At 65.5% G+C, this 53,878-nt stretch carries 61 protein-coding genes, 1 tRNA gene and 1 pseudogene (2 of these 63 running past the window's edge); 28 read left to right on the top strand and 35 right to left on the bottom strand.

The features are described from left to right. The 7 genes in view from BLT64_RS09040 to BLT64_RS09010 are tightly spaced (each overlapping or abutting the next) and all read left to right on the top strand, a layout consistent with a single transcriptional unit that may run on beyond the window. Positions 1-232, top strand: partial view of a thiazole synthase gene (locus BLT64_RS09040; protein ID WP_011746389.1) — the 3' portion only. Its footprint begins 533 nt before the window's first position; 232 of the gene's 765 nt are visible here — the last part of the coding sequence; its start codon lies beyond the left edge, outside the window; its stop codon occupies positions 230-232. Next, a complete protein-coding gene (locus tag BLT64_RS09035; RefSeq protein WP_011746388.1) occupies positions 229-825 on the top strand; it encodes a thiamine phosphate synthase in 597 nt (198 codons plus the stop codon). The genes BLT64_RS09040 and BLT64_RS09035 overlap by 4 nt, the downstream gene beginning before the upstream one ends. Then, complete coding sequence (locus BLT64_RS09030; protein WP_011746387.1) at positions 822-1,784, top strand: HesA/MoeB/ThiF family protein; 963 nt, start codon at positions 822-824, stop codon at positions 1,782-1,784. Before BLT64_RS09035 ends, BLT64_RS09030 begins: the two co-directional genes overlap by 4 nt. Continuing rightward, positions 1,781-2,752, top strand: a complete 972-nt coding sequence (locus BLT64_RS09025) for an ABC transporter substrate-binding protein (protein ID WP_011746386.1) — start codon at positions 1,781-1,783, stop codon at positions 2,750-2,752. Before BLT64_RS09030 ends, BLT64_RS09025 begins: the two co-directional genes overlap by 4 nt. Beyond that, a complete protein-coding gene (tenA, locus tag BLT64_RS09020) occupies positions 2,749-3,423 on the top strand; it encodes a thiaminase II (protein ID WP_011746385.1) in 675 nt (224 codons plus the stop codon). The genes BLT64_RS09025 and tenA overlap by 4 nt, the downstream gene beginning before the upstream one ends. Continuing rightward, complete coding sequence (locus BLT64_RS09015) at positions 3,420-4,178, top strand: ABC transporter ATP-binding protein (RefSeq protein WP_011746384.1); 759 nt, start codon at positions 3,420-3,422, stop codon at positions 4,176-4,178. Before tenA ends, BLT64_RS09015 begins: the two co-directional genes overlap by 4 nt. Further along, complete coding sequence (locus BLT64_RS09010; RefSeq protein ID WP_011746383.1) at positions 4,175-4,906, top strand: ABC transporter permease; 732 nt, start codon at positions 4,175-4,177, stop codon at positions 4,904-4,906. Before BLT64_RS09015 ends, BLT64_RS09010 begins: the two co-directional genes overlap by 4 nt. Here BLT64_RS09010 and mobA read toward each other — a convergent pair. The 7 genes from mobA to BLT64_RS08975 are packed head-to-tail and all read right to left on the bottom strand — an operon-like array spanning position 4,903 to position 10,382. After that, positions 4,903-5,505, bottom strand: a complete 603-nt coding sequence (mobA, locus tag BLT64_RS09005; protein ID WP_011746382.1) for a molybdenum cofactor guanylyltransferase MobA — start codon at positions 5,503-5,505, stop codon at positions 4,903-4,905. The genes BLT64_RS09010 and mobA overlap by 4 nt on opposite strands. Beyond that, entirely contained in the window at positions 5,502-6,092 is a 591-nt protein-coding gene (locus tag BLT64_RS09000) for a hypothetical protein (RefSeq protein ID WP_011746381.1), read from the bottom strand. The genes mobA and BLT64_RS09000 overlap by 4 nt, the downstream gene beginning before the upstream one ends. Further along, positions 6,089-6,907, bottom strand: coding sequence for an ABC transporter permease (locus BLT64_RS08995; protein ID WP_011746380.1), 819 nt, complete (start codon positions 6,905-6,907; stop codon positions 6,089-6,091). The genes BLT64_RS09000 and BLT64_RS08995 overlap by 4 nt, the downstream gene beginning before the upstream one ends. Continuing rightward, complete coding sequence (locus tag BLT64_RS08990) at positions 6,904-7,623, bottom strand: ABC transporter ATP-binding protein (protein ID WP_011746379.1); 720 nt, start codon at positions 7,621-7,623, stop codon at positions 6,904-6,906. The genes BLT64_RS08995 and BLT64_RS08990 overlap by 4 nt, the downstream gene beginning before the upstream one ends. Before the next feature lie 37 nt (positions 7,624-7,660). Next, the gene (locus tag BLT64_RS08985) at positions 7,661-8,230 is read right to left on the bottom strand and encodes a cupredoxin domain-containing protein (protein WP_011746378.1); all 570 of its coding nucleotides are present in this window, start codon (positions 8,228-8,230) and stop codon (positions 7,661-7,663) included. A gap of 23 nt (positions 8,231-8,253) precedes the next feature. After that, positions 8,254-9,225 (bottom strand): YVTN family beta-propeller repeat protein, encoded by a 972-nt coding sequence (locus BLT64_RS08980; RefSeq protein ID WP_011746377.1) that lies wholly within the window; start codon positions 9,223-9,225, stop codon positions 8,254-8,256. Positions 9,226-9,233: 8 nt separating this feature from the next. Next, positions 9,234-10,382, bottom strand: a complete 1,149-nt coding sequence (locus BLT64_RS08975) for an ABC transporter substrate-binding protein (RefSeq protein ID WP_049792275.1) — start codon at positions 10,380-10,382, stop codon at positions 9,234-9,236. Between the two features lie 190 nt (positions 10,383-10,572). On the opposite strand from BLT64_RS08975, the gene BLT64_RS08970 reads away from it, so the two are divergent. Together BLT64_RS08970 and BLT64_RS08965 are read left to right on the top strand one after the other, a co-directional pair. After that, complete coding sequence (locus tag BLT64_RS08970) at positions 10,573-11,094, top strand: DUF3280 domain-containing protein (protein ID WP_128492963.1); 522 nt, start codon at positions 10,573-10,575, stop codon at positions 11,092-11,094. A gap of 3 nt (positions 11,095-11,097) precedes the next feature. Beyond that, positions 11,098-11,649 (top strand): SRPBCC family protein, encoded by a 552-nt coding sequence (locus tag BLT64_RS08965; RefSeq protein ID WP_011746374.1) that lies wholly within the window; start codon positions 11,098-11,100, stop codon positions 11,647-11,649. 31 nt (positions 11,650-11,680) lie between these two features. On the opposite strand, the gene BLT64_RS08960 is transcribed toward BLT64_RS08965, so the two are convergent. From BLT64_RS08960 to rph, 14 genes are all read right to left on the bottom strand, one after another. Beyond that, positions 11,681-12,211, bottom strand: a complete 531-nt coding sequence (locus tag BLT64_RS08960; protein ID WP_011746373.1) for a PQQ-dependent catabolism-associated CXXCW motif protein — start codon at positions 12,209-12,211, stop codon at positions 11,681-11,683. Beyond that, positions 12,208-13,020, bottom strand: coding sequence for a substrate-binding domain-containing protein (locus BLT64_RS08955; RefSeq protein ID WP_011746372.1), 813 nt, complete (start codon positions 13,018-13,020; stop codon positions 12,208-12,210). Before BLT64_RS08955 ends, BLT64_RS08960 begins: the two co-directional genes overlap by 4 nt. Beyond that, positions 13,017-13,697 carry a c-type cytochrome, methanol metabolism-related gene (locus BLT64_RS08950; protein ID WP_011746371.1) on the bottom strand — a complete coding sequence of 227 codons (681 nt, stop codon included), beginning with the start codon at positions 13,695-13,697 and terminating at the stop codon, positions 13,017-13,019. The genes BLT64_RS08955 and BLT64_RS08950 overlap by 4 nt, the downstream gene beginning before the upstream one ends. Before the next feature lie 101 nt (positions 13,698-13,798). Next, positions 13,799-15,601 carry a methanol/ethanol family PQQ-dependent dehydrogenase gene (locus BLT64_RS08945; RefSeq protein ID WP_011746370.1) on the bottom strand — a complete coding sequence of 601 codons (1,803 nt, stop codon included), beginning with the start codon at positions 15,599-15,601 and terminating at the stop codon, positions 13,799-13,801. Between the two features lie 199 nt (positions 15,602-15,800). Next, a complete protein-coding gene (fghA, locus tag BLT64_RS08940; protein ID WP_011746369.1) occupies positions 15,801-16,640 on the bottom strand; it encodes an S-formylglutathione hydrolase in 840 nt (279 codons plus the stop codon). Then, positions 16,637-17,158: a GNAT family N-acetyltransferase gene (locus BLT64_RS08935; RefSeq protein ID WP_011746368.1), complete on the bottom strand. Its 522-nt coding sequence runs from the start codon at positions 17,156-17,158 to the stop codon at positions 16,637-16,639. Before BLT64_RS08935 ends, fghA begins: the two co-directional genes overlap by 4 nt. Then, a complete protein-coding gene (locus tag BLT64_RS08930; RefSeq protein WP_011746367.1) occupies positions 17,155-17,790 on the bottom strand; it encodes an ATP-dependent Clp protease proteolytic subunit in 636 nt (211 codons plus the stop codon). Before BLT64_RS08930 ends, BLT64_RS08935 begins: the two co-directional genes overlap by 4 nt. Before the next feature lie 75 nt (positions 17,791-17,865). Then, on the bottom strand, positions 17,866-18,993 hold the full coding sequence (locus BLT64_RS08925; RefSeq protein ID WP_011746366.1) for an S-(hydroxymethyl)glutathione dehydrogenase/class III alcohol dehydrogenase: 1,128 nt from the start codon (positions 18,991-18,993) through the stop codon (positions 17,866-17,868). A gap of 103 nt (positions 18,994-19,096) precedes the next feature. Then, positions 19,097-19,681 (bottom strand): S-(hydroxymethyl)glutathione synthase, encoded by a 585-nt coding sequence (gfa, locus tag BLT64_RS08920; RefSeq protein WP_011746365.1) that lies wholly within the window; start codon positions 19,679-19,681, stop codon positions 19,097-19,099. 90 nt (positions 19,682-19,771) lie between these two features. After that, on the bottom strand, positions 19,772-20,125 hold the full coding sequence (locus BLT64_RS08915; protein ID WP_011746364.1) for a YbaN family protein: 354 nt from the start codon (positions 20,123-20,125) through the stop codon (positions 19,772-19,774). Between the two features lies 1 nt (position 20,126). Continuing rightward, complete coding sequence (hemW, locus tag BLT64_RS08910; protein WP_011746363.1) at positions 20,127-21,311, bottom strand: radical SAM family heme chaperone HemW; 1,185 nt, start codon at positions 21,309-21,311, stop codon at positions 20,127-20,129. Positions 21,312-21,319: 8 nt separating this feature from the next. Then, the gene (locus tag BLT64_RS08905; protein ID WP_011746362.1) at positions 21,320-21,694 is read right to left on the bottom strand and encodes a RidA family protein; all 375 of its coding nucleotides are present in this window, start codon (positions 21,692-21,694) and stop codon (positions 21,320-21,322) included. Then, entirely contained in the window at positions 21,687-22,292 is a 606-nt protein-coding gene (rdgB, locus tag BLT64_RS08900) for an RdgB/HAM1 family non-canonical purine NTP pyrophosphatase (RefSeq protein WP_011746361.1), read from the bottom strand. Before rdgB ends, BLT64_RS08905 begins: the two co-directional genes overlap by 8 nt. Then, a complete protein-coding gene (gene rph, locus BLT64_RS08895) occupies positions 22,280-23,002 on the bottom strand; it encodes a ribonuclease PH (protein WP_041530003.1) in 723 nt (240 codons plus the stop codon). The genes rdgB and rph overlap by 13 nt, the downstream gene beginning before the upstream one ends. A gap of 85 nt (positions 23,003-23,087) precedes the next feature. Between rph and hrcA the strand changes: the two genes are divergently transcribed. Beyond that, a complete protein-coding gene (gene hrcA / locus BLT64_RS08890) occupies positions 23,088-24,143 on the top strand; it encodes a heat-inducible transcriptional repressor HrcA (RefSeq protein ID WP_011746359.1) in 1,056 nt (351 codons plus the stop codon). Positions 24,144-24,150: 7 nt separating this feature from the next. Further along, positions 24,151-24,690, top strand: coding sequence for a nucleotide exchange factor GrpE (locus BLT64_RS08885; protein ID WP_011746358.1), 540 nt, complete (start codon positions 24,151-24,153; stop codon positions 24,688-24,690). Between the two features lie 130 nt (positions 24,691-24,820). On the opposite strand, the gene BLT64_RS08880 is transcribed toward BLT64_RS08885, so the two are convergent. The 7 genes from BLT64_RS08880 to BLT64_RS08850 form a co-directional block, all read right to left on the bottom strand. Further along, the gene (locus tag BLT64_RS08880) at positions 24,821-25,699 is read right to left on the bottom strand and encodes a ParB/RepB/Spo0J family partition protein (RefSeq protein WP_011746357.1); all 879 of its coding nucleotides are present in this window, start codon (positions 25,697-25,699) and stop codon (positions 24,821-24,823) included. A gap of 9 nt (positions 25,700-25,708) precedes the next feature. Next, positions 25,709-26,485, bottom strand: coding sequence for a ParA family protein (locus BLT64_RS08875; protein ID WP_011746356.1), 777 nt, complete (start codon positions 26,483-26,485; stop codon positions 25,709-25,711). Beyond that, positions 26,478-27,059 (bottom strand): 16S rRNA (guanine(527)-N(7))-methyltransferase RsmG, encoded by a 582-nt coding sequence (gene rsmG / locus BLT64_RS08870; protein WP_011746355.1) that lies wholly within the window; start codon positions 27,057-27,059, stop codon positions 26,478-26,480. The genes BLT64_RS08875 and rsmG overlap by 8 nt, the downstream gene beginning before the upstream one ends. Continuing rightward, positions 27,059-28,918, bottom strand: coding sequence for a tRNA uridine-5-carboxymethylaminomethyl(34) synthesis enzyme MnmG (mnmG, locus tag BLT64_RS08865; RefSeq protein WP_011746354.1), 1,860 nt, complete (start codon positions 28,916-28,918; stop codon positions 27,059-27,061). Before mnmG ends, rsmG begins: the two co-directional genes overlap by 1 nt. A gap of 8 nt (positions 28,919-28,926) precedes the next feature. Beyond that, positions 28,927-30,186, bottom strand: coding sequence for a tRNA uridine-5-carboxymethylaminomethyl(34) synthesis GTPase MnmE (gene mnmE / locus BLT64_RS08860; protein ID WP_011746353.1), 1,260 nt, complete (start codon positions 30,184-30,186; stop codon positions 28,927-28,929). A gap of 16 nt (positions 30,187-30,202) precedes the next feature. Next, entirely contained in the window at positions 30,203-31,474 is a 1,272-nt protein-coding gene (gene rho / locus BLT64_RS08855) for a transcription termination factor Rho (protein WP_041529676.1), read from the bottom strand. A gap of 125 nt (positions 31,475-31,599) precedes the next feature. Further along, positions 31,600-32,046 (bottom strand): CopD family protein, encoded by a 447-nt coding sequence (locus BLT64_RS08850; RefSeq protein WP_011746351.1) that lies wholly within the window; start codon positions 32,044-32,046, stop codon positions 31,600-31,602. On the opposite strand from BLT64_RS08850, the gene BLT64_RS26285 reads away from it, so the two are divergent. The 12 genes and pseudogenes from BLT64_RS26285 to BLT64_RS08800 all read left to right on the top strand — a co-directional run bounded on the left by BLT64_RS26285 (position 32,045) and on the right by BLT64_RS08800 (position 45,099). Beyond that, complete coding sequence (locus tag BLT64_RS26285) at positions 32,045-32,266, top strand: hypothetical protein (RefSeq protein WP_128492962.1); 222 nt, start codon at positions 32,045-32,047, stop codon at positions 32,264-32,266. The two genes, BLT64_RS08850 and BLT64_RS26285, sit on opposite strands and share 2 nt — an antisense overlap. Before the next feature lie 487 nt (positions 32,267-32,753). Further along, positions 32,754-33,992 (top strand): aromatic ring-hydroxylating oxygenase subunit alpha, encoded by a 1,239-nt coding sequence (locus BLT64_RS08845; RefSeq protein WP_011749107.1) that lies wholly within the window; start codon positions 32,754-32,756, stop codon positions 33,990-33,992. Continuing rightward, positions 33,992-35,068 (top strand): FAD-binding oxidoreductase, encoded by a 1,077-nt coding sequence (locus BLT64_RS08840; RefSeq protein WP_011749106.1) that lies wholly within the window; start codon positions 33,992-33,994, stop codon positions 35,066-35,068. Before BLT64_RS08845 ends, BLT64_RS08840 begins: the two co-directional genes overlap by 1 nt. Positions 35,069-35,220: 152 nt before the next feature. Continuing rightward, complete coding sequence (locus tag BLT64_RS27895) at positions 35,221-35,820, top strand: twin-arginine translocation signal domain-containing protein (protein WP_011749105.1); 600 nt, start codon at positions 35,221-35,223, stop codon at positions 35,818-35,820. 12 nt (positions 35,821-35,832) lie between these two features. Continuing rightward, positions 35,833-38,304, top strand: a complete 2,472-nt coding sequence (gene fdnG / locus BLT64_RS08835) for a formate dehydrogenase-N subunit alpha (protein ID WP_478219514.1) — start codon at positions 35,833-35,835, stop codon at positions 38,302-38,304. Further along, positions 38,301-39,299 (top strand): formate dehydrogenase subunit beta, encoded by a 999-nt coding sequence (gene fdxH / locus BLT64_RS08830; RefSeq protein WP_011749103.1) that lies wholly within the window; start codon positions 38,301-38,303, stop codon positions 39,297-39,299. The genes fdnG and fdxH overlap by 4 nt, the downstream gene beginning before the upstream one ends. After that, positions 39,299-39,985: a formate dehydrogenase subunit gamma gene (locus BLT64_RS08825; protein WP_011749102.1), complete on the top strand. Its 687-nt coding sequence runs from the start codon at positions 39,299-39,301 to the stop codon at positions 39,983-39,985. Before fdxH ends, BLT64_RS08825 begins: the two co-directional genes overlap by 1 nt. Positions 39,986-40,009: 24 nt before the next feature. Continuing rightward, positions 40,010-40,918 carry a formate dehydrogenase accessory protein FdhE gene (fdhE, locus tag BLT64_RS08820; RefSeq protein ID WP_011749101.1) on the top strand — a complete coding sequence of 303 codons (909 nt, stop codon included), beginning with the start codon at positions 40,010-40,012 and terminating at the stop codon, positions 40,916-40,918. A gap of 19 nt (positions 40,919-40,937) precedes the next feature. After that, positions 40,938-42,869 carry a selenocysteine-specific translation elongation factor gene (gene selB, locus BLT64_RS08815; RefSeq protein ID WP_011749100.1) on the top strand — a complete coding sequence of 644 codons (1,932 nt, stop codon included), beginning with the start codon at positions 40,938-40,940 and terminating at the stop codon, positions 42,867-42,869. Next, positions 42,870-42,965, top strand: a tRNA-Sec gene (locus tag BLT64_RS08810). It begins immediately after the preceding gene. 20 nt (positions 42,966-42,985) lie between these two features. Beyond that, positions 42,986-44,040: pseudogene (locus BLT64_RS08805) on the top strand (aldo/keto reductase). Positions 44,041-44,133: 93 nt separating this feature from the next. After that, entirely contained in the window at positions 44,134-45,099 is a 966-nt protein-coding gene (locus BLT64_RS08800) for an NAD(P)H-dependent flavin oxidoreductase (protein WP_041530001.1), read from the top strand. A gap of 122 nt (positions 45,100-45,221) precedes the next feature. Here the strand turns inward: BLT64_RS08800 and BLT64_RS08795 are convergent, their stop codons facing one another. Beyond that, a complete protein-coding gene (locus BLT64_RS08795) occupies positions 45,222-46,025 on the bottom strand; it encodes a response regulator (RefSeq protein ID WP_011749097.1) in 804 nt (267 codons plus the stop codon). 93 nt (positions 46,026-46,118) lie between these two features. Here BLT64_RS08795 and BLT64_RS08790 point away from each other — a divergent pair, with 93 nt between their 5' ends. From BLT64_RS08790 to BLT64_RS08775, 4 genes are all read left to right on the top strand, one after another. Continuing rightward, positions 46,119-46,265, top strand: coding sequence for a NepR family anti-sigma factor (locus BLT64_RS08790; RefSeq protein WP_011749096.1), 147 nt, complete (start codon positions 46,119-46,121; stop codon positions 46,263-46,265). Positions 46,266-46,270: 5 nt separating this feature from the next. Continuing rightward, positions 46,271-46,864: an RNA polymerase sigma factor gene (locus BLT64_RS08785; protein ID WP_011749095.1), complete on the top strand. Its 594-nt coding sequence runs from the start codon at positions 46,271-46,273 to the stop codon at positions 46,862-46,864. Between the two features lie 9 nt (positions 46,865-46,873). After that, entirely contained in the window at positions 46,874-48,667 is a 1,794-nt protein-coding gene (locus BLT64_RS08780) for a histidine kinase dimerization/phosphoacceptor domain -containing protein (RefSeq protein WP_011749094.1), read from the top strand. 103 nt (positions 48,668-48,770) lie between these two features. Then, positions 48,771-49,403, top strand: a complete 633-nt coding sequence (locus BLT64_RS08775) for a LysE family translocator (RefSeq protein WP_011749093.1) — start codon at positions 48,771-48,773, stop codon at positions 49,401-49,403. Positions 49,404-49,407: 4 nt separating this feature from the next. Here the strand turns inward: BLT64_RS08775 and BLT64_RS08770 are convergent, their stop codons facing one another. From BLT64_RS08770 to BLT64_RS08745, 6 genes are all read right to left on the bottom strand, one after another. After that, complete coding sequence (locus tag BLT64_RS08770; RefSeq protein WP_011749092.1) at positions 49,408-49,800, bottom strand: GFA family protein; 393 nt, start codon at positions 49,798-49,800, stop codon at positions 49,408-49,410. Between the two features lie 35 nt (positions 49,801-49,835). After that, positions 49,836-50,717 carry a YihY/virulence factor BrkB family protein gene (locus tag BLT64_RS08765; protein ID WP_011749091.1) on the bottom strand — a complete coding sequence of 294 codons (882 nt, stop codon included), beginning with the start codon at positions 50,715-50,717 and terminating at the stop codon, positions 49,836-49,838. A gap of 72 nt (positions 50,718-50,789) precedes the next feature. Next, the gene (gene dnaQ / locus BLT64_RS08760; RefSeq protein ID WP_011749090.1) at positions 50,790-51,509 is read right to left on the bottom strand and encodes a DNA polymerase III subunit epsilon; all 720 of its coding nucleotides are present in this window, start codon (positions 51,507-51,509) and stop codon (positions 50,790-50,792) included. Continuing rightward, a complete protein-coding gene (coaE, locus tag BLT64_RS08755; protein WP_011749089.1) occupies positions 51,502-52,098 on the bottom strand; it encodes a dephospho-CoA kinase in 597 nt (198 codons plus the stop codon). The genes dnaQ and coaE overlap by 8 nt, the downstream gene beginning before the upstream one ends. Further along, positions 52,095-52,943 carry a shikimate dehydrogenase gene (locus BLT64_RS08750; RefSeq protein WP_011749088.1) on the bottom strand — a complete coding sequence of 283 codons (849 nt, stop codon included), beginning with the start codon at positions 52,941-52,943 and terminating at the stop codon, positions 52,095-52,097. Before BLT64_RS08750 ends, coaE begins: the two co-directional genes overlap by 4 nt. A gap of 153 nt (positions 52,944-53,096) precedes the next feature. Continuing rightward, the gene (locus BLT64_RS08745; RefSeq protein WP_041530000.1) at positions 53,097-53,543 is read right to left on the bottom strand and encodes an RrF2 family transcriptional regulator; all 447 of its coding nucleotides are present in this window, start codon (positions 53,541-53,543) and stop codon (positions 53,097-53,099) included. A gap of 153 nt (positions 53,544-53,696) precedes the next feature. Between BLT64_RS08745 and BLT64_RS08740 the strand changes: the two genes are divergently transcribed. Continuing rightward, positions 53,697-53,878, top strand: partial view of an NAD-dependent epimerase/dehydratase family protein gene (locus tag BLT64_RS08740; RefSeq protein ID WP_041530313.1) — the 5' end (the start) only. The gene runs 1,036 nt beyond the window's last position; only the first 182 of its 1,218 coding nucleotides appear in the window; it begins with the start codon at positions 53,697-53,699; the stop codon falls past the right edge of the window.

The raw sequence follows: 53,878 nt of genomic DNA, 5'->3' as shown, positions 1-53,878 counted from the left end.
GGTGGATGCCGGCATCGGCCTGCCCAGCCATGCGGCGCAGGCGATGGAACTGGGCTATGACGCCGTTCTGCTGAACACAGCCGTCGCCAAGGCCGGCGATCCGGTGGCCATGGCCCGCGCCATGGCGCTGGCGATCGAGGCGGGACAGCTGGCGCATGGCGCGAACCCGATCGAGGCCCGCGACATGGCCGCGCCCTCGACCCCCCTGTTCGGAATGGCGGTGCTGGGATGAGATTGCCGCGTTTCTATCCGATCTTCGACAGCAGCGACTGGCTGCGCCGCGCCCTGCCGCTGGGCGTGAAGCTGGTGCAGATCCGCATCAAGGACCAGCCCCCCGCCCGGCTCTTGGGTGAACTGGCTCTGTGCCAGGAGCTTTGCCGCGAACATGGCGCCATGCTGGTCGTCAACGATCACTGGCAGGCCGCCATCGACCTTGGCTGCGATTTCATCCATCTGGGACAGGAGGATCTGGACGAGGCCGACATTCCTGCGATCCGCAAGGCGGGGTTGCGGCTGGGCATCTCGACCCATGACCATGCCGAACTGGACCGGGCGTTGGCGCTGCGGCCCGATTACGTCGCGCTGGGGCCGGTCTGGCCGACGATCCTGAAGAAGATGAAATGGGAACAACAAGGGCTGGACCGGGTGCGCGAATGGCGCCGGCTGGTCGGCGCGACGCCCCTGGTTGCCATCGGCGGCGTGACCCCCGAGCGCGCGCTGGAGGCATTCACCGCCGGCGCCGACGTCGCCTCGGCCGTGACCGACATCACGCTCAACCCCGACCCCGAGGGCCGCATCCGCGAATGGCTGCGGGTGGCGGCATGAACCGCTACGCCCGCCAGATGGTCCTGCCCGAGGTCGGCGCCGAGGGGCAGGAACGCATCGCCGCCGCCCATGCGCTGGTCGTCGGCGCGGGCGGGCTGGGCGTGCCGGTGCTGCAATACCTGGCCGGAGCCGGCATCGGGCGCATCACCCTGGTGGACCCCGACACGGTCGAGGAATCGAACCTGCACCGCCAGCCGCTTTACCGCATGAAGGATATCGGCCAGCCCAAGGTCCGCGCCGCAGCGCAGGCCGTGGCCCGGCTGAATCCTGCGGTGGAAATCGAGGCGCTGGCGGACCGTCTGACACCCCTGAACGCGCCTGTTCTGGTCGCGGCGGCAAATGTGGTGCTGGATTGCGCCGACAGCTATGCCGCCAGCTATACGCTGTCGGATGCCTGCCTCGCGGCGGGCAAGCCGCTGATCTCGGCCTCGGCCCTGGGGCTTGCGGGCTATGTCGGCGGCTTCTGTGGGGGCGCCCCCAGTCTGCGGGCGCTGTTCCCCGACCCGCCCGACAGCGGCCAGACCTGCGCCACGGCCGGGGTGCTGGGCCCGGTGGTCGGGATGCTCGGCTGCATCCAGGCGCAAATGGCGCTGCGACTGCTTCTGGGCACGACCCCCTCTCCCCTGGGCGAATTCATCCGCTTCGACAACGGCCGCTTCACGCAGTTCCGTTTCGATGCCGCACCCGAGGCCGACGGCCCGCGCTTCATCGCCCGCGAGGACATCCGCGCGGCCGACCTGGTCATCGACCTGCGCCCCGAGGACGAGGCGCCGCGCAAGGCCACGCCGGACGCGCTGCGCATCCCCGGCTACGGTGCCGCCGGCCCCCTGCCCGATCCCGGCCAGCGCGTGGTGCTGGCCTGTCGTTCCGGCCTGCGCTCATGGCGCGCCGCCGACGCCCTGTCCCGCCGCTGGAGCGGCGAGATCACCCTTCTTGCCCTTGGAGACGACGACCGATGAAACATCTCACCCTTGCCGCCGCCTTCGCCATGCTCGCCCTGCCTGCCCATGCGCAGGACAAGGTCACGCTGATCCTGGACTGGTTCGTGAACCCCGACCACGCACCGATCATCGTCGCCCAGGAAAAGGGCTTCTTCGCCGAGGAAGGGCTGGAGGTCGAGGTCGTCGCCCCCGCCGATCCCTCGGACCCGCCGAAGCTGGTCGCCGCCGGCAGGGCCGATTACGCGATCAGCTACCAGCCGCAACTGCATCTGCAGGTGCATGAGGGCCTGCCGCTGAAGCGCGTCGGCACGCTGGTCGCAACGCCGCTGAACTGCCTGATGGTCAAGGCCGACGGCCCGGTGCAGGAGATCGCCGATCTCAAGGGCAAGAAGATCGGCTATTCCGTCTCGGGCGTCGAAGAGGCGCTGGTCGGCCAGATCCTCAAGACTGCCGGCCTGACCATGCAGGATGTCGAGATGGTCAACGTGAACTGGTCGCTTTCGCCGGCGCTGATCGCCGGCCAAGTCGATGCCACCATCGGCGCCTATCGCAATTTCGAACTGACCCAGATGCGGCTGGAGGGTGCCGAGGGCAAATGCTTCTTCGTCGAGGAGCAGGGCGTGCCGACCTATGACGAGCTGATCTTCATCGCCAACCCGGCCGATCTGGACCTGGATCGCACCCGCCGCCTGCTGCATGCGGTCGAACGCGGCGTGCAATACATGGTCAACCATCCCGAGGAAAGCTGGGAACTGTTCTCGGCCACCGCGCCCGACCTGAAGGACGAATTGAACGCCGAGGCGTGGAAGGACACGCTGCCCCGCTTTTCGCAAAGCCCGGCGGCGCTGGACCAGGGCCGCTATGCGCGGTTCGAAGCCTTCCTGCACGAAGCCGGGCTGGTCGACGGCGTGCTGCCGGTCTCGGACCTGGCGCTGGACGTGGGGGCGCAGGACATGGAAGCGCAGGACATGGGGGCGGCGCAATGAACCGCTACGGCCATGCCTTTGCAGCCTGGCGGGCCGAGGCGCAGCCCGACTGGGACGCCTATACCCGCCACCCCTTCGTCGAGGGGCTGCGCGACGGCACGCTGCCGCAATCCCGCTTTCTGACCTATCTGGTGCAGGACTACCTGTTCCTGAAGAACTTCTCGCGCGCCTGGGCGCTGGCCGTGGTCAAGGCCGGCGACCTGGACGAGATGCGGGCCTGTTCCGCGACGGTCCACACGCTGCTCGACCACGAGATGAGCCTGCATGTCCAGACCTGCGCCCGCGCCGGCATGGGCCCCGAGGTGCTGGCCGATGCGCAAGAGGCCGTCACCAATATCGCCTATACCCGCTATGTGCTGGAGGCCGGCTATTCGGGCGATTTCCTTGATCTCCTGGCGGCGCTGATGCCCTGCGTGATCGGTTACGGCGAAATCGGGCTGCGGCTGGCGACCGAGGCGACGCCCGACACGCCCTATCGCGAATGGATCGACACCTATGCCGGCGCGGAATACCAAGCCGCCTGCGTTTCGGCCGGCGCGTTGCTGGACAGCGCCATCCGCAAGCGGCTGGGCGAGGCGCCCGAGAAAAGCCCGCGTTGGGCCGCGCTGTCGGATCGCTTCGCCACCGCCACACGGCTCGAAGTCGCCTTCTGGGAACTGGGCCGCGAATGACTGCCGCAGCGGCCTCGGTTCGCGGCCGTGCATGGGTCGGCGATGCGCCACTGTTCGCGCCCGTCGATCTGGTGCTGCACCCGGGCGGCTGGACCTGCCTGCTTGGCCCCTCGGGCGTCGGCAAATCGACCATCCTGCGCCTGATCGCCGGGATGGAAACCGGCGCGCGCTTCGAGGGCGAGGTAACGCGCAACCGTCCCGTCGCGTTGATGGCGCAGGATTCCGGGCTGATCCCCTGGCTGGACGTGACCGGCAATGTCACGCTGGGCGCGCGCCTGCGCGGCACGCTGCGAGCTTCTGCGTCGTCCCAACACGCCGATGGGCAGCCCGGGCAGGAAGCAGACCCAACCGCCCGCGCGGTCGCGCTGATCGAGGCCGTTGGCCTTACCGACCGTGCCCATCACCTGCCCGCCAATCTTTCGGGCGGCCAGCGCCAGCGCGTCGCCCTGGCCCGCACGCTGTTCGAGGACCGGCCGCTGGTGCTGCTGGACGAGCCCTTCTCGGCGCTCGATGCGCGCACAAGGGCGCAGATGCAGGATCTGGCGGCACGGCTGCTGGACACCCGCACGGTGCTGCTGGTCACCCACGACCCGGCCGAGGCCGCGCGGCTGGGCGACCGCATCCTGCTGCTGCGCGAGACGGGGCTGACCGACTGGCCCATCGCCAGCCCGCGTCCGAAAGCCGCCGCCCGGCCCTATGACGCACCCGAGGTGCTAAGCCTGCAAGCCGATCTGATGCGCGGGATGATGGCATGAGAACCGTCGCCGCCCTGATCGTCACCGTCCTGCTGCTGTGGCAGGGGATCATCTGGCTGGCCGGCATGCCGCCCTTTCTGCTGCCCTCGCCGCTCAGGGTGCTGGATGCGCTGTGGCTGAACCGGGCCGAGATCGCCCGCCATGCCGGCTTTACCCTGACCGAGGTGGTGCTGGGCTTTGCGCTGGGCTCGGCCCTTGGCGCGGCTCTTGCGGTGGCGATGGGGTTTTCGCAGAAGCTGACCGGCGTCCTGCGGCCGATCCTGACCTTCAGCCAGACCATCCCGGTCTTTGCCCTGGCGCCAATCCTGACGCTGTGGCTGGGCTTCGGCATGGCACCCAAGATCGCCATGACCGTGCTGATCGTGTTCTTTCCGGTGGCCAGCGCCTTTCTGGACGGGTTGATGCGCACGCCGCAGGCGGCGCTGGACCTGGCGCAGGTCATGGGCGCCAGCCGCATCCGCATCATGCGCCACCTGCGCATTCCGGCGGCGCTGCCCAGCCTTGCCACCGGGCTGCGGCTGGCGGCGGTCTATGCGCCCATCGGCGCGGTGATCGGCGAATGGGTCGGCGGCGCCCGCGGCCTGGGCGCCCTGATGATCCATGCCAACGGCCGGATGAAGACCGACCTGGTCTTTGCCGCACTGCTGGTTCTGTCGGTGATGACGGTGATCTTTGCCAGGGCGGTCGCCATCGCGCTGCACCGGCTGCTGCGCCGCTATGGCGTCTAGACCAGGCGCGCGGCGCGGGCCAGATCCTCGGGGGTGTTGAGGTTCAGGAACGGGTCCACGGGGCGGCTGTCGAACACCGCCCGCCCCGGATCATGCGCAGCCGCAAACTGGCCGATCCGGTGCAGGCCGGATTCCAGCGCGTCGCGCAATTCCCCGCGCAGCGACACGGGCCAAAGCGCACAGGTCGGATGATCGCGCAACTGGCCGCTGTCGTCCGGGCTGGCGGCGATGGCGACGCCTGAACGGCCGGCCGCCTCGCGCAGCCGATGCACCAGATCCTCGGGCAGAAAGGGCGTATCGACGCTGACGCTGACCACGCTGTCGGCCCCCTCGCCCGCCGCCCATTCCATGCCGGCCAGAACCCCGGCCAGCGGTCCGGCGAAACCGGCGATGCCATCCGCGATCACCGGCAGCCCGTATTCCTCGAACTGCCCCGGCTCGCCATTGGCATTGATCGCAAGCGGCCCGCATTGCGGCGAAAGCCGGGCGATCACCCGCGACAGCAACGTCTCTCCCGCCAGCATCCGCAGCGCCTTGTTGCCGCCGCCCATGCGGGTCGACAGCCCTCCGGCCAGGATGACGGCGGGGACCGGGCTCATTGCAGCCCCGCCGCGATGGCACGGGCCAGCGCAAAGACCCGCTGCTCCAGGATCACCGGCGTCTCGCAGACATAGGTCAGCGCCTGCTGGCGGTCCTGGAAGATGCGCATGTCCCAGTCCAGCCGTTCCTCCTCGGCGTCGATGGCGTCGAAATCCGGGGCTTCGGCCTTTTGCATCTCTTCCATCTTGGCACGGTGATCCTGGATCCTTTGTGCCAGATCGACCTGCTTGTGGCCATAGCGCGCGATACCGGCGATCAGCGCGGCGCGATGCGGTTCGATCCGGTCGAAGATCGCCACCACCAGCGCCGTCAGTTGCTGGTTGTCCGCGGTCTTGGCGAACTCGGCGATCTCGGCCTCGGCCTCGGCCAGCGGCAGGCGGCGCTGTTCCAGCCGGTCGGCCAGCGCGGCGATCCCGGGCGTGCGTGCCAGGTCCCGCGCGGCCTCGTCCGGTTCGGGTCCGCTCCACATCTGGCCCAGAGACAGATTCGGCTGCTTGCGCTGCACGCAGGGCCACTCGGGATCGGTGCCATTTTCCGCCTGCGCCGCACCCGCAGCCAGACAAAGCGCCAGAACAAGGTATCTCATGCTCCCCCCTTTCGCCGGGCCCAAAGCCCCTTGGCCGGATCATACATGACGACGGCCCCTGCAAAGAACAGGATCAGGCAACCCGACACCACCGAGAAGGACAGAAGATCGAAGCGCGCGTAAAGGGCAAAGCGGACCAACTCAACCGCATGGGTGAAGGGATTGACCGCGCAGATGTCATGCAGGAGCGGCGAGCTTTCGTTCATCCGCCACAGCGGGTAAAGCGCACTGGAGGCGAAGAACATCGGGAAGATGACGAAATTCATCACCCCCGCAAAGTTTTCCAGCTGGCGGATGGCGGAGGACAGGAACAACCCCATCGCCCCCAGCATCAGCCCGGACAGGAACAGCGCCGGCAGCACGGCCAGATAGCCGATGGCGGGCGGGCGCACGTCCCAGAACCAAGCGATGGCCAGGAAGGTATAGACCTGGATGATCGACACGATCACCCCCGCCACCAGCTTGCTGGCCAGCAGGAACCAGCGCGGAAACGGGCTGACCAGCAGCGTGCGCATCGCCCCGGTCTCGCGGTCATGCACCATCGAGAGCGAGCTTTGCATGCCGTTGAACAACTGGATCATCGCGCAAAGACCGGGCGTCACATAGACCTCGTACAGCACATAGGTCTGATAGGGCGGCGTGATCGACAGGCCCAGCACGGCACGGAAACCCGCGGCAAAGATGAAAAGCCAGACCAGCGGCCGCACCAGCGCCGCCAGGAAGCGGCCGCGCTGGTTGACGAAGCGCAGGGTCTCGCGCCGGGCGATGCCCAGAAAGGCGGTCAGCCACATGCGCGGGGTCAGGCGGCGGCTCATGCCGGCTCCCCGGTCAGGCGCAGGAAGGTGGCGGTCAGGTCGTCGCCGCCGATCTCTCCGGCATTGCCGCGCGCCAGCACCTCGCCCTTGTGCAGGATGACCAGCCCGTCCTCGGGCCGGATCTCGTCGAGGATATGCGTGGCCCACAGTGCAGAGACCCCGCCCCGCACCAGTTCGCGGGTCAGCGCCACCACCTCGGCGCGGGATTTCACGTCAAGGCCGACGGTCGCCTCGTCCAGAAGCAGGATCTCGGGACGGTGGATCAGGGCGCGGGCGATCTCGGCCCGGCGGCTCTGCCCGCCCGACAGCGCCGAGACCCTGGCATGCAGCCGGTCCGACAGATCGACCTGCGCCAGCACCTCGACACTGCGCGCCCGCGCCTCGCGCCGGGGAATGCCATGCAGCGCGGCATGATATTCCAGGTTCTGCGCCACGGTCAGGTCGGCATCCAGCGCACGGGACTGGAACACCACCCCCAGCCGCGCCAGCGCCGCGCCGGGCTGGCGGCGCAGGTCATGCCCCGCCACCTCGATCCGGCCCGAGCGGTTGTCGTAAAGCCTGGTGATCAGTGAGAACAGCGTGGTCTTGCCAGCGCCGTTCACGCCCAGAAGCGCGGTGAAGCCGCCGCGCGGCACGGTCAGCGACACGTCCTTCAGCGCGGGGACGCGGCCGAAGCTGTGGCTGACATGCTGGATGGAAAGCGCGTCCTGCGGCATCTGGCGAAGGGCGGAGCCAAAGACCCCGCCCCCTTTGTTACTGGATGTTGAACACCGCCTGCTGGGTTTCACCCTGCGAGCCGGGGATCGACAGCGTATAGCGGCCCGGAACGATGGCGATGAAGCTGATCGTCGCGGTGCCGGCATCGTCGAATTCCAGCGAATGCACGCCCATCGGCCGGATCTCGATGTCGTTGATGACGATTTCGTTGACCCAGATGGCGCGGAAGAAGTGGCCGCCCGACAGCGCCAGTTCCTGGCTGCCGTCCGCGTTGATGTCGATGCGATAGAAGCCGCCCGATTTCAGCTTGTATTCCGCCGTCGCGACCGGCTTGCCGGACGCCAGCGTCAGCGGCGCAAGCTGGGTGCGGTTGTCGCGCGCCATGATCCCCGAGAAACCGAAGTCGAACTTGGACCCGGCCTCGTGCACGCCCTCGGCGGCCCCGGCTGCCTCGCCGTTGTCGTCATCATCGTCGTCCTGTTCTGCGGCGGCGGCGCCATCGGCCGCAGCACCGGCCTCGGCGCCGGCTTCGGGCGTAGTTTCCTGCGCCGTGGCAGGCAGGGCCAGGCCGGCCATGAGCAGCAGGATGGTCAGCAAACGGGTCATGGTTCTTTCTCCCTCTTGGACTGTCAGTTGGGCGCGACGACCACGCCCCAGGGCTGCTGGCCCACGGGCACGGACTTGACGACCGTCAGCGCCGCCACGTCGATCACCGAGACATCGTTGGAATTGCCGTTGGTGGTGAACAGGTATTTCTCGTCCGGCGTGAAGGCCATCTGCCAGACGCGCTGGCCGACCAGCAGGTAATCCTCGACCTCGTCCGTCTCGCCATTGATCACGGCCACGCGGTTCGCGGGACCCAGGGCGACAAAGACCTTGCTGCCGTCGCTCGTCACGCGCACGCCGACCGGCTGGATGGCCTCGGGCAGGACGCCGGGGATCTCGAAGCTGATCTTCCTGGTGATCTCCTGCGTCGCCGGATCGATCACGCTGACCGTGCCGCCGATTTCCGAGCTGACGTAAAGCTTGGTTCCCGCATCGTTGAACTGCGCGAAGCGCGGGCGCGAATCCACCAGGACATTGGCAAAGATCTCGAAGCTTTCGCTGTCGATGAAATGCGCCATGTTGGTGGTTTCCGAGGTGTTGATCACCACCTTGCCGTCGGGGCTGACGCCCATGCCCTCGGGCTCGACGCCGACCGGGATCTCGGCCAGGACCTTATGGGTCTGGGTGTCGACCACGGTCACCAGGTTGTCGTCCTCGTTCGCGATGTAAAGCGGGTTGCCCGAAGGGTGCAGCACGAAAAGCTCGGGGTCGGGGCCCGAGGGCAGCGTATGCATCTCCTCCATCGTCTCGGGGTTGAACACCCGCACCAGGTCGTCGTCCGAGGCGCAGACGTAAAGCTCTTTCCCGTCGGGGCTGATGGTGATGCCGCGCGGGCGGGCGCCGACCGGATAGGTGCCGATCACCTCCAGCGTCTCGCTGTCCAGCACGGTCACGTCATTGCCCTTTTCATTGCTGACGAAGACCCGGTTGGCGGCGGCCGGCAGGGCGAAACCAAGGCACAGGGCCGAGGTCAGGATGGCGGTTGAAACTTTCATCGTTCACCTCAGAACTTGCATTCGGTTTCGGGACGGTCGAAGCCCAGCGTGTCCAGCGCCGAGTTCTGGTGCAGATACTGGTCCTGCGGGCTGACCGAGGCGGTGACGGAACCCGTGGCCAGCAGGATCGGCTGGCGCAGCTGGTGGTCCCAGTCGCGCAAGGTCAGCTTCTGGCCCTTGAAGCCCGCGACCTCGAAATTCTCGGACAGCATGAATTCCTTGAGCGTGGCGGGATCGGTGCTTTGCGTCCGTGTCGCCGCCTCGCCGATCATGCGCAGCGCGATCCAGGTCTGGTAATCCTCCTCGCGGATCGGGCGGCCGGCCAGCTTTTCGAAACGGTTCTGGAACTGCGTCGCCCCCCAGGCTTCCAGCGAGGGCGCCCAGCTGCGCGGCACCAGCCCGGCCGAGCCCGCGACGGGGCGCGCATCCCAGGTCGCATAGGGCAGCCAGTCGGCAAAGACGCCGTTCTCGTCCGCCGCGATCAGCACGTCATGGGCCGGCGCGCGCTGGGTAAAGACCGGCATCTGTTGCTGGACCTGCACATGGCCGCTGTCGCTGCGCCGGCTGCCGCCGGTATCCTCATAGGTGCGGGCCTCGACGATCCTGGCACCGAATTTGGTCGCAGCGCGGCGATAGGCATCGGCCAGCGCCACATCCTCGGGATGGCTGCCGGCGACCAGGAACCAATTCGGCCATTTCTTCCACATCAGGAACTGCGCCAGCGCATCCGCCAGCATCGCATGGCTGGGCGCGGCGTGGATCACGTTGAAGCGGCAATCCTTGCCGCGCAGGTGGTCGCCCCGCGCCCGCGCATTCAGAACCAGGGCCCGGTCTCCGGCCTGGTCGGCCAGTGCCAGCGTTTCGGCATCATCGGCCAAAGTGACGATGAAGGGGATGCCCTCGGCCAGCAGCTTGTCCATCTCGGCCGCGGCGGTTTCGGGGGTGGCGGTAACCTCCAGCGCCTCGAAATCCTGGCCCATGAAGCGGCCGGTGGTATCGTTGTCCTCGATGGCGAGCCGCGCGCCCGCAAAGCCCAGATCCTGGGGCGGGGCATCCAGCCGCGAGATCGGCGGCAGGCTGGGCACGTCCACCCGCAGCACCGCGGCGCGCACGGTCTGCGCGTCCGGGGAATCCTGTGCAAGGGCCGGATTTGCCATGGACAAACCAGCCAAAAGTATGATGATTCTGCCTTTCATGGCCTTCCTCCCATCGGTATCATGCCGGGCCAATCCGCCTGCGCCAACCCGGCAGATGCCCCGGGTTTGATCGGGGAAAATCCCCTGATACCTAAGTCCTAGGGACTTTCGTCCTATGGACGCACACGCGGGCCGGGCGCATGGTCTGCGCATGGCATTTCTGCGGCTGATCCTGATCGTCTGTGCCGCCGCCCTGGCCGGAGCGGGCACCGGGGCGGCCCAGCCGGCTCACGGTTCCGCACCATCGCCCGACAGCGCCGTCTGGTTCGGCCTGCATTTCATCGACACCTCGACCGAGGGCGCGATCAACGGCGTGCGCGAGGACGAGACCCGCCGCATCGAGATGGCCGAGACGGTCATCGCCGAGGACCTGCGCAGCCGCGGTTTTACCCTGCTCGATCCGCCCGCCGACCAGGTGGCGCGGATCAAGAACCCGACCCAGTCCAACGGCAGCGACAGCCGCATCGCGCGCGATATGGGCGCGCATTACGCGATCTCGGGCGAGGTGCAGAAGGTCTCGAACCTGATCCTGTCCCTGAACCTTTATATCCGCGATGCCGAAAGCGGCGACACGGTCCGCGCCGGCGTGGTCGATATCCGCGGCAATACCGACGAAAGCTTTCGCCGCGGCTATCTCTACCTATTGAAAAACATCATCTTTCTGGAGGAGTGACGGATGATCCGACTGTTGGCCCTGACGATGGGAGCAGCCCTGGCGCTGGCACCGGCCGCCGAGGCGCACGGCCCGCCGCGGCTGAAGCTGGAGATGCAGCAAAAGCTGGATGCCACCCCGGACGAGGTCTGGACCGCAATCGGCAGATTCGACGACATGAGCTGGCATCCGGCGATCGCCAGCCTGGAACTGACCGGCGACGGCTCGGCCGACCAGCCCGAGACATCCACCCGCGTGTTGCATCTGAAATCCGACGCAGGCGACCCGACCATCACCGAGGTCCTGTCGAAATGGCAGCCCGAAAAACACTGCTATGCCTATCGGATCGAGGCGGTCGAGGTGACGGTCCTGCCGGTGACGAATTATGCCGCGACGCTTTGCGTCAAGGATGAGGGCGGCAAGGCCGTGGTCAACTGGAAGGGCGGCTTCTATCGCGGCTATCCGAACAACGAGCCTCCGCCCGAACTGAGCGACGAGGCGGCGATCAAGGCGGTAACCGGAGTCTATCAGGCCGGTCTCGACGCGCTGGCCGAAAGGTTCGGCAAGGCGGAATGACCAATCCGCCGCCTGCCGGCCTCTTGACGAGTCATGGGCCGGCAGGGCTGGCAGGTTCCAGGGAACCGCCCTGCTCTTGCCAGCCCTCGACCCCGTCGGGAAACCAGATCACGCCGCGATAGCCCAGCGCCACGGCGCGCTTGGCGGCATTCCAGCTCATCCAGCAGTCGCGCTTGCAAAAGATCACCATGGGCGCAGCCCTGTCGCCCCCCGACAGCCGTGCCAGCCCCTCGGCCAGCCGCGCCTGTTCCGCCGGGGCCAGCCGGTCATATCCGGTATCGTAAAGCCAGGCCGCGCCGGGAATGGACAGATGCGGCGGTTCGTTCCAAAACGTGCCTTCGGGCAAGCCCTCGGGCCGGGCGGTGCGGGGCAGAACGTCGATAAAGGGCACGCCTTGCGCATGCAGCCGCATCGCCTCGGCCGCATCGATCACCTGCGCGCCGGCCAGGGTGGCCGGGGTCTCGGACCGATAGGGCTCGCCATGAAAGCTTGGCGGCTCGGGCACTTGGGCCTGGGCCGCGCCGGCCAGAACCACAGCCAGCGCCGCCCAAGCCCATCTCATTGTTTCAAAGCCTTGCCGTAATCGTCCAGCAGCGGCACCCCGGCATCGCGCAGGATGGCGTCGATCTCGTCCTGGTGGCGGCGGATCAGGCTGTTCAGCTCGCGCTTCCATTCCTGCTCGCCCAAGCGCACGCCCATGGTGATGCGATAGAACATGCGCGGCCCGCCGCTTTCCTTGAGAAGCGGGGTGAATTGCAGTTCAGGATCCTGCTTGACCAGCGGTCCGGCCAGCGGACCCCAGATCACCGCGGCAGCCAGTTCGCCCGACTTCACCTGCGCAAGCATGTCGCCCACCGGGTCCTCGACCCGGCGATCCACGAACAGGTCCCAGCCGCGCATGTTCTTGGCCAGCCCCGCCCGCGCCAGGTTGCTTGCAGGCGGCGTGCCCGCCACCACGCCGATAGGATGGCCACCGAGCGCCGGATCATCCAGCGCCTCGACCGAGGCCAGCGGGCTGTCATTGCGCGTCACGATGCCATAGGCCGAGGTGTAGTAATGATTGGTATTCTGCACCATCTCGTCGCCCTGGGCATAGCCGATGACGACATCGCACAGCCCGGCGCGCAGGGTCTTGCGGATGAAGCCGGGACCCTGCGGGAACCAGGTATAGGCGACCGGCACGCCCAGCTTTTCGGCGAAAAGCTGGGCGATGCGGTTCTCGAAGCCCTTGCCGTCCTGGGACGACATCGGCACCGCGGCGGGATCGGCACAGACCCGGAACTCGGTCTTGGAGCGCAGGTCGGCAACCTGCGCCAAGGCGGGCAGCACGGCGCAGGTCGCCAGGACGGCAAGGGTAAGGGCGCGTCTCATCCGCTCATGCAGGAATCTTCCTGCGCAACGAATTCATCGGACTTGTCCTCTCTCTTCGCCGGGCGGCCGCGCGGCAAGTCTCCCGTGCCCCGCGCCAGCAGATAGGCATAGATGTCGTCGATATAGCACCAGACGTTCTTGTTGGTGCCAAAGGCCGGCATGACCAGATTGGCGGCGGTGTTGACCTCTTGCTTGCCCGAGGCGGCGATCTCCAGGAAATCGTAATAGCCCATGGTCAGCACCGATTTCCGCAGGGCCGGGGCATAGGTCGAACCCTCGCCATCCGGGCCGTGGCAGACATGGCATTCGGCGGAATAGCGGCGATAGCCCGAGAAGGTCGCCCAATCCACCGCGCCGTCCTCGGCGATCTTGTAGGTCGGGATATCCTCGGCCGTATACCACCGGCCGTTCTCCATATGGTCCGGGGTGATGTCCTGGCCGTTCGGCAGCACAAGCTTGCCGTCCGTTGCGGCGACCGCTGGCGTCTCCTCCTCCTCTTCGGCGGGCGCTTCCGCGGCCGGTTGCTGCTGCGCATCGCCCGAGACGGCGGCGGCAGCGCCTGCCCCGGCCTGGGCCGGGGGCGTTTCGGCGGTCTGCGCAAGGGCCGTTCCGGCGATGGCAGAGGCCGCGCATGCGACACAGATCGCCAAAAGACTGGCGGTCGTCTTGCTGGTCATGAATTTCCTCCCTGGCTGTCACCCGAAGATGATGGCGCGCCCCAAGGTTACCCCTGGGGCGCCCAGTTTCGAGTCACAGTTTGCTTTCCGGCACCAAAGTATTAGCCCGGCAGTTCGAACACGGTCAGCTGGCCGCCCAGCTCGGTATATTGCGACAGCGAGGCATAGCCGCCCACCGCGCCAAGCCCATCGTTGGGATTGGTCAGGCCCGCGGCAAGGCCGATCCCGGCCCAGCCGCCGACACCCGACAGGATGCCGACATACTGCTTGCCGCCATGTTCGTAGGTCATCACGTTGCCGATGATGCCCGAGGGGGTCTTGAACTTGTAAAGCTCCTCGCCCGTCTGGGCATCGACGGCCTTCAGATAGCCCTCCAACGTGCCGTAGAAGACCACGTCGCCCGCCGTAGCCAAAGCGCCCGACCAGACCGAGAACTGCTCGGGAACGGACCACTTGATCTCGCCCGTGGTGTTGTCCCAGGCGATGAAGTTGCCCATGCCGCCATGGCTGTTCGGCGCGGGATACATGGACAGCGTGGCGCCGACATAGGGCTGGCCGGCGGTATAGGCCACCCGGAACGGCTCGTAATCCATGCAGACGTGGTTCGTCGGCACATAGAACAGGTTGGTCTTGGGCGAGAAGGCCGCCGGCTGCTGGTCCTTGGTGCCCAGTGCCGCAGGGCAGACGCCGGTGGTGTTCTCGTCCTCGCCGTTCTGGGCGGTCGAGTATTCGGCCACCACGGCCGGACGGCCATAGGTTTCCGAATTCGGGTCCATGTCGACGCCGGTGGTCCAGTTCACCACCGGATCGTATTTCTCGGCCACCAGCAACTCGCCGGTCTCGCGATCCATCGTATAGGCCAGGCCGTTGCGGTCGAAATGGGTCAGCAGCTTGCGCTCTTGCCCGTCGACGGTCTGGTTGGTCAGGATCATCTCGTTGACGCCGTCATAGTCCCATTCGTCATGGGGCGTCATCTGATAGAACCACTTGGCCATGCCGGTATCGGCATCCCGCGCCATGATCGTCATCGACCACTTGTTGTCGCCCGGCCGCTGCGAGGGGTTCCAGGTCGAGGGGTTGCCGGTGCCGTAATAGACCAGGTTCAGGTCCGGGTCATACGAGAACCAGCCCCAGATCGTGCCGCCGCCGATCTGCCACTGATCGCCTTCCCAGCTGTTGAGCGAGCTGTCGGCGCCGATGGGCTTGCCCAGATGCGTGGTCGTTTCGGGATCGACCAGCAACTCCTCGTCCGGGCCGGTGGACCAGGCTTTCCAGGCCTCGCTGCCATCGGTGAGGTTCAGCGCGGTCATCCGGCCGCGCACGCCGTATTCGCCGCCCGAGATGCCGACCAGGACCTTGTCCTTGACCGGAACGACGGTGGCGGTCAGCGTCTCGCCGATGCCCGGGTCGCCGATCTTGGTCGACCATTTCACCTCGCCGCTCGTGGCGTCCAGGGCCACGACCGTGGTGTCGGCCTGGCCCAGCAGGATCATGCCGTCCGCATAGGAAAGGCCGCGATAGACCGTGTCGCAGCACATCACCGCAATGACGTTCGGATCCTGCTGCGGTTCATAGCGCCACAGGATCTTGCCGTTGTCGTTCAGGTCCAGCGCAAACACCCGGTTCGGAAAGGGGGTGTGGACATACATGACATCGCCGATCACCAGCGGCGAGCCTTCGTGTCCGCGCAGCACCCCGGTCGAGAAGGTCCAGGCGACGCGCAGATCCTTGACGTTGTCCTTGTTGATCTGGTCCAGGGTCGAATATCGCGTGTTCGCGTAATCGCCCATCTGGATCGCCCATTGCTGGGGCTTGGCGATCTCGGCCAGCACGCTGTCATTGGCCAGCGCCGCAGTGCCGGACATGAGCAGCGCAAGGCAGGCGCCATTCATTAGGTTTTTCATGAATTTTCCTCCGCATGCCGGTGGTCGCGCCTCTCCTCATGCGCAAGCACCTACTGCTGGAAGGTTCGGGTCCGGCCGCATTTGCGTCAACGCGGCCGGCAGGCTCCTTGGACCAAAGTATTAGGGAAATTCGGCAATAGGTATGGGGCAATCGCCCTGCCCCCACCCTGCCCCGTGTCCGTTGGCCGGTCCCGGCCGCCTAGCCCAGCCGCTCCGCGTGCCAGCGGATATGGTCGGCCATGAAGCTTTGCACGAAGAAATAGCTGTGATCGTAGCCCTGCTGCATGCGGAAGGTGCCGGGCTGGCGGCGTTCGGCCATGGCATGGGCCAGCGCCTCGGGCTTCAGAAGATCGAGGAACTGGTCGCTCGCGCCCTGGTCGATCAGCACCTCGCCGGGATAGCCCTTTTCGCGCATCAGGATGGTCGAATCATGCCTTTTCCATGCCGCCTTGTCGTCGCCCAGATAGGCGGCGAACTGTTTGCGCCCCCAGTCGGATTCGCTGGGATGCGCGATCGGCGCAAAGGCCGAGACCGAGCGATAGCGCTCCGGGAAGGTCATGGCGATGGTCAGCGCACCGTGCCCGCCCATGGAATGGCCGGTGATGCCCTGCGCCTCGCGGTCCAGCGGGAAGTTGTTGAAGACCAGCTCGGGCAGTTCATGGGTGACATAGTGCCACATCCTGAAATGCGGCGCCCAGGGCGCCTCGGTCGCATCGACATAGAAGCCGGCGCCCTGGCCCAGGTCGTAGGTCTCGTCGTTGGCCACGCCTTCGCCGCGCGGCGAGGTGTCGGGAAAGATCACCGCGATGCCGTATTCCGCCGCCCATTCCTGTGCGCCGGCCTTGGTCATGGCATTTTCATGCGTGCAGGTCAGGCCCGAAAGATACCACAGCACCGGCACCTTGCCGTGCCGGGCATCGGGCGGCAGGTAGATGGCAAAGGTCATCGGCGTGCCGGTCGCCTGGGACTGGTGGCGATAGACGCCCTGGATACCGCCGAAGCTGCGGTTTTCCGATACGGTTTCATAGGCCAGCGTCATGGGTTCTTCCCTTCTGTCAAGTCGTGGAACATGACCAGCGCATCCACATAGCCATGCCGGGGATGAAGAAATGCAGCCGGCAGGCGGCCGACAATATCGAAACCGGCTTTCTGCCACGAATGAACGGCATCGGCATTGGTCGAGACGACGAAGTTGAACTGCATCGCCCGGAAACCCTGCGCCCGCGCCCAATCCTTGGCATGGCCGACCAGTTCGCGGGCGATACCATGGCCACGCGCATCCGGGTGGGTGGCAAAGCTGGCATTGGCGACATGGCTTGCGGGGCCGGGCCGGTTGCGGCCGACATGGCTGGTGCCCAGCACTCGCCCGTCCAGCTCGGCCACGAAAACCGTGAAAGGCGCGGCGAACCAGTCGGCCAGCGCCTCGTCCCGCGAGATGTCGGGCGGGATGCAATAGGTCTCGCCCGCCCGATAGACGGGCTCCAGGATCGCCCAGATCGCCTGATGGTCGTCGGGCGTGGCGGGACGGATCAGGATGCCTGTCCCGCCCGCGCTCATTTCAGCTCGTCCACCGAGCGGATGACCTTGCCCAGGAGGCCGTAGTCCAGCGCCTCTTGCGTGTTCAGCCAGAAGTCGCGCTGGGTGTCCTTTTCGATCCGCTCGACCGGCTGGCCGGTGGCCTCGGCAAAGATCTGGTTCAGCCGGTCGCGCATCAGCCGCACCTGCTCGGCCTGGATCATCATGTCCGTGGACGTGCCGCCGATCCCGCCCGAGGGCTGGTGGATCAGGAAGCGGGTGTTGGGCAGGCAATAGCGGTTTTCCTTGTCCGCGCCGACAAAGATCAGCGCGCCGGCCGAGGCGACCCAGCCCGAGCCGATGGTGCGCACGGTCGGGCGGATGAACTTTATCACGTCATGGATCATGTCGCCGGATTCGACATGGCCGCCGGGCGACGAGATCAGCATGTTGATCGGCTCGTCGCTGTCCTCGGCCAGGGCCAGCAGATGCGCCACGGTGCGCTGCGCCAGCTTGTCGGTGATCGGCCCGGCAACGATCACCGTGCGCGACTTGAAATAGAGCTTGCCGATCTTGTCGCCCTCGGGCAGGCCGAGCCCCTCGTCCTTAGACCCTTCCTGGCGGCGCTCGTCGTCATCGTCGTCATCGTCGTCCAGGTGGAAATGCTTTGCCATGATCGGTCCTTTCATGTTGACGGCGGGGCCGGTCGCCCGCCCCCGCCGTCCTTTTAACTAAGCAGCCCTTGACGATCAGTAAAGGACGACCGAGCGGATGGATTCGCCCGCATGCATCAGGTCGAAGCCCTTGTTGATGTCGTCCAGCGACAGGGTGTGGGTGATCATCGGGTCGATCTCGATCTTGCCGTCCATATACCAGTCGACGATCTGCGGCACGTCGGTGCGGCCGCGGGCACCGCCGAAGGCCGTGCCCTTCCAGACCCGGCCGGTGACCAGCTGGAACGGGCGGGTGCTGATCTCGGCCCCCGCCGGCGCCACGCCGATGATGATCGACTGGCCCCAGCCGCGATGGGTGCATTCCAGCGCGTCGCGCATCACCTTGACGTTGCCGGTGCAGTCGAAGCTGTAATCCGCGCCGCCGATCTGGTCGAAGGGCGTCTTGGTCAGGTTCACGATCTCCTGCACCACGTTCTCGCAATTCTTCGGGTTGATGAAATGCGTCATGCCGAAATGCTCGGCCATCGGCTTCTTGTCGTCGTTCAGATCGACGCCGATGATCATGTCCGCGCCGGCCAGGCGCAGCCCCTGCAGCACGTTCAGCCCAATGCCGCCCAGGCCGAAGACCACCGCCTTGGCGCCGATTTCCACCTTGGCGGTGTTGATCACCGCGCCGATGCCGGTAGTGACGCCGCAGCCGATATAGCAGATCTTGTCGAAGGGCGCGTCCTCGCGCACCTTGGCCACCGCGATTTCCGGCAGCACGGTGTAGTTCGAGAAGGTCGAGCAGCCCATGTAATGAAAGATCGGCGTGCCGTCGAGCATGCTGAACCGGCTGGTTCCGTCCGGCATCAGGCCCTGACCCTGGGTGGCGCGAATGGCGGTGCAAAGGTTGGTCTTGCCCGACAGGCAGGACGCGCATTGCCGGCACTCGGGCGTGTAGAGCGGGATGACATGATCGCCCGGCTTGACCGAGGTAACGCCCGGGCCGACCTCGACCACGACGCCCGCGCCCTCATGGCCCAGGATCGAGGGGAAGAGCCCCTCGGGATCGGCGCCCGACAGGGTGAATTCGTCGGTGTGGCAGATGCCGGTGGCCTTGATCTCGACCATCACCTCGCCGGCCTTCGGGCCTTCCAGGTTGACCTCCATCACTTCCAGCGGTTTGCCAGCCTCAAGGGCCACGGCGGCACGGGTTCTCATCTTGTCTTCTCCTTCATGTCGGCCCTGGGCCTGTTGTGCTTCTCATGGCCTCGGGGGCCGGTAAACCGACCCCCGCCGTTTATCGTCGTGACCTGTCAGGCGCTCAGGCCGCAAGAGCGCCGGACCGTTTCGCGATATGGGTGGCGATCGCATCCATCAGCGGCGGCGAAAGCGCATCATAGGGCTCCAGCCCCAGTTCGCGCAATCTGGCGCGGATCGCCTCCATGCGGCTGGGATCGACCCCCGATTCGATGATCGAGCTGACGAAGGCCGCAAATTCCGGCGCCGACCAGCCGTCCTCGTCGGAAAGCTCGGTATGGACGAAATCCAGCCCGTAGAAGGGATGGTCCCTGTTCTCGATCCGGCCATACATGTGCACGCCGCAATCCCGGCAGCGATGGCGCTGGATCGGGGCCTCGGCATTGACGATTTCGAGCTTTTCGGCGCCTTCCAGCACTTCGAGCGCATCGCGGCCCACCACCGCCACCTGCGAAAAGATCGCGCCCTCGGGCTTCCAGCATTTCGTGCAGCCGCAGACATGGTTGTGGGCGGTCTGCGCCCGGACCGCGACCCGGACCGGGTTGGTGCTGCACTTGCAATGCAGCGTGCCGCCCGCGAACCCGGGCTGGGCCGGCTTGATGCCGTTGTCGACTGCGGGGTGGATCTTCACCCCCGATGTATCCACCATGGTCCCGTTCCTCCCCTCAGACCTATGCGCCGAGGTTCGCGCCATGGCAGGGCCGGAACAAGTGGGCAAAAGGTTGTAATCCCTGCCGGCTCAGATCTCGGGGCGGGTCACCAGCCAGGCGGCGATGGCGGTGCAGGCCAATGCCTGCGCAGCGATGAAGCGCGGATCAAGGCCCAGCCAGACCGCCCATGCGACGCCGGCCGACATGCCGGCGACGGCCCAGATCTTGGCCCCGCGGCCGATGACGCCGCGCTTGCGCCAGGCGCGGATCGGCGGGCCGAATTGCGGGTGGCGCATGATGCGTGCGCCCAGCCGGGGAGACGAGCGCATGAAGGCCCAGACCGCAAGCAGCAGGAACGGCACGGTCGGCAGGACCGGCACGAAGACCCCGATCACGCCCAGCGTCAAGGTCAGCCAGCCCATGGAGAACCAGAGATATCGCATCTTACTCCGCCAGTTCGCGCAGGATCGCATTGAGCACGGGCCGCCCCGCCGCCGTCGCCGCCAGACGGTCGCCCCGCAGCGAGATAAGCCCCAGCTCGGCCAGATTCATCAGCCGATCCTGCGGCAATTCGGCGCCATGCGCCAGATAGCGCGGGACATCCAGCCCCTCGACCAGCCGCATGGACATCAGCAGGTATTCCAGCGCCCTGTCGGAAAGGCCCAGCATCTCGCGCTGGCTGTCGCCGTTGCCGCGCGCCTCGACCGCCTCCAGCCACGCGCCCGGTGCAAGATGCGCCTCGGTCGCCCAGCGGCCCGAGGGCAGCGTCAGCCGGCCATGCGCGCCCGGACCCACGGCGGCCCAATCCCCCTGCCGCCAGTAGATCAGGTTGTGCCGGCTTTCGGCACCGGGCCGGGCGTGGTTCGAGATTTCATAGGTCGGCATCCCGGCCGCCGCGCAGATCTCTTGCGTGTCCAGATACATGTCCGCGGACAGATCGTCGTCGGGCAGGCCCTTGAGCCCGCCTTTCGCGTGCCGGGCGCCAAAGGCTGTGCCGGGCTCGATGGTCAGCTGATAGGCCGAGAGGTGATCGACGGCCATGCCGAGCGCCTCGCCCAGCTCGCGCCGCCAATGGGCGCGATCCTGGTCCTGGCGCGCATAGATCAGGTCGAAGCTGACCCGCGTGAAACAATCCCGGGCGATGTCGAAGGCCGCACGGGCCTCGCCCGCCGAATGCATCCGGCCCAGCCGGCGCAGGTCGTCGTCGTTCAGCGCCTGCACGCCCATCGAGACGCGGTTGACGCCCGCATCCGCATAGGCGCGAAAGCGGCCGGTCTCGACGCTGGTCGGGTTGGCCTCCAGCGTGATCTCGATGTCATTGGCAAAGGGCCATGCGGCGCGTGCCGCCTCGATCACACCGGCGACCGTCTCGGGTGCCATCAGGCTGGGCGTGCCGCCGCCGAAAAAGATGCTGTTCAGCACCCGGCCCGGCGTTTCGCGCCCCAGCCGCGCGATCTCGGCGCGATAGGCGGCCAGCCAGCGGCCCTGCTCGATCGCCGCCGCGACATGGCTGTTGAAATCGCAATAGGGGCATTTCGCGGCGCAGAACGGCCAATGGACGTAAAGCCCGAATCCGCCCGCCCGCCAATCCTCGGCAAGGGGCGCGGTGCTGGCGGCTGGGGCTGGCATGGGCTGGTTCATTCCCGATAGGCGGTCACTTCGATCTCGACCTTCATTTCGGGTCGGATGAGCCCGGCGACAACCATGGTCGCGGCCGGTAACGCATCCTTCATCGCCTCGCCCAGCACCGGGGCGATTTCATCGACCAAGGCCGGGTCGGTGATGGTGTATTGCACCCGCACGATATCCGATGCCGCGAAACCCGCCTCGGCCAGCGTGGCGAAGATGGTGGCAAGGGCGTTGCGCGCCTGTTCGGCGGCGCTGTCGGGCATGGCCATGGCCGCATAGTCATAACCCGTCGTGCCCGAGACGAAGCACCACGGCCCCTTCACCACGGCCCGGCTGTAGCCAAGCGCGGATTCGAAGGGCGAGCCGGTCGAGATCCTACGCAAAGAGCGTCTCCAGCTTGCGAAAGGCGCGGGCGCGGTGGCTGATGGCGTTCTTCTGCTCGGACGGCATCTCGGCATAGGTCACATCGTGGCCGTCGGGCACGAAGATCGGGTCGTAGCCATGGCCATGCGCACCGCGCGGCGGCCAGACCAGGCGACCGGGTGCCACGCCCTCGAAGATCTCCTCATGCCCATCGGGCCAGAGCAGGATCAGCGTGGCACGGAACTGGGCGGTGCGAGGCTCGGGGGCGCCGCGCTCGTCCAGTTCGGTCCAGGTGCGGGTCATGGCCTGCATGAAGTCACGGCCATTCGGCGTCTCTGCCCAGTCCGCGGTATAAACGCCGGGCGCACCGTCCAGCCCGTCCACCGTGATGCCGCTGTCATCGGCCAGCACCGGCAAGCCGGTCGCCTGCATGGCGGCGCGAGCCTTGATGCGGGCATTGCCGATGAAGCTCGACTCGGTCTCGGCCGGTTCGGGCAGGCCCATCTCGCCGGCCGAGGTCACCTCGATGCCATGCGGGGCCATCATGGCGCGGATCTCGTCCAGCTTGCCCTTGTTATGCGTGGCGACCAGCAGCTTTCTTTCGGTCAGCCTGCGCATGCCACGGCCTCGTTCTGGGCGCGGACCAGTTCGGCGATGCCGGCTTCGGCCAGATCGAGCAACTGGTTCATCTCGGGACGCGAGAAGGTGGCACCCTCGGCCGACATCTGCACCTCGATCAGCCGCCCTGCCCCGGTCATGATGAAATTGCCGTCGGTGCCGGCCTCGCTGTCCTCGGCATAGTCCAGGTCCAGGATCGGCTGCCCGGCATAGATGCCGCAGGACACGGCAGCGACATGGTCCATGATCGGATCGGCGGTGACGATGCCGGCCTTGAGCAGCTTGTTCATCGCCAGCCGCAGCGCCACCCAGCCGCCGGTGATCGCGGCGCAGCGGGTGCCGCCATCGGCCTGGATCACGTCGCAATCGACGACGATCTGCCGCTCGCCCAGGGCCCGGCGGTCCACCCCGGCACGCAGCGCACGGCCGATCAGGCGCTGGATTTCCTGGGTGCGGCCGGATTGCTTGCCGGCCGCCGCCTCGCGCCGGTTGCGGGTGTTGGTCGCGCGCGGCAGCATGCCATATTCTGCCGTCACCCAGCCCTGGCCCGACCCTTTCAGGAAGGGCGGCGCCTTCTCCTCGATGCTGGCCGAACACAGCACGCGGGTGTCGCCGCAAGAGATCAGGCAAGAGCCCTCGGCATGGCGCATGATGCCCGTTTCGATTGAAATCGGGCGCATATCACTTAAATTCCGGCCAGAGGGGCGCATCATTCATTCCTTTCGGGGGTTTTGCCGTCCAAATACAGGTCCGAAGCCCTAGACCGCAACCCGAGAACGTCCTGACAGATTGCCCATGCTAGAAACCGCGCTGCTTTCCGATCTCAACGACCGCTCACGCGAGGTTTTCCGCCGCGTGGTCGAAGCCTATCTCGCCACCGGCGAGCCGGTCGGCTCACGCACGCTGACCCGGGAAATGTCCGAGAAGCTCAGCGCCGCGACGATTCGCAACGTGATGCAGGACCTGGAGCTTCTGGGTCTTCTGGATCACCCGCATATCTCGGCCGGGCGCATGCCGACGCAATTGGGGCTGCGGCTGTTCGTGGACGGGCTGATGGAGGCCGGGCCGGTCTCGTCCAGCGACCGCGAGATGATCGAGGAAACCCTGGGCGACGACAATCGCGATACCGGCGTCATGCTGGACCGGGTCAGCACGGCGCTGTCGGCCCTGACCCGGGGCGCCTCGCTGGTGCTGATGCCCAAGCAGGAGGCGCCGGTGCGGCATATCGAATTCGTCAGCCTGGCCCCCGACAGGTCGCTGGTCGTGCTGGTCTTTGCCGATGGCCGGGTCGAAAATCGGGTCTTTACCCCCCCACCCGGTCATACGGCCAGTTCCATGCGCGAGGCGGCGAACTTTCTGAACGCCGTGGCCGAGGGCCGGACCCTGGCCGAGCTGCGGCGCAGCGTCGCACATGAGATCGAGGCGAGCCGTCAGAAGCTGGACAGTGTGGCGGCCCAGCTGGTCTCTTCGGGCCTGGCGCAATGGGAGGGGGAAAGCAGCGATCCGCGGCTTATCGTGCGCGGCCGCGCCAATCTTCTGGCGCATGAGCTGGCCGATCTCGACCGGATCCGCACCTTGTTCGACGATCTGGAACGCAAGCGCGACATCGCCGAGTTCCTGGAACTGGCCGAACAGGGCGAGGGCGTGCGCATTTTCATCGGTTCCGAGAACAAGCTTTTTTCACTTTCCGGTTCCTCTCTCGTCGTTTCGCCCTATATGAATGCCGACCGAAAGATTGTTGGCGCGGTCGGCGTCATCGGTCCGACGCGGCTGAACTATGGCCGCATCGTGCCGATCGTGGACTATACTGCGCAGCTTGTCGGCCGGTTGATCTCTGGCCGGAAAGGATGATGAGGACATGACGAACGAAAACCCGAACGGCAGCCCGCTGGATGAGGAAATCATCGACCCGCCGGCCGATGAGGTGCCCTCGCCCGAAGTCGAGGCGCTGATCGCCGAACGGGACGAATATCGCGACCGCTTCATGCGCGCGCTGGCCGATGCCGAGAACGCCCGCAAGAGGGCCGAAAAGGATCGCCGCGATGCCGAGCAATATGGCGGCTCGCGCCTGGCGCGCGACCTGCTGCCGGTGCATGACGCACTGACCCGCGCGCTGGAAGCCGCCAGCGAGGATCAGCGCGCCGCCGCCGCGCTGATCGAGGGCGTCGAATTGACCCTGCGCGAATTGAACAACGTTTTCGCAAAGCATGGCATCAAGGTCATCACCCCGGCCCCGGGCGAGAAATTCGATCCCCAGCAGCACGAGGCGATGTTCGAGGCCCCCGTGCCCGGCACGGTTGCCGGCAGCATCATCCAGGTCATGGATAACGGCTTCATGCTGCACGACCGACTGCTGCGCCCGGCCAAGGTCGGCGTCAGCTCGACCCCCGCAAGCTGAGCCGGTTACAGCGAGATACCCGGCAGCACAAAGCCCCGGAGTGATCCTCCGGGGCTTTTTCTTGGTGGCCAGTGGCGATGATACCAGCTTTTCTAGTGTCTTTTTGCTTGAACTATACTAGATGTGGTGTTCAGTCGCCGGCAAGGATCTGGCAAAGACGATCAAGCTGATCAAGGTCGCGATAGGTGATCACAAGCTGGCCACCGTCGGTCCCGGAATGGTTGATCGCCACCTTCATCTTGAGATGCGCGGTCAAATCGCCTTCCAGCGCGCGGGTGTCGGCATCCTTTTCCTGGCTGGCGCTCCTGGATTTCTGCGCCTTGGGGCCTTCGGCTTGGCGACGCACCAGTTCTTCAGTCTCGCGCACGGAAAGGTTCTTCTCGATCACCTTGCGCGCAAGCTCGACGGCATTGGATGCGGTAATCAGCGCCCGGGCATGGCCGGCAGTCAGCTTGCCTTCCTTGAGCCAGGCCTGCACCTGCTCCGGCAGGTTCAGCAGCCGCAGCAGGTTGGCGATATGGCTGCGGCTCTTGTTAAGCGCCTCGCCCAGCTTTTCCTGGGTGTGGCCGAACCTGTCCATGAGCTGGCGATAAGAAGCCGCCTCCTCGATCGCGTTCAGGTCGGCACGCTGGATGTTCTCGACAATGGCGACTTCCAGCACTTCCGTATCGTTCAGATCGCGAACGATGACCGGCACCTCATGGAGCTGGGCGATCTGAGCGGCACGCCAACGGCGCTCGCCAGCAACGATCTGGTAAAGGCCGCGATCGGTCGGATGCGGGCGCACGATCAACGGCTGCAGCATGCCGCGAGTCTTTAGCGAATCGGCAAGCTCCTGCAACGCTTCAGGGGCAAAACTGCGGCGAGGCTGATCCGGGTTCGGCGTCAGCTGTTCGACCGGAAGGATCTGCCGGGGCGCGGGACGCTCGGAAGGAATCAGATCCACATCGGCCATCAACGCCGACAATCCACGGCCCAGACCGCGCTTTTCAAGCTTGTTCTCTGCCATGATTCCTCCTCAGGCGGTCGCGAGTTGACGGGACAGGAACTCCCTTGCCAGATCGCGATAGGCGTGGCTTCCCTTGGAGTTCGGATCATATTGCAGCACCGGCATGGCATGCGATGGCGCCTCGGACAGCCGCACATTGCGCGGAATCACCGTGCGATAGACCAGGCCGGAAAGCGTGCTGCGCGCATCCGCCTCGACTTGCTGAGACAGGTTGTTACGATTGTCGGACATGGTCAGCAGCACGCCCTCGATGCGCAAATCGGGATTTGCGGTTTGCCGCACCTCGCGCACCGTCATCAACAGCTGCGAAAGCCCCTCCAGCGCATAAAACTCGGCTTGCAGCGGCACCAGGACGCTGTCAGACGCCACCATGGCGTTCACCGTAAGAAGGCCAAGCGCCGGCGGACAATCGATCAGAATATAGTCGAATTCCGAAGGAGCCGACAGTTTCCGGCGCAAAAGCTGGGTCCGACCGGGCCGGTTGGAGAGCTCAAAATCCGCCGAGGCAAGGTCGCGGTTCGACGGCACGACGCGGAGATTGGCAATCGCCGTGTCGCGCAGCGTTTCCTGCAATGCGCGCTCCCCGGTCAGCAGGTCATAGGACGTCAGCTCGCGTTCTTCCAACGGCACGCCCAAACCAGTGGAGGCATTGCCCTGCGGGTCAAGGTCAATGATAGCGACGCGCTGACCTTGTTCGGCCAAGGCCGCGCCAAGATTGATTGCCGTGGTAGTCTTTCCGACCCCACCCTTCTGGTTTGCAACAGCAATGATGCGTGTGTCAGGCATGGCGGAGTCCCGTGATTTCCAGAATGGCCGCGTCAGGATCTGTCGCGCTTTGGTGGGTTTTCAGGTCGAACTTCCAATCGCTTTGCGCCTGAGAAACCTCGGCTTGCCAGTTTCGGCCTTTCATCAGCCATGCTGTTCCAGACGGGCTCAGGTGCCGCTCTACATATGCCATGAGCTGCGGAAGCGGAGCAAGGGCTCTTGCACTGAGATTGGCGGCATCGAGCCGATCCAAAGCCTCGATGCGTTTGCACAGCACCTTTGCGTGCGGCAGTGCCAGCTCGCGAATGGCATTGCGCAAGAATGCCCCCTTGCGCTGGTCGCTTTCCACCATGGACAGCTCCAGATCAGGCCGCATGATCGCGACCACGATGCCGGGAAGCCCGCCACCGCTGCCCAGATCGACCCAGCTTCCTTGTGCATTCTTCGCGATCTCGACCAGATGCAAACTGTCAGCGATATGACGCGCCTCGATCTGATCAATTGTCGAAGCAGCAATCAGATTGATGGCCGGATTCCATTTCCGCAGCAGCCCGGCATAAGTCGCGAGGCGTTCTGTTTCACGTGAAACACTCATCAGGCGCTGCGGCGATTGCCGGCACGGATCACGGCGAGGATCAAGGTCAGCGCAGCCGGGGTCATCCCCTCGATATTCGCAGCGGCAGCCAGCGTCGCCGGGCGATGTTGGTTCAGCTTGAATTTGAGTTCGTTGGACAGGCCAGAAAGCGCGTCGTAATCAAACTCGGCTGGTATGGCTACTGCCTCTTCCTTTCGGAGCAGCTCGGCATCCTTGCCCTGACGGTCCGTATACTGATGATAAAGCGCATCTGTGGCCAACTGGCGGATGATGGCGGGATCTTGCAATACAAGCTGATCATCCAGTGCAAGGACTTGATCTTGCGGTATTTCCTGCTGAGCCAGCAGAGCAAACAGGCTGCGTCGAGCCCCATCGTGACGCACCTCGATCCCCGAACGGGAAAGCTCCGTCGGAGTAAAGGATACGGACTCGGCACGGTCCCGCGCCGCAGTATAGCGCCGCATCTTTTCAGAGAATGCCGCTCTGCGCTCCTGGCCGACACAGCCAATATCGATACCAAAAGGCGTCAAACGCTGATCAGCGTTATCCGCCCGAAGCGAGAGCCGGAATTCGGCACGCGATGTGAACATGCGATAGGGCTCGCTGACACCGCGCGTGGTGAGATCATCGATCATCACCCCGATATAGCTTTGCGACCGGCTGAAATGCAACGCCTCGCGGCCTTGCGCCTTCAATGCCGCATTGAGACCAGCGACCAGCCCTTGCGCCGCCGCCTCTTCATAACCCGTCGTGCCGTTGATCTGCCCGGCCAGGAACAGCCCTGACAAATTCTTGACCTCCAGCGACGCAGCCAAGGCACGCGGGTCGACATAGTCATATTCCACCGCATAGCCCGGCTGCGCGATCTGCGCCCGCTCGAGACCGCGGATTGAACGGACGTAAGCGAGTTGGATATCTTCCGGCAAAGACGTCGAAATCCCGTTTGGATAGACAAGATCGCTATCCAGACCTTCCGGCTCCAGGAAGATCTGATGCGATTCCTTGTCGGCAAAACGGACGACCTTGTCCTCAATCGAAGGGCAGTATCGCGGTCCCACGCCATCGATCCGCCCCCCATACATCGCTGATCGCGCAAGGTTTTCGCGAATTATTCGGTGTGTGTCGGGGTTGGTATGCGTGATCGCGCAGCTGACTTGCGGAGCTTCCGGCACCGTATTCAGGTAAGAGAACATCACCGGTTCTTCATCACCCGGCTGCTGATGCAGGCTCTCCCAATCGATGCTCTGCCGCAGAATGCGCGGAGGCGTTCCGGTCTTCAACCTCCCCAGCGGCAGGTTCAACGGACGAAGCGAAGCGGCCAAGGTCACGGAGGTGGACCCGCCCCAGCGGCCTGCTTGGCGGCTGATTTCCCCTATGTGAATCAAACCGTTCAGGAATGTTCCGGTGGTCAGGATGATCTGCCGCGCCTGCAATTCGCTATCATCGGCCAGCCGCAAGCCGGTGACTTGGCCACGCTCATGCAGTAATTCGGCAGCCTCGCCCAGGATCAGAGACAGACCGTCCTGTCCGGCCACTATCTTCGCCGCAGCCGAACGATAAAGCTTGCGATCCGCCTGTGCACGAGGCCCTTGCACGGCAGGACCCTTGCGTCGGTTCAAAAGCCGAAACTGAATGCCGGCGGTATCGGCGAGTTTCCCCATGACTCCATCGAGCGCGTCGATTTCTCGGACCAGATGGCCCTTTCCCAGCCCCCCGATCGCAGGGTTGCAGGACATGGTGCCGATATCGTCGCGGTGCAACGTGACCAGCGCGGTTTTCACACCCATGCGGGCCGCAGCCATGGCCGCTTCCACGCCGGCATGGCCTCCACCAATCACGATTACGTCGAATTGTTTCACGTGGAACCTTACTTTCCGATACAGAAGGAACTGAAGATCTCGTCCAGATAATCCTCAGCCCCGACCCGCCCAACCATCATCGCCAACGCTTGCGCTGCCTGCCGCAAGGCTTCTGCCAGAAACTCCGGTGCCAAGCTGTCGTCAATCGCCAAAGCCGCCACCGCGCGCTGCAAGGCCTCTGCCTGCCGCTTGTGCCCAACCAACCCTGAATCGGCAGCCCTGACTCGCAGGCGATCATAGACCAAATCCAGAAGCTCCGCGACCCCTTCCCCGGTCAGGCCGGAAATGGCAGTTTCCTCGCCCCGGCCCAGATCCGCCTTGGAACGGACGATAATATCGCCCAGCACCAAGGTTTCTTCAGGAACGCCATCGACCGACAAATGGATGCGCAGATCCGCTTCCGCAGCCCGTTGCACAGCTCGTGCAACCCCCATCGCCTCTACCGGATCACTGCTCTCGCGCAGACCGGCCGTATCCAGGAAGGTTACCGGCAAGCCACGCAAATCCGTATGCAATTCAAGGATATCCCGCGTGGTCCCCGCAATCTCTGAAACCAGCGCGATTTCCCTTTGGCCGATCCGGTTCAGCAAAGTCGATTTCCCGGCATTCGGCGGTCCAATGATGGCCACTTCATAGCCCTGGCGCAGCCGTTCGGTGGCCGGATAGCTTGCCAACATCCCCTGGATATCGCTGCGGACCGCTTTTATCAGGTCCAACGCCTCTTCAGGAACCTCATCGGGCACTTCCTCATCGGCAAAATCGATGCTGGCCTCGATCAATGCGCCGGCGCGGATCAGTTTGGACCGCAGCTCGTCGGCTTTGCGTCCCAACTCGCCTTCCGTCGCTCGCATGGCAAGCTTGCGCTGTGCCTCGGTCTCGGCTGAAAGCAGGTCAGCCAGACCTTCGGCTTCGGCCAGATCGATGCGACCGTTGAGGAAGGCGCGCTTGGTAAATTCGCCTGCTTCGGCGCGCCGCAATCCCCTTGCCAGCAACGCCTGCGACAGTCGGCTGGCGATGACGGGCGCGCCATGCAGATGCAGTTCGGCCACTTCCTCGCCGGTAAAGCTGTGACCTTCCGCAAACCATATCACCAGCGCGCGGTCGATCAGGTCGTCGCCATCCCGCAACGCCCGCAACGCCGCCATCCGGGGCGTTGCAACTGGTCCAGCCAGGGATTCCAGTGTCGCATGCGCCTTCGGTCCGCTGAGGCGGACAACGGAAACGCCCCCTCGACCGGGCGGGGTCGCCTCGGCAAAGATCGTATCCACCGCATCCTCCGCGCCGTCAGGCGTTCATCGAATCGAAGAATTCGCCATTGGTCTTGGTCTGCTTCAGCTTCGAGATCAGGAATTCGATGGCATCCGTGGTCCCCATCGGGTTCAGGATGCGCCGCAGCAGATAGGTCTTTTGCAGATCCTTGGCATCGACCAGCAATTCTTCTTTGCGGGTGCCGGACTTGAGAATATCCATGGCCGGGAACACGCGCTTGTCGGCCACCTTGCGATCCAGCACGATCTCGCTGTTGCCGGTGCCCTTGAATTCCTCGAAGATCACCTCATCCATACGCGAGCCGGTATCGATCAGCGCCGTAGCGATGATGGTCAGCGAACCGCCCTCTTCGATATTCCGGGCCGCGCCAAAGAATCGCTTCGGACGCTGCAAGGCATTCGCGTCGACACCGCCGGTCAGGACCTTGCCCGAACTAGGCACCACGGTGTTGAAGGCTCTACCAAGTCTTGTGATAGAATCCAGAAGAATCACAACATCTCGTTTATGTTCGACAAGGCGCTTGGCCTTCTCGATCACCATCTCCGACACGGCGACGTGCCGGCTGGCCGGTTCGTCGAAGGTCGAGGAAATCACCTCGCCTTTCACGGAACGCTGCATATCGGTCACCTCTTCCGGCCGCTCGTCGATCAGCAGCACGATCAGATAGCATTCCGGGTGATTTTTCTCGATCGAATGGGCGATGTTCTGCAGCAACACCGTCTTGCCGGTGCGCGGCGGCGCCACGATCAACGAACGCTGGCCCTTGCCGATCGGCGCCACCAGGTCGATGATCCGGGCCGAACGGTCCTTGATGGTCGGATCCTCGATCTCCATCTTCAGGCGTTCGTTCGGATAAAGCGGCGTCAGGTTGTCGAAGGCGACCTTGTGGCGGGCTTTCTCGGGATTCTCGAAGTTGATCTTCTCGACCTTGGTCAGGGCGAAATACCGTTCGTTCTCGCCCGGGGCGCGGATCACGCCCTCGACCGTGTCGCCGGTGCGCAGGCTGTGCTGGCGGATCATGTCGGGGCTGACATAGATGTCGTCGGGCCCTGGCAGATAGTTCGCCTCGGGCGAGCGCAGGAAGCCGAAACCGTCCTGGACAACCTCCAGCACGCCGTCGCCGCCGATCTCGAAGCCTTCCTCGGCATGCTCCTTGAGGATCGAGAACATCATCTCGCCCTTGCGCATGGTCGAGGCGTTCTCGATTTCCCACTCCTCGGCCATGGCCAGCAGGTCGGCCGGGCTCTTGGCCTTGAGATCGGACAGGTTGAGGCGTTCTTCGGTCATGTCTAGCCTATGGGCGCGCACTATCCGACGCATGATCGGTCCGCGCAGAAAACTGTGTCAGGAAAAACCCCACCGGACGGCGGTTGCGGGTCACATAGGCAGAATCCGGGCGCGAGTCAATTCTTCTAGAATTTCACGATCACCGACAGCACGATCAGGACCATGAGAAGGGTCGGAACCTCGTTCATCATGCGATAGCGCCGGCCGCTTAGCCCCTGGCCAAGCAGAAGCGCCTTGCGCTGGCCGGCCAGCCACATGTGAAACCAGGTCATTCCCAGCACCCCGGCTGCCTTGGTCCAGGGCCAGATCATCGTCCAGTCCACGATGCCAGGCGTCAGCACCAGCGCAAGACCTGCGATCCATGTGACGATCATCGCCGGATTCATGATCAGGCGCAGCAACTTGTCTTCCATGATCCGAAAGGATTGCACCGGCTCTTGCCCAAGATGGCCGCGTTCGGCGTGATAGACGAACAGCCGGGGCAGATAGAACAGTCCAGCCATCCAGGAAAGCACCGCCATGACATGCAAGGCTTTGATCCAGGGATAAGCGAGCGGCAGGAAATCGGTCATGTCACACCTCCGGCGCACCTTCTCTCTATCAAAAAGAAATAAAGATAAAGATAAGGATGTTGTTGTGGTTGGCCCTGTGGATGACGGGAAACCCCCGTTTCACGACAAAATTCCCCAGCTGGCGGCATTTGGGGAAAAAACGTGCGCTAAAGATCTGTTATTGAAAAAACGTCAAGGAAACAGCGGTATAGCTGGAATGCACCTGTGGATAAGTTTGTGAAAATTTTTCTTTTCCACAGCTTGTGGGCTGTTTCTGACAGGTTTTGGACATGTGGAGAAACCGGCTTCGTTCATGCTCTGTCCTCTCATCGGATCTGGAGGGCAGGAGGAAGGGGCGCAATCTCCACAGATCCCGCCCCCTGAGTCGCCCCGGCTTATCCACAGGGTTATGCGCGCGGGGTCTCCCCGCGACCGGACGGAGGCCGTCCGTCCCGGGAATAGTCCCTTGAAAGACTCCCGGGGAAAGGGTTGCTGCAAGCCGCCGGCGGCGGATCGAGAACAGGATCATCTGCTTGTCGCGACATTCGGCTGCCTGCGCACCGTTTCGCTCTGCGGTGTGCCGCTCGCCTCGTTGCGGCACGCTGCGGCGAGGCGCAAAACCGGCCGATGTCCGTTTCCGTCATCCGGGCGTCGCATTTGGCAAGTTACGGCAGGGCAAAGGGGTGCAATGCTTTGCGCAGGATGCCCCTTTGTGACGGAATCAAGCCATGCTGAACACAGCTGAAATCCTGGACCAGCTCGCCAACCGGCGGAAGAACTTCTCGCTCAGCCGCGACCTCTACTGCGACGAGGGCGTCTTTCATGCCGATCTGGAAAACCTCTGGTATCGCGAATGGCTCTTCGCCATTCCTTCCTGCGACATCCCCAAGACCGGCAACCACGCCACCCTGCAGATCGGCGAATATCCGGTGGTGATCGTGCGCGGTGCCGACGGGCAGATCCGCGCCTTTCACAACGTCTGCCGCCATCGTGGCCAGCGGCTTTGCCCCAAGCAGAACGGCACGTCGCCCAAGCTGGTCTGCCCCTATCACCAATGGACCTATGACCTCGACGGCAAGCTTCTGTTCGCCCGCGACATGGGCCCCGATTTCGATCCGTCGAAATTCAGCCTGAAGCCGGTGCATTGCCGGACCGAGGGCGGCATGGTCTTCATCTGCCTGGCCGACGATCCGCCGGATTTCGAGCAGCTCGGCGGTTTCCTGCGCGACTATGTCGGCGCAAGCGACCTGTCGAACGCCAAGGTCGCCTTTACCTCGACCATCGTCGAGAAGGGCAACTGGAAGCTGGTGATCGAGAACAACCGCGAATGCTATCACTGCGGCGGCAGCCATCCCTCGCTTTGCCGGACCTATTCCGACAACCCGCTGATGACGGTGATGGAGGGGCCGAATGCCGCCTCGCCCGAGATCCTGTCGCATTGGAACCGCTGCGACAAGGCCGGCCTGCCCGCGCGCTTCGTGAACGAGCCGGGGATGCAATGGCGCTTTGCCCGCGTGCCGCTGCTGAACAATGCCGAAAGCTTTACCATGTCCACCAAGGCGGCGGTGAACCGGCGCATGGGCACGATCCCGTGGAACGATGCGGGCAGCCTGATGTTCTATCACTTCCCGTCGAGCTGGAACCATTTCCTGCCCGACCATGCCATCGTGTTCCGCCTGCTGCCGATCTCGCCCACCGAGACCGAGGTGACCTCGAAATGGCTGGTCCACAAGGATGCGGTCGAAGGGGTCGACTACGACCTGCAAAAGCTGACCGAGGTGTGGCTGGCGACCAACGACGAGGACCGCCGCGTGGTCGAGGAGAACCAGAAGGGTATCCTGTCCCCCGCCTATGAGCCCGGCCCCTATTCCCCCAACCAGGAAGAGGGCGTGATCCATTTCGTCGACTGGTATGTGCGGCAGATGATGGATCGCCTGTCGCCGCGTCCGGCCATGGCGGCGGAATAATGGCAGTCCTGGTCAAGGCATTCGGCGACCGGCCGTGGAAGGATGACGAGCCGCTGGAATGCGCGATGGTGGTGCCCGAGACCTCGGACACCGCCACCTTCACCTTCCGCGCGCCTTCTGGGGCCTATTTCGACTACCAGCCCGGCCAGTTCGTCACGCTGGACCTGCCGGTCCCCGGCGGCAACGTGCAGCGGACCTATACGATCAGCTCCAGCCCCTCGCGGCCGCTGTCGATCTCGGTCACGGTCAAGGCGCAGCCGGGCAGCGTCGGCGGGCGCTGGATGATCGACCATCTGCGACCGGGGATGCGGCTGAAGGCCTTTGGGCCGGCGGGGATCTTTTCCTTCGTCCGGCACGAGGCGCCGAAATACCTGTTCATCTCGGCCGGCTCGGGCATCACGCCGGTGATGTCGATGACCACCTGGGCCTGGGATTCGGGCGAGATGCCGGACATCGTCTTCGTCCATGCCGCGCGCGCGCCGGCCGACATCATCTTTCGCCAGCGGCTGGAGGGCATGGCCGACCGCGTGCCGGGCCTGCAACTGCGCTTCGCGGTCGAGGAATCCGACCCGTTCCGCACCTGGCACGGTTATCGCGGCCGGCTGAACCAGATCATGCTGGGTCTGATGGCGCCGGATTACCTGGAGCGCGAGGTGTTCTGTTGTGGACCCGAGCCCTTCATGCAGGCGGTGCGCGACATGCTGATCGCCCTGGGCTTCGACATGGACCACTATCACCAGGAAAGCTTCGGTGCGCCCATCCGCAACGAGGCCGAGGCGCCGGTGCTGGACGACGTGGTCCCGGACGAGGAAAGCGCTGCCCAGATCACCTTCGAAAGCTCGGGCGTGGTGGCGAAGTGCCAGGAAACCGACACGGTGTTGGCGGTCGCCAAGGCCAACGGGCTCAACATCCCCTCGGGCTGCACCTTCGGCCTTTGCGGCACCTGCAAGGTCAGGAAGACCGCCGGCGAGGTGCATATGGTCCATAACGGCGGCATCACCGACGAGGACATCGAGGAAGGCTATATCCTGGCCTGCTGCTCGCATCCGATCGGGGCAGTCTCAGTCGAGGTCTGAGCCTTCGTTATGCAACAATAAACACAACGGAATAACAAGAACTTGAGGGCGCGGCCACGGCTGCGCCTTTTTCGTGCCAAGCTTGACAGAACTACCATACCGCGCGATCCTGACCCCGTACCTATCTCTTCGACAGGCAAAAGGAGGGCACGATGAATATCGACCTCTCGCGGCGCGGTTTCCTGAAACTGGCGGGTGCGGGTGTCGCGGCGACATCGCTGGGGGCCATGGGCTTCGGCGGAGCCGAGGCGGCGGAACAGGCGCATGTGCGCGCCTTCAAGCTGGCCTCGACGACCGAGACGCGCAACACCTGCCCCTATTGCTCGGTGGCCTGCGGCATCATCATCTATTCGGACGGCGACCTGAAGGCCGGCGAAGAGGCCAAAGTGGTGCATATCGAGGGCGATGCGGACCACCCGACCAACCGCGGCACGCTTTGCCCGAAAGGCGCGGCGCTGAAGGATTTCGTCAATGCCGAGACGCGGCTGACCACGCCCCGCATTCGCCGCCCCGGCGCGGCGAGCTTCGAGGAGATTTCCTGGGAAGAGGCGCTGGACAAGATCGCCCGCGCACTCAAGGACGACCGCGACGCCAACATGGTGCTGACCAACGACGACGGCGTGCCCGTCAACCGCTGGACCACCACCGGCTATCTGGCGGCCTCGGCCACCACCAATGAAACCGCATGGCTGACCTACAAGGTGGTCAGGTCCATGGGGATCGTCGGATTCGACAACCAGGCGCGCGTCTGACACGGCCCCACGGTGTCCAGTTTGGGCCCGACATTTGGCCGTGGAGCGATGACCAACTCCTGGACCGACATCAAGAATACCGACCTCGTTGTCGTCATGGGCGGCAATGCCGCCGAAGCGCATCCCTGCGGCTTCAAATGGGTGACCGAAGCCAAGGCCACGCGCGGCGCCAGGCTGATCGTGGTGGATCCGCGCTTTACCCGCACGGCTTCGGTAGCCGACTATTATGCGCCGATCCGGCCCGGTTCGGACATCGTCTTCCTGATGGCGATGATCAACTGGCTGATCCAGAACGACAAGGTGCAGTGGGACTATGTGAAGAACTTCACCAACGCCCCCCTGATCGTGAAGGACGAATACGGCTGGAGCGACGGGCTGTTCACCGGCTACGACCCGGAAAAGCGCGATTATGACAAGTCGAGCTGGGACTACGTGATCGGCGAGGACGGCTTTGCCGCCGTGGACATGGCGCTGGAGCATCCGCGCTGCGTCTGGAGCCTGCTCAAGGAGCATGTCTCGCGCTATACGCCCGAACTGGTCGAGGAGGTTTGCGGCACGCCCAGGGATCGCTTCCTGAAAATCGCCGAGATGATCGGCGAATGCTCGGCGCCCGACAAGACCATGACCTCGATGTATGCGCTTGGCTGGACCCAGCACTCGAAAGGGGCGCAGAACATCCGCGGCATGGCGATGCTGCAGCTGATCCTGGGCAATATCGGCGTCCGGGGCGGCGGGATGAACGCGCTGCGGGGCCATTCCAACATCCAGGGCCTGACCGATATCGGGCTGATGTCGAACCTGATCCCCGGCTATCTGAACATCCCGACCGAGAAAGAGCCGGACTGGCAGACCTACATGTCCAGCCGCAGCTTCAAGCCGCTGCGTCCGGGCCAGACCAGCTATTGGCAGAACTATCCCAAGTTCATGGTCAGCTTCATGAAGGCGATGTGGGGCGACGCCGCCACGGCCGAGAACGACTGGGCCTATCACTACCTGCCCAAGCTGGACGTGCCGACCTATGACATCCTGCGCATGTTCGAGCTGATGAATGCGGGACAGGTGAACCTGTATTTCTGCCAGGGCTTCAACCCGCTCCTGTCCTTTCCGAACCGGGCCAAGGTCACGGAGGCGCTCAGCAAGCTGAAGCTTCTGGTGGTCATGGACCCGCTTGAGACCGAGACGGCGCATTTCTGGGAAAACCACGGCGAGCACAACGACGTGGACACCGCCTCGATCCAGACCGAAGTGCTGGAACTGCCCTCGTCCTGCTTTGCCGAGGACGACGGCGCGCTGGTCAATTCGGGGCGCTGGCTGCAATGGCACTGGTCGGCGGCGACCCCGCCCGGCCAGGCCAGGCATGACACCTGGATCATGGCGCAGATCTTCCTGCGGGTGAAAAAGCTCTATCAGGAAGAAGGCGGCGTGTTCCCCGACCCGATCCTGAACCTGACCTGGAACTATGCCGATCCCGACGAGCCCTCGCCCGAGGAACTGGCCAAGGAGATGAACGGCCGGGCGCTGGAGGATGTCTACGACACCGCCGACCCGACGAAACTGCTGACCGCCAGGGGCAAGCAGCTTCTGAACTTCAGCCAGTATCGCGACGACGGCTCGACCATGGGCGCCTGCTGGATCTATTCCGGCTGCTGGAACGAGGACGGCAACAACATGGCCCGCCGGGACAATGCCGACCCCGACGAGACCGGCGCCTATCCGAACTGGACCTTTTCCTGGCCGCTGAACCGGCGGATTCTCTACAATCGGGCCTCGGCGGATATGCAGGGCCGGCCCTGGGATCCCTCTCGCAAGCTGCTGGAATGGGATGGCGAGAAATGGACCGGCTACGACGTGCCCGACATCGCGCCCACGGCCAAGCCCGGCGATGTCGGTCCGTTCATCATGAACCAGGAGGGCGTCTCGCGCCTGTTCACGCGGGGCATGATGCGCGACGGTCCCTTCCCGACGCATATGGAGCCGTTCGAGTCGCCCATCGCCAACGTGTTCAACCCGCAGATGCGCGGCAACCCGGTGGCGCGGGTCTTTGCCAGCGATGCCGAGCAATTCGCCACCAGCGAGGAATTCCCGATCGCGGCGACCTCGTATCGCCTGACCGAGCATTTCCACTACTGGACCAAGCACAACCGCATCAACGCGGCCTTGCAGCCCGAGTTCTTCGTCGAGATCAGCGAAGAGCTGGCCGCCGAAAAGGGCATCCGGCGAGGCGGCTGGGTGCGGGTCTGGTCCAAGCGGGGCGAGGTCAAGGCCAAGGCGTTGGTGACCGGCCGGCTGAAGCCGATGCAATGCGGCGACAAGCTGGTGCATGTCATCGGCATCCCGCTGCATTGGGGCTTCATGGGTGCGGCGCGCAAGGGGTTCGGGCCGAACAGCCTGACGCCCTTTGTCGGCGACGCCAATGTGGAAACGCCTGAATTCAAGGCGTTCCTGGTCAATATCGAACCCGCGACAGGGGAGGCCGTGTCATGACGACGGACCCGAACCTCGACAGCCCGCGCACGGCGGTCTCGAACCCGCCGGTGCAGCCGATGCAGGCCAACCTGGGGCCGGGCGATGTCGTCCGTTCCTCGGCTATGCCCGACCTGCCGCCGCCGACGCGCGAGTTGACGCCGGTGGCCAAGCTGATCGACGTGTCGAAATGCATCGGCTGCAAGGCGTGCCAATCGGCCTGCGCCGAATGGAACGACACCTATCCCGAGATCGAGCAGAACGTCGGCCTTTACGAAAACCCGCACGACCTGACGCCCGACATGTTCACCCTGATGCGGTTTTCCGAATACGAGAACCCGCAGACCGGCGATTTCGAATGGTTGATCCGCAAGGACGGCTGCATGCATTGCGCCGATCCGGGCTGTCTCAAGGCTTGCCCGGCCCCCGGCGCCATCGTGCAATATTCGAACGGCATCGTGGATTTCATCCACGAGAACTGCATCGGCTGCGGCTATTGCGTGACGGGCTGTCCGTTCAACATCCCGCGCATCAGCCAGAAAACCCATGTCAGCTACAAATGCACGCTGTGTTCGGACCGGGTGGCGGTAGGCCAGGGTCCGGCCTGCGCCAAGGCCTGCCCTACCCAGGCCATCGTCTTCGGCACCAAGGAGGACATGCTGGCCCATGCCGAAGCGCGGGTCGAGGACCTGAAGTCGCGCGGCTACGACAATGCCGGCATCTATGATCCGCAGGGGGTGGGCGGCACGCATGTCTTCTATGTGCTGCATCATGCGGACCAGCCCTCGCTTTACTCCAACCTGCCCGAGGAGCCGCGCATCTCGCCGGTGGTCGAGGGCTGGAAGGGCGTGACCAAGACGCTGGGCCTGGCCGCCATCGGTGCGGCGGCCATCGGCTCGGTCCTGCACGGGCTGATGACACGCGCCAACAAGGTCTCGGCCGAGGATGAAACCCATGCCGAGGAACTGGTCGAGGCGCGCGAACCCCCGGTCCCGCCGGGAAGGGAGGTGCTGTGATGCCGAAACGCATGTTCTCGCAACCGGGCGACCATATCGAAAGCCGGCATCCGGTCACGGTCAGCCGCTATCGCGGCATCACCCGGCTGAACCACTGGGTGACGGCGGCCAGCCTGATCGTGCTGCTGCTTTCGGGGCTGGCGCTGTTCCACCCCTCGCTCTACTTCCTGACCGGGCTGTTCGGCGGCGGGCAGACGACGCGCTGGCTGCATCCCTTTGTCGGCGTGCTGCTGTTCTTCAGCTTCCTGTTGCTGTTCTTGCAGATGTGGCGGCTGAACCTGCCCCGCCCCGAGGATCGCACCTGGGTCAGCCATATCGGCGAGGTCGTCCGCGGCGAAGAGGAGAAACTGCCCGAGCTTGGCAAATACAATGCCGGGCAGAAATTCGTCTTCTGGGCCATGTCGGTGCTGATCGCGGTGCTGATCGTGTCGGGCGTGATGATCTGGCAGCAATATTTCCCCGACCTGGTCTCGATCCCGGTGCGGCGCTGGGCGGTGCTGATCCATGCGCTGGCGGCGGTGGCGATCATTCTGACCTTCATCCTGCACGTCTATGCGGCGATCTGGACGCGGGGCACCATCCGCGCCATGACGCGCGGCACGGTGACCGGCGGCTGGGCCTGGCGGCACCATCGCAAATGGCTGCGCGAACTGGCTGGACGCGAGGGAGGCGGCCCGGCAGAGTAGAGCAAAGCGATCCGAAAGGAAGCCATGTCCACTGCCCTGAAACCCGATCCCTCGATGATCGGCGGCGTCGCCAAGGTTCCGCTGGCGCGCCTGCCCCAGCCCGTGGCGCTGTTCTCGACCCGCGCCGAGCGGTTCGATTTCCTGGCCGGGCACAGCCCGAACCTTGCGCCCTATCTGCGCTTTCTGGCCGGCATCTGCCGGGCGCAGGCCGATCTGGCCCGCGAATTGCCCCAGCCCGAACCGTTGCCGCCCGAGCGGATCGAACTCGCCCGCGCCAGCCGCATGCCGCCGCTCGACCGCAATGCCATGCGCGAGGGGCTGGCACAGGCGCTGCCCCTGCTGCTGGAGCGGCTCGCGTCCCTTGAGATGCCCGAACCCGCCCGGCTGGCGCTGGTGGCATTGCAGGCGGCCGAGCCCTTGGATCTGGGCTGGGTGATGGGCAATGTGCTGGCCGACACCATCCCCGAGGACAGCGTGGCCCCGCATCTTTTCGCCGCCGCCGCCTTGCAGGTCCATGCCGCGATGCAGGCGGCGATGCTGGATGCCGCGCAACTGGTGCCGATCCGCACCGGCACCTGCCCGGCCTGCGGCGGCCGGCCGGTCGCCAGCCTGGTGACCGAAAGCATCGGCGCCGAAGGGGCGCGCTATTGTTCCTGCGCCACCTGCCAGGTGCTGTGGAACGAGGTGCGGGTGAAATGCCTCTGCTGCGGCTCGACCAAGGGCATCAGCTATCGCTCGGTCGAGACCGGCGAGGCCACGGTCAAGGCCGAGGTCTGCCGCGAATGCGATCGCTGGGTCAAGGTCCTGTATCAGAACCGCAATCCCTCGCTGGAACCCGTCGCCGACGATGTGGCGAGCCTGGGCCTCGACCTGATGATGCGGGACACCGAATGGAAGCGGGGCGGCTTCAACCCCTTCCTGACCGGCTATTGACGGTGGTGCGGCGCGGCTCATGATCGTCGGCACGGCAGGTCACATCGACCATGGCAAGACGGCGCTGGTCCGGGCGCTGACCGGGGTCGAGACCGACCGGCTGGCCGAGGAAAAGGCCCGCGGCATCACCATCGAGCTGGGCTTTGCCTATGCCGATCTGGGCGGCGGCGGCGTGACGGGCTTCGTCGACGTGCCGGGGCATGAGAAATTCGTCCATACCATGCTGGCCGGCGCCGGCGGCATCGACCTTGCCCTGCTGGTCGTCGCCGCCGATGACGGCATCATGCCGCAGACGCGCGAGCATCTGGCCATCCTGGACCTTCTGGGCATCACCCGCGGCATGGTCGCGCTGACCAAATCCGACCTGGCGCCGCCCGAACGCATCGCCCGGCTTTCCGCCGGGATCGCCGAATTGCTGGCCCCCACCGGCCTTGCCGGTGCGCCGGTCTTTCCGGTTTCGTCGCTGACCGGCGCGGGCATCGACGCCTTGCGCGCCGCGCTGGTGCAGGCCGAGGCCGAAACCGGCGCCCGCGCTGCCGAGGCGTGCTTTCGCCTTACCATCGACCGCAGCTTCACCCTGGCCGGGACGGGCACCGTCGTTACCGGCACGGTGCTGTCGGGCCGGGTCGCCCTGGGCGACCAGATCGCCATCAGCCCCTTGGGCCTGCCGGCCCGGGTGCGCGGCATCCACGCCCAGAGCCGCAAGGCCGAAGCCGGGCTTGCCGGCCAGCGCTGCGCCCTGAACCTTGCCGGCGAGGGGGTGACGCGCGATGCGATCCACCGCGGAGACGTGGCGCTGGACCCCGTGCTGCACGCGCCGACCCAGCGCATCGACGTGATCCTGCGCGCTCTGGAGGGCGAGCCCAAGCCGCTGGCCACCTGGTTCCCCGCCCGCCTGCATCTGGGTGCTGCCGAAACCGGCGCCCGCATCGTGCCGCTGGAGGGGCCGCTGGCGCCGGGCGAGGAGGGGTTGGTGCAGCTTGTCCTGGACCGTCCCTTGGCCGCGACCGTGGGCGAACGCTTCATCCTGCGCGACGTTTCGGCCCGGCGCACAATCGGCGGCGGGCGGCTGGTCGACCTGCGCGCGCCCGCCCGCCACCGCACCCGACCCGAGCGTCTGGCCGTCCTGCGCGCCATGGCCCTGCCCGATCCTGACAAGGCGCTGGCTGCCATGGCCGGGCTGGCGCTGGTCGACCTCGACGCCTTCGCCCGCGACCGCGCCTTGTCGCCGGCCGAGCTTGACCGGGCCATTGCCTCCTCGGGCATCGCCATCGTTCCGGGAACGCGGCAGGCGCTAAGCCCCGCCCGGCTGGGTGCGCTGCGCGAACGGATGCAAGCGGAACTGGCCGCCTTTCACGCCGAGAACGCCGATCTTCAGGGGCTGGGCCGGGAAAAGCTGCGGCTCTCGCTGGACCCGCGCCTGCCCAAGCCCGATTTCGCCGCCTTCCTGCGGGCCGAGGCGGCGGCGGGGCGCATCGCGCTGGACGGTGCCTTCATCCGCCTGCCCGGCCACCTGCCCCGCCTCTCGCCCGAGGACGAGGCTCTGCTGGAGCGCATCTTGCCGCGCCTTGTTGGCGAGGAACGCTTTCGCCCGCCGCGCGTGCGCGACTTTGCCCAGGAATTCGGCGCCGACGAGCCCGAGGTCCGCCGCATCCTGCGCATGGCTGCGCGCCAGGGCCGCATCGACCAGATCGCCCATGACCATTTCTTCGCCCGCGCCACCACGGTCGAGATGGTCGGCATCATCCGCGACATCGCGGCCCAGGCGCCGGAGGGCTGGTTCACCGCCCCGGATTTTCGCGACCGGGTGCGGAACGGGCGCAAGGTGGCGATCCAGATCCTTGACTTCTTCGACCGGCTCGGTCTGACCTTGCGTCGGGGCGATCTTCGTCGCATCAACCCTCACCGGATCGACCTGTTCACCCCGGACGGGCCGGACGGTCGGGGATAGGGAAGAGAAGCGTCCCCGGTGGGGCGGCCGGACTTCAAATCCGGTTGGGGCAGTGAGCCTGTCCCGGGTGGGTTCGACTCCCACTCTCTTCCGCCAGATGCGACGAAAGGACGGCAATGGACAGCACCACGCTCGGCACCAGCGATCTTCGCGTCAGCGGGGTTTGCCTGGGCACGATGACCTTCGGGAACCAGACGGCAGAGGCCGAGGCGCATGCGCAGATGGATCGCGCGCTGGCCGCCGGCATCACCTTTTTCGACACGGCCGAGCTTTATCCGGTGAACCCGGTGCGGCGCGAAACCGTGGGCCTGACCGAAGAGATCGTCGGCGCCTGGCTTTCCGCCCGCGGCACCCGCGACCGGGTGCAGATCGCCACCAAGGCGACGGGCCCCGGCGACAAGGTGCGGGCCGCGGGCTTCGACGGTGCCATCCTGCGCCGGATCATCGATGCCTCGCTCAGGCGGCTGAATACCGACCATATCGACCTCTACCAACTGCACTGGCCGGTGCGCGGCAGCTATGCCTTTCGCCAGAACTGGCGCTACGATCCCTCGAAACAGGATCGGGCTGCGACGCTTGCGCATATGGAGGACGTTCTGGCGGCGCTGGACGAGGCCGTGCGCGCCGGCAAGATCGGCGCCTTCGGCCTGTCGAACGAATCCGCCTGGGGCACGGCGCGCTGGATCGACACCGCCGAGCGCATCGGCGCGCCGCGCGTGGCGAGCATCCAGAACGAATATTCGATGCTCTACCGCGCCTTCGACACCGATCTGGCGGAACTGGCGGTGAACGAGGGCGTGACGCTTCTGGCCTATTCGCCGCTGGCGGCGGGGCTTCTGACCGGGAAATACCTGGACGGGGCCGAGCCGGCGGCCAGCCGCGTCGCCGCCGACCGCGCCACCGGCGGGCCGGGCGATCTGGGCGGACGACGCACCCCGCGCGCCGATGCCGCCGTCGCCGCCTGGCACGGGCTGGCGGCCGAACTGGGGCTGGATCCGATCCACATGGCCTCGCCTTCACCCGGCAGCGGCCCTTCCATGCGATCCCGATCATCGGCGCCACCGATACGGCACAGCTCGACCATCTGCTGGCCGGGCTGGATCTGCGGCTGTCCGACGAGGCGCTCAAGCGTATCGACAGGCTGCATCGCAGCCACCCGCTGCCCTACTGAACCGCAGGCCCGGGCGCTTGCGACGCCACGGCAGGGTTGGCAGCGTGGCAGGGCGCGGGCAATCTGCCCAGGTCACCTGCCCATGAGGATTTCATGCTGCCCCCGATCCTGTCGCATCTGCGCATCCCCGTCGTCGCCTCGCCCATGTTCATCGTATCGGGCCCCGAACTGGTGATCGCGCAATGCAAGGCCGGCATCGTCGGCAGCTTCCCTGCGCTCAACGCCCGCGAAAAGGACGGCGAGCCGCCGCTGCTCGACGCCTGGCTGACCCGGATCCAGGACGAGCTGGACCGCCACAACCAGGCCAATCCCGACAATCCCGCCGCGCCCTTCGCGGTGAACCAGATCGTGCATCGTTCGAATGCACGTCTCCAGCGCGACATCGAGATCTGCCACAAGCATCGCGTGCCGATCTGGATCACCAGCCTCGGCGCCCGCCCCGAGGTGAACGCGGCGGCGCATGATTGCGGCGGCATCGCGCTGCACGACATCATCAACAACAGCTTCGCCAGGAAGGCCGTCGAGAAGGGCGCCGACGGGCTGATCGCGGTGGCGGCCGGCGCCGGCGGCCATGCCGGGCCGCAATCGCCCTTTGCGCTGGTGCAGGAAATCCGCGAATGGTTCGACGGCCCGTTGCTGCTGTCGGGCGCGATCGCCACCGGCCGCGCGGTTCTGGCGGCGCAGGCGATGGGCGCGGATCTTGCCTATGTCGGCAGCCCCTTCATCGCCACCGATGAGGCCAACGCCCAGCCCGAATACAAGCGCATGATCGTCGATTCCGGGGCCGAGGACGTGGTCACCTCGTCGCTGTTCACTGGGGTTTCGGGCAATTACCTTGCGCCTTCGATCCGCGCGGCCGGCCTCGACCCGGCCAGCCTGGAGCGCGGCGACGTCTCGGACATGAATTTCGCCGATGCCTCGTCGCGGCCCAAGGCGTGGAGCCAGATCTGGGGTTCGGGCCAGGGCATCGGCGCGGTGCGCGAGGTGGTGCCGGCGGGGGCGCTGGTCGACCGGCTGGCGCGGGAATATGCCGAGGCGCGGGCGGCAATCTGCGCCTGATGACGAAAGGCAGGCAGGTTGCCTCCTGCCCGCCGCTTCTTCGTTCTTCAAATACTCATGCGGCCGTGCCAGCGGGCCGATCGGTTCCGTCGTGGAACCAAAAAAGCTCGCAAGGAACCGCGTCAGGCGACGCTCAGCCCCTCGGTCGAGGCAAAGAACATCGCCTGGCTTACCGCCGAGCGCACCTGTTCCTCGGAATAGGGCTTCGAGATCAGGAAGGCCGGTTCCGGCCGGTCCCCGGTCAACAGCCGCTCGGGGAAGGCGGTGATGAAGATCACCGGAATATCGCCCATGCTGGACAGAAGCTCGTTCACCGCCTCGATGCCGGACGAGCCGTCGGCCAGCTGGATATCGGCCAGGATCAGGTCCGGGCGGCTTTGATGCGCCAGGTCGATCGCGGCGGCATGGGTGCGGGCGATGCCGGTGACATCGTGGCCCATGGCCTGCACGATGCCCTTCAGGTCCATGGCGATGATGGTCTCGTCCTCGATCACCATGACCTTGCCGGTCAGCGCCTGGCTCATCTCGTTCAGGGCGATCTGCACCAGTTCCTCGGCCTCGGCCTGCGGGCATTGCATGACTGCGGCGATCTGGTCGTAGCGCAGTTCCTCGATGGTGCGCAAAAGCAGCGCCTCGCGGGAATTCGGGGTCAGGCCGCGCAGATGCGCCTGGGCGCTGGCCTCGCGCGGGGACTGCGCCTCCAGCTCGACCGGCTGGCCCGAGCTTTGCCAGATGGCATGGAAGGTGCGGAACAGCCCGATGCGGGTGTCCTCGCCATCCATCAGGCTGCGATCGGTCAGGATCGCCTCCAGCGTGGCGGCGGCGTAATTGTCGCCGGCGGTCTGGCTGCCCGTCAGCGCACGCGCGTAGCGCCGCAGATAGGGCAGTTCCCGGCTGATGGACTGGGCGAGATCCGCTGCGGTCATGGCTACCTCGAAAAAAGCGTCGTGTGTCGGAACCTGATCGGATAGGTAACGGTTAGGCAAGGTGCGCACAAGATTACCGGGAATAACTAAAAAATGAATACCAGGCGTGAGGAACGCAGGCGAGCAGCCATAGAAAAGCAGATCGACGAGAATCTGCGCCGAGTCTACGAGCAGGACACGACCCAGCAGATTCCCGACAGGTTCCTGCAATTGCTCGACAAATTGCGCGAGCAGGAGTGAACTGCATGACCGATCGAAAATCGGCGCGAACCGCCCGTTCCGGCGCCCATGGCGATCCTCGGGACGAGCTGGTCGATCATCTGCCGGCGTTGCGCGCATTCGCGCTGTCGCTGACGCGCGAGGGGGCCTCGGCCGACGACCTGGTGCAGGACACCATCGTCAAGGCCTGGACCCATATCGACAAGTTCCAGCCCGGCACCAACCTGCGGGCCTGGTTGTTCACCATCCTGCGCAACACCTTCTATTCCGCCCGCCGCAAGACCAAGCGCGAGGTCAGCGATACCGACGGGGTCCATGCCGCCCGTCAGGCCACCCGGCCCGAACATGACGGCCGCCTGGCGCTGAACGATTTCCGCGCCGCCTTCGAGCAATTGCCCGACGAGCAGCGCGAGGCGCTGATCCTGGTGGGCGCCTCGGGCTTTTCCTATGAGGAAGCGGCGGCGATGACCGGGGTCGCCGTGGGCACCGTCAAGTCGCGCGCCAATCGCGGCCGCCGCCGGCTGGCCGAGCTTCTGCAACTGGAGGAGGGCGAGGAGCTGGAGATGACCGACCGCGCCACGCTGGCGGTGATGGCGCAGAACACCCCGATCCTGCGCTGAGATACCGTCGTGCTGCGGCGGCTGCTGGACAAGCTGGAATTCACCAAGGGGCTCGGCTTCCGGCTGGGCGGCCTGTTGTCGGTGGCGATCCTGCCCATCGGGCTGATCTCGGTCATCCAGACGCTGCACCTGTCGCGCGAATACCAGCGATCCTCGGAAATCGCGCTGCTGGGCCGCACCGCCACCGCCGCCGCGGGAGAGCGCGCGCTGTTGCAAAGCGCGCTCGGCACCGCCGATGCGCTGGGTCCGGCGGTGCTGGAGACGATGGACCGGCCGCAAGCCTGTTCCGACATCATGCGCGGCCTTGTCCAGCGCACGGTAAACTTCGTCTATGCCGGGTTCACCCGGCTGGACGGGGTGACGGAATGTTCCTCGGTGCGCGGGGTGCATGACCTGACCGGCGAATCCGCCTTTCAGCAATTCATCGACAGTCCCGGCACGCTGGTCACCACCAGCACCGACGGGCCGGTCACCGGCAAGTCGGTGGTGGTGGTGATCCAGCCGCTTTATCGCGGGGTCGAGCTTCTGGGCTTCATCGCCGTCTCGATGTCGCACGACCTGCTGCGCTCGACCCATGTCTCGGGGCTGGGGACCGATGGCGCGCGCATCCTGACCTTCAACAACCAGGGCGAGGTCATCTCTTCGGACCGCGAGGGCGAGGGCGACATCGCCGAAGTGCTGCCGCGCGGCAAATCCCTGCCCTCGCTGCTGTCGCGCAGCGAGACGACCTTTCGCGACATCTCGAACTCGGGCGAGCGGCGGGTGTTCAGCGTCGTGCCGGTGGTGCCGGGCCTCGTCTATGCGCTGGGGTCGTGGAACCGGGCCGAATCGGGCATCACCGGCATCGACATCACCCGGCGCACGGCGCTGATCCTGCCGCTGATCCTGTGGGCCGCTTCGCTGGCCGTGGCCTATTTCGCGGTCTATCGCCTGGTGCTGCGCCATATCCGCGAGTTGCGCAGCCAGATGCGCCGCTTTGCCATCGGCGACCGCTCGGCCCCGCCGCCGGCCCCGCCGCCGGTGCTGGCCGACGCGCCCGCCGAGATCGAGGACATGAGCCAGACCTTCCACAACATGGCCCGCATCCTGATCCGCGACGAAGAGGCGATGGAGGCCGCCGTCAACGAAAAGACCGTGCTGCTGAAAGAGGTGCATCACCGGGTCAAGAACAACCTGCAATTGATCGCCTCGATCATCAACATGCAGATCCGGGTGATCGACCACGACGATGCCCGGCGCGTTCTGCGCTCGGTGCAGGATCGGGTGGCGTCGCTGGCGACGATCTATCGCAACCTCTATCAGGCCGAGCATCTGGATTCGGTCGAGGCCGACCGGCTGATCCGCGACATCATCAACCAGATGACCAACGCCTCAGTCGGCCCCGGCGCCGGGCTGCGCATCGACACCCGGTTGGAGCCGCAGGTGCTGATGCCGGACCAGGCGGTGCCGCTGAGCCTGCTGGCGACCGAGGCCTTCACCAATGCGCTGAAATACTCCGGCGTCTCGGACCCCGAGGCCGAGCCCTGGGTGCGGGTTTCGCTGCGCGCGGACGGGCCGGGCCATGCCGTGCTGGAGGTCGAGAACTCGATCGGCGCCAGCAGCCTGGCCGAAGGCACCGGCCTGGGCAGCCAGTTGATCGAGGCTTTCGCCACCCAGTTGGAGGGCGAGGCCGAGCAGGAGATGGGCGACGGTCGTTTCCTTTTGCGGCTGCGGTTCCGGGTCGAGCATCTGCCCAAGCGCGACGGGGCCGAGATGCCGCAGGTGGTGCTGACCTCGGCCGCGCGGCCGGGATCGCGGCACTAGGGACGGGGCCTCGCGGCGATCCGCGCCCGGCCATTGCTGCCCGTGCTGCCGCCTGCTACCGTCGCGGCGGCGGCGGTGCCCGCCCTTCGGCAAGGAAACCGCGATGCCCGATCCTGTGAACCTGCTGGCCTTTGCCGCCATCTCGCTGGGGATGGTGCTGACTCCCGGTCCCAACATGATCTACCTGATCTCGCGATCCATTTGCCAAGGCCCCCTGGCCGGGCTGATCTCTCTGGGCGGGGTCGCGCTGGGGTTCGTGTTCTACATGCTCTGCGCGGCGTTCGGCATCACGGCCTTCGTCATGGCTGTGCCTTATGCCTATGACGCCTTGCGGCTCGCGGGGGCCGCCTATCTGCTTTACCTGGCCTGGCAGGCCGTCAGGCCGGGCGGACGCTCGGCCTTTCAGGTCCGCGACCTGCCCAGGGACAGCGCGCGCAGGCTTTTCGCCATGGGTTTCGTGACCAATCTGCTGAACCCCAAGATCGCGGTCATGTATCTGTCCTTGCTGCCGCAATTCGTGACGCTTGGCCAGGGCAGCATTCTGGCGCAATCGCTGGCGCTGGGGGCGACCCAGATCGCCGTCAGCGTCACCGTGAACGCGATCATCGCCCTTGCGGCGGGCAGCATCGCGGCCTTCCTCACCGGGCGCCCGCTTTGGATGGTCGTCCAGCGCTGGCTGATGGGAACGGTTCTGGCGGGGCTTGCCCTGCGGATGATGGCCGAGACCCGCCGCTGACCCCTTATTCCTCGAAGCGGCCCACGGCGGCCCGATCCCGTTCGTATCGTCTGGCGAGCGGAAACGGCGGCAGCCAGGATTCGCGACGGATGGTCCATAGCTCATAGGTCGGCACCAACCGATCCGGGGCATCCAGCGAGCCCAGGTTCACCTCGATCTCGTCCCCGCTGCGCGCAAAGACGGACGATCCGCAGCGGGGACAGAAGAACCGCCCGGCATAATCGCGGGTTTCGCCCTGGATCGTCACCGCGTCCTGTGGAAACACCGCCGAGGCGTGAAAAAGCGCCCCGTGATGCTTGCGGCAGTCGAGACAATGGCACAGGCCGACCCGCCAGGGGTGCCCGGATGCAACGATTCGAACCTTGCCGCACAGGCAGCCGCCGGTGAAACGGTCCATGCCGCGCCTCCTTCAAGATCGGGCTGGCAGGCCGATCACGATGCCTTGCCCGCGTCCTGCTTTCGCGCTGCCTGCCGCATCTTCTTTGCGGCGATGAAGCGGCGGCGGCGGGACAGTTCCACGTTGATCAGCGCCCCCAGCATGACCGTGAAGCCGCCCAGATAGAACCACATCAAGAGCGCGATCACCGCGCCGATCGAGCCATAGATGCGGTTGTAGCTGTTGAAGCTGGCCAGATAGGCCGAGAAGCCATAGGACGCCGCCGCCCAGGCCAGCGCCGCGAAGACCGAGCCCCAGGTGAAGATCGCGGTGCGCGGCGTCTTCACGTTGGGGCCATAGCGGTAGAGGATGCCGATCACCACCAGCACGATGAAAAAGATCGCCATCCACGGCAGGGCGCCGATCAGCCAGTTGCGCAAGGGCACGTCGGGCAGGAAGTTGAAGGCGATGGGCACCACGACGATGGTGACCAGCCCCAGCGCGATCACCAGCACGATGACCAGCGTCAGCACATAGGCCAGCAGGAATCCCATGACCGTGGAATGCGAGCGCACGCCATAGGCCGCGTTCAACCCCCGGATCAGCCCGTCCACCCCGGCACGGGCCGAGACGGTGGCGATAAGGAAGGAAATCGCCGTGGTCCAGCCCAGTTGCGTGCGTCCGGCCGCCACCAGGGCGCTGATCTGGCCATAGATGATGTCGGCAGCGCTTTGCGGGATGAAGCCGTCCGTGGCATGGACGTATTGCTCGATCACCTGCGGGTCGTTCCACAACCCCCACAGCGCGAACAGCGCGGCAAGCCCGGGAAACACCGCGAACATGGCATAGAATGCCACCCCGGCGGCGATCAGGCTCATGTGGATCTTGTCCATCCGTTCAAAGATCGCCAGGACGAACTGCCACCAATCCCTGATCAAGATCCCGTCCTCTTTGCTTTGCCTGCCGGTCCTGCAGGGGAAACCCGCTTCCCCGTCGCAAGGGTTCCGGCCCTATTCGTGGTTCGCGTCCCCATAGCGCAGCCAGACCGCCTTTTCGCCCATTTTCGCGACGAAGGCGGCATGGGCCTCGGCCTCGGCCTCGGTGATGCGGGGTGCAAGCGGACGCGGCCTTTGACCACGCGGCGTCCCGCCCTCGGCCTGCGCTCCCGTGCCGGTGCCGCCATGCATCGGGCCGCTTTCCAGCACCAGCCCCGGCTGGCGTCCGCCCCGCAGCGCCAGATAGACCTCGGCCAGCAATTCGCTGTCCAGAAGCGCGCCGTGCAGTGTGCGGTTCGAGTTGTCGATGCGGAAGCGCCGGCACAGCGCGTCCAGCGAGTTCTGCGCGCCGGGGAACATGCTGCGGGCGATTTCCAGCGTATCGACCGCGCGGGAATAGGGCATCGTCGCATGCCCGACCATGCGCAGCTCGGCGTTCAGGAACTTCATGTCGAAGCTGGCATTGTGGATCACCAGCTTTGCATCATCGCCGATAAAGGCGACGAAATCCGCCGCGATCTCGGCGAATTTGGGCTTGTCGCGCAGGAAGTCGTCGCCAAGCCCGTGCACCTCGAAAGCCTCCTGCGGCATCGGGCGCTCGGGGTTGATGTAGACGTGGAAGGTGCGCCCGGTGGGCAGATGGTTCATTAGTTCGACCGCGCCGATTTCGACGATGCGGTCGCCGGTGTCGGGGTCGAAGCCGGTGGTCTCGGTGTCGAGGACGATCTCACGCATGGGGGCGTTTTGCCATGATCCGGGCACAGATGTCCATGATCGCCGCCCGCGCGCCCGTGAGCGTATCCGATGGGATCACCCAGTCCGCTCGCTTGCGCTTTTCGGCATCCGGCATCTGTCGCGACAGGATCATGCGGAAATTCTCTTCGGTCATGCCGGGGCGGGCCAGCACCCGTGCGCGCTGCACCTCGGGCGGGGCAGAAACCACGGCGACCCCGTCCATCTGGCGCTCCGATCCGCTCTCGAAAAGCAGGGGGATGTCCAGCACCACGATGGGCGCCGCCTCGTGCGCGGCGATGAAGGCGGTGCGATCCTCGGCCACCAGCGGATGCACGATGGCCTCAAGCCTTGCAAAGCCCGTGGGATCGGCGGCAAGCGCCTCGCGCAGCGCGGCGCGGTCGATGCCGCCGTCCTTCAGCACGCCGGGAAAGGCCGCGGCCACCGGCGCGACCGCCGCGCCGCCCGGTGCATAAAGCCGATGCACCGCCGCATCCGCGTCCCAGACCGGATGGCCAAGGTCGCTGAACATCTGCGCGGCGGTGGACTTGCCCATGCCGATGCCGCCGGTCAGGCCCAGAAGGTAGCTCATGCCAGCACGGCCCGGCGCAAGTCGTCATCGACCTCGGGGCGCTGGCCGAACCAGCGCTCGAACCCCGGCGCGGCCTGGTGCAGCAGCATCCCCAGCCCGTCTACGACCTCGCAGCCGCGCGCCTGCGCCTCGGCCAGGAAGGGCGTCATCAGCGGCGTATAGACCAGATCGGTGACCAGCGTGCTCGGCGCCAGCGCCTCCAGGGGCACGCGCAGCGGCGGCTTGCCCTCCATGCCCATCGAGGTGGCGTTGACCACGGTCATCGCGCCTTCCAGCATGTTGCCGGCCTGCGCCCAGTCATAGACCACGACCTTGGCGCCGAACTCGGCCCGGATCTGTTCGGCCCGGATGCGGGTGCGGTTGGCGATGCGCAACTCGGGCACCCCGCTTTCCAGAAGCGAGGCGACCACGGCCCGCGCCGCGCCCCCCGCCCCGATCACCGCCGCCGGCCCCAGGTCGGGGATCCAGTCCGGCGCATGCTGGCGGATATTGGCGATGAAGCCGTAGCCGTCGGTATTGTCGGCATGGATCTTGCCGTCGGCGCGAAAGATCAGCGTGTTCGCCGCCCCGATCAGCGCGGCGCGGTCGGTGACCACGTCGGCCAGCGCCAGGACGCTTTCCTTGTGCGGGATGGTGACGTTGGCGCCGACGAAGCCCATATGCGGCATGGCGCGCAGCACCTCGGCCAGATGCTCGGGCATCACCGGCAGCGACACGTAATGCCCGGCGATGCCATAGCGTTCCAGCCAGTGGCCATGCAGCCGGGGCGAGCGGGAATGCGCGACGGGCCAGCCGATGACCCCGGCAAGGGGGGCGTGTTTCGGGGTGGGCAGAGTGTCAACCATGGCAGACCTGCAGTGCTTTCCGAAGGGGCGGAGCCCCGGTATCGGGATGGATCGAACGTCGCGTCACAACTGCAACCCGGCCGCCCCGGGGTCAAGCCGCATCGCCTGTCACGGGCGGCGCCATGGCAGGAATGCAACCCTGGGGATGCAAGCTCAGACCGCGCTCATCTCGGGCAGGCCACCCTCGGCCACCAGATCCTCCAGCGTCAGGGATTCGATCAGCAGCAGATAGGACCAGAACACCTGGCCGAACATGCGGCGCAGCCGGCAGGTGGCCTCGTCGGTGCAATCCTCGCAGCGTTGATAGGACCGGCGCGACAGGCAGGGCAGCGGCGCAATCGGCCCGTCGACCTGGCGCAGAAGCTCGCCGATGGAAATCTCCTTCGGCCGCTTGATCAGCACATAGCCGCCCGCCCGGCCCCGGCGCGAGCCGACATAGCCGGCATTGCGCAGCTCCAGCATGATATGTTCCAGAAAACGCTTGGGCGCACCGGATCGCTGCGCGATCTCCTCGATCGTCAGGGCATTGCCGCCGGCGGCGACCTCGTCTGCCAGGGCCATCAGTGCCTTGATGGCATATTTCGTCTTCTGCGAGATCATAAAGGGAATCCTTAGTGTTCGCCGGCCCATCATGCAATGTTTTCGGCAAGAATTTGCAAGTGGCGCGGGGCTGACAAGGAACCTTCTTCCGAACGTCATCGTTCTGGCACATTGTCCGCGCATCCCTGCCGGGCAATAGCAAGGAGTCAGATGATGCGCATCGCAGTCCTCGGGGGCGACGGATTTGTCGGCTGGCCGACCGCCCTGCACCTCTCCGATCTGGGCCATGAGGTCCATATCGTGGACAATCTGTCGCGGCGCTGGATCGATACCGAACTGGGCGTGCAATCGCTGACGCCGATGGATTCCATTCAGGAGCGTTGCCGGATCTGGCA

Origin of the sequence: Paracoccus denitrificans (assembly GCF_900100045.1) — a bacterium.
Lineage (GTDB): Bacteria > Pseudomonadota > Alphaproteobacteria > Rhodobacterales > Rhodobacteraceae > Paracoccus > Paracoccus denitrificans.
This window is presented reverse-complemented; position numbering and strand designations above follow the sequence as displayed.

Excerpts from the sequence above, each read along its gene's own strand:
- BLT64_RS09025 (WP_011746386.1), top strand. The coding sequence starts at position 1,781 with ATGAAACATCTCACCCTTGCCGCCGCCTTCGCCATGCTCGCCCTGCCT.
- BLT64_RS08880 (WP_011746357.1), bottom strand. The coding sequence starts at position 25,699 with ATGGCAGAGAACAAGCTTGAAAAGCGCGGTCTGGGCCGTGGATTGTCG.
- BLT64_RS08975 (WP_049792275.1), bottom strand. The coding sequence starts at position 10,382 with ATGGCAAATCCGGCCCTTGCACAGGATTCCCCGGACGCGCAGACCGTG.
- BLT64_RS09030 (WP_011746387.1), top strand. The coding sequence starts at position 822 with ATGAACCGCTACGCCCGCCAGATGGTCCTGCCCGAGGTCGGCGCCGAG.
- mobA (WP_011746382.1), bottom strand. The coding sequence starts at position 5,505 with ATGAGCCCGGTCCCCGCCGTCATCCTGGCCGGAGGGCTGTCGACCCGC.
- BLT64_RS08775 (WP_011749093.1), top strand. The coding sequence starts at position 48,771 with ATGCCCGATCCTGTGAACCTGCTGGCCTTTGCCGCCATCTCGCTGGGG.
- BLT64_RS08945 (WP_011746370.1), bottom strand. The coding sequence starts at position 15,601 with ATGAAAAACCTAATGAATGGCGCCTGCCTTGCGCTGCTCATGTCCGGC.
- selB (WP_011749100.1), top strand. The coding sequence starts at position 40,938 with ATGATCGTCGGCACGGCAGGTCACATCGACCATGGCAAGACGGCGCTG.
- BLT64_RS08925 (WP_011746366.1), bottom strand. The coding sequence starts at position 18,993 with ATGAGAACCCGTGCCGCCGTGGCCCTTGAGGCTGGCAAACCGCTGGAA.
- BLT64_RS26285 (WP_128492962.1), top strand. The coding sequence starts at position 32,045 with ATGTCACACCTCCGGCGCACCTTCTCTCTATCAAAAAGAAATAAAGAT.
- BLT64_RS08950 (WP_011746371.1), bottom strand. The coding sequence starts at position 13,697 with ATGACCAGCAAGACGACCGCCAGTCTTTTGGCGATCTGTGTCGCATGC.
- BLT64_RS08970 (WP_128492963.1), top strand. The coding sequence starts at position 10,573 with ATGGCATTTCTGCGGCTGATCCTGATCGTCTGTGCCGCCGCCCTGGCC.
- BLT64_RS08915 (WP_011746364.1), bottom strand. The coding sequence starts at position 20,125 with ATGCGATATCTCTGGTTCTCCATGGGCTGGCTGACCTTGACGCTGGGC.
- rph (WP_041530003.1), bottom strand. The coding sequence starts at position 23,002 with ATGCGCCCCTCTGGCCGGAATTTAAGTGATATGCGCCCGATTTCAATC.
- BLT64_RS08875 (WP_011746356.1), bottom strand. The coding sequence starts at position 26,485 with ATGCCTGACACACGCATCATTGCTGTTGCAAACCAGAAGGGTGGGGTC.
- BLT64_RS08795 (WP_011749097.1), bottom strand. The coding sequence starts at position 46,025 with ATGACCGCAGCGGATCTCGCCCAGTCCATCAGCCGGGAACTGCCCTAT.
- BLT64_RS09035 (WP_011746388.1), top strand. The coding sequence starts at position 229 with ATGAGATTGCCGCGTTTCTATCCGATCTTCGACAGCAGCGACTGGCTG.
- BLT64_RS08845 (WP_011749107.1), top strand. The coding sequence starts at position 32,754 with ATGCTGAACACAGCTGAAATCCTGGACCAGCTCGCCAACCGGCGGAAG.
- tenA (WP_011746385.1), top strand. The coding sequence starts at position 2,749 with ATGAACCGCTACGGCCATGCCTTTGCAGCCTGGCGGGCCGAGGCGCAG.
- BLT64_RS27895 (WP_011749105.1), top strand. The coding sequence starts at position 35,221 with ATGAATATCGACCTCTCGCGGCGCGGTTTCCTGAAACTGGCGGGTGCG.
- BLT64_RS08785 (WP_011749095.1), top strand. The coding sequence starts at position 46,271 with ATGACCGATCGAAAATCGGCGCGAACCGCCCGTTCCGGCGCCCATGGC.
- fdhE (WP_011749101.1), top strand. The coding sequence starts at position 40,010 with ATGTCCACTGCCCTGAAACCCGATCCCTCGATGATCGGCGGCGTCGCC.
- BLT64_RS08990 (WP_011746379.1), bottom strand. The coding sequence starts at position 7,623 with ATGCCGCAGGACGCGCTTTCCATCCAGCATGTCAGCCACAGCTTCGGC.
- BLT64_RS08980 (WP_011746377.1), bottom strand. The coding sequence starts at position 9,225 with ATGAAAGTTTCAACCGCCATCCTGACCTCGGCCCTGTGCCTTGGTTTC.
- BLT64_RS08790 (WP_011749096.1), top strand. The coding sequence starts at position 46,119 with ATGAATACCAGGCGTGAGGAACGCAGGCGAGCAGCCATAGAAAAGCAG.
- gfa (WP_011746365.1), bottom strand. The coding sequence starts at position 19,681 with ATGGTGGATACATCGGGGGTGAAGATCCACCCCGCAGTCGACAACGGC.
- BLT64_RS08885 (WP_011746358.1), top strand. The coding sequence starts at position 24,151 with ATGACGAACGAAAACCCGAACGGCAGCCCGCTGGATGAGGAAATCATC.
- rsmG (WP_011746355.1), bottom strand. The coding sequence starts at position 27,059 with ATGAGTGTTTCACGTGAAACAGAACGCCTCGCGACTTATGCCGGGCTG.
- dnaQ (WP_011749090.1), bottom strand. The coding sequence starts at position 51,509 with ATGCGTGAGATCGTCCTCGACACCGAGACCACCGGCTTCGACCCCGAC.
- BLT64_RS09015 (WP_011746384.1), top strand. The coding sequence starts at position 3,420 with ATGACTGCCGCAGCGGCCTCGGTTCGCGGCCGTGCATGGGTCGGCGAT.
- coaE (WP_011749089.1), bottom strand. The coding sequence starts at position 52,098 with ATGAGCTACCTTCTGGGCCTGACCGGCGGCATCGGCATGGGCAAGTCC.
- BLT64_RS08840 (WP_011749106.1), top strand. The coding sequence starts at position 33,992 with ATGGCAGTCCTGGTCAAGGCATTCGGCGACCGGCCGTGGAAGGATGAC.
- BLT64_RS08750 (WP_011749088.1), bottom strand. The coding sequence starts at position 52,943 with ATGGTTGACACTCTGCCCACCCCGAAACACGCCCCCCTTGCCGGGGTC.
- BLT64_RS08960 (WP_011746373.1), bottom strand. The coding sequence starts at position 12,211 with ATGAGATGGGCTTGGGCGGCGCTGGCTGTGGTTCTGGCCGGCGCGGCC.
- rho (WP_041529676.1), bottom strand. The coding sequence starts at position 31,474 with ATGACCGAAGAACGCCTCAACCTGTCCGATCTCAAGGCCAAGAGCCCG.
- BLT64_RS08955 (WP_011746372.1), bottom strand. The coding sequence starts at position 13,020 with ATGAGACGCGCCCTTACCCTTGCCGTCCTGGCGACCTGCGCCGTGCTG.
- BLT64_RS08995 (WP_011746380.1), bottom strand. The coding sequence starts at position 6,907 with ATGAGCCGCCGCCTGACCCCGCGCATGTGGCTGACCGCCTTTCTGGGC.
- BLT64_RS08930 (WP_011746367.1), bottom strand. The coding sequence starts at position 17,790 with ATGGCAAAGCATTTCCACCTGGACGACGATGACGACGATGACGACGAG.
- BLT64_RS08965 (WP_011746374.1), top strand. The coding sequence starts at position 11,098 with ATGATCCGACTGTTGGCCCTGACGATGGGAGCAGCCCTGGCGCTGGCA.
- fdxH (WP_011749103.1), top strand. The coding sequence starts at position 38,301 with ATGACGACGGACCCGAACCTCGACAGCCCGCGCACGGCGGTCTCGAAC.
- BLT64_RS08770 (WP_011749092.1), bottom strand. The coding sequence starts at position 49,800 with ATGGACCGTTTCACCGGCGGCTGCCTGTGCGGCAAGGTTCGAATCGTT.
- hemW (WP_011746363.1), bottom strand. The coding sequence starts at position 21,311 with ATGCCAGCCCCAGCCGCCAGCACCGCGCCCCTTGCCGAGGATTGGCGG.
- BLT64_RS08825 (WP_011749102.1), top strand. The coding sequence starts at position 39,299 with ATGCCGAAACGCATGTTCTCGCAACCGGGCGACCATATCGAAAGCCGG.
- rdgB (WP_011746361.1), bottom strand. The coding sequence starts at position 22,292 with ATGCGCAGGCTGACCGAAAGAAAGCTGCTGGTCGCCACGCATAACAAG.
- hrcA (WP_011746359.1), top strand. The coding sequence starts at position 23,088 with ATGCTAGAAACCGCGCTGCTTTCCGATCTCAACGACCGCTCACGCGAG.
- fghA (WP_011746369.1), bottom strand. The coding sequence starts at position 16,640 with ATGACGCTGGCCTATGAAACCGTATCGGAAAACCGCAGCTTCGGCGGT.
- BLT64_RS09010 (WP_011746383.1), top strand. The coding sequence starts at position 4,175 with ATGAGAACCGTCGCCGCCCTGATCGTCACCGTCCTGCTGCTGTGGCAG.
- BLT64_RS08745 (WP_041530000.1), bottom strand. The coding sequence starts at position 53,543 with ATGATCTCGCAGAAGACGAAATATGCCATCAAGGCACTGATGGCCCTG.
- BLT64_RS08935 (WP_011746368.1), bottom strand. The coding sequence starts at position 17,158 with ATGAGCGCGGGCGGGACAGGCATCCTGATCCGTCCCGCCACGCCCGAC.
- BLT64_RS09000 (WP_011746381.1), bottom strand. The coding sequence starts at position 6,092 with ATGAGATACCTTGTTCTGGCGCTTTGTCTGGCTGCGGGTGCGGCGCAG.
- BLT64_RS08985 (WP_011746378.1), bottom strand. The coding sequence starts at position 8,230 with ATGACCCGTTTGCTGACCATCCTGCTGCTCATGGCCGGCCTGGCCCTG.
- BLT64_RS08800 (WP_041530001.1), top strand. The coding sequence starts at position 44,134 with ATGCTGCCCCCGATCCTGTCGCATCTGCGCATCCCCGTCGTCGCCTCG.
- BLT64_RS08850 (WP_011746351.1), bottom strand. The coding sequence starts at position 32,046 with ATGACCGATTTCCTGCCGCTCGCTTATCCCTGGATCAAAGCCTTGCAT.